Source organism: Anabaena sp. 90 (genome assembly GCF_000312705.1).
In the GTDB taxonomy this organism is placed as follows: Bacteria; Cyanobacteriota; Cyanobacteriia; order Cyanobacteriales; family Nostocaceae; genus Dolichospermum; species Dolichospermum lemmermannii.
Genome location: NC_019429.1, coordinates 1 through 56,037, shown reverse-complemented (window position 1 = coordinate 56,037; position 56,037 = coordinate 1). Strand labels below are relative to the sequence as shown.

Sequence of the window (56,037 nt, the reverse complement as noted above, 5' to 3'; positions counted from 1 at the left end):
CACTTAGAAATTGCAACTAATGATTGCAGAAATTGAAATAAGTTATTAAGGGTATGTCAGAAAATTACAGTATTCATCTCAAACCTGTTTATTCTCAAACCGTCCCCACACCTGATGGGGTTAAATTACCAGATGGTTGGTGTTTATCTTGGCATCAATTAGAAACTTTAAAAGCCTTGCGCGATCCAAATATTGATGTAGTTTTCAACACTGCTATGACGGGAGATGGTAAAAGTTTAGCTGCTTATTTAGAAGTTCTTCAAGGTGAATTTTCCGCGATTGGACTTTACCCAACTAATGAATTAGCACGTGATCAAGAAGCACAAATTAAAGGATATATTGATATATTTAAACCAGGAAATCAACCTCGTGTAGTTAGATTGAATGGGGCTGATTTAGAAATTTATGCGGAAAACGAAGAATTAAAAAAAGGTGCTGCACTTTTAACTCGTGTAGTACAATCTGAAATACTTTTAACCAATCCTGATATTTTCCACTACTTACATCATGGAGCATATCTAAGCCATGATGATAGTCCTGATAAACTTTGGGGGCGAGTTAATAAAAACTTTGATTTATTTATTTTTGATGAATTTCATGTTTTTGCTGCTCCCCAAATTGCCAGCGTAATTAACACCATGCTGTTGATTCATTGTACAAACCGCCGGAAAAAGTTTCTCTTTCTTTCAGCTACACCCGATAGAGATTTAATCAGCAGATTAGAAGTAGCCGGATTTCGTTGTCAAGAAATTAATCCTTTAGAAGAAAATAAATATCAATTTCCTGATGATCCAGAACAAGAAGTGCAACTTAAGTCCAAAGAATGGCGACAGGTAACGCGAGGAATTGCACTCAATTTTATGCCTTTAGAACCGAGTTTTAAAGCTTCTGAAACTTGGCTAAAAGAAAATAGTAATTTAATTATATCTCAATTTCAGCAATACCCAGGTAGTAAAGGTGCGATTATTCTCAATTCAATTGCAGCAGTTAAGCGACTAACTCCGTTTTTTCAGGAACTTTTAAAATCTGATAATTTAATAGTGGGAGAAAATACAGGTTTATCAAGTAAAGGAGAAAAAGAGTTAAGTTTTGTGGCTGATTTGGTTCTGGGTACAAGTACAATAGATGTGGGAGTTGATTTTAAAATTAACTTCCTGATTTTTGAATCATCAGATTCTGGTAACTTTATTCAACGATTGGGAAGATTAGGAAGACATGATGGATATGAGAAAAATGGTCAAGAAATTAAGTTTGATAATTTCATAGCTTATGCTTTAGTTCCTAATTTTTTAGTTGAGCGTTTATTTCAAACAGATTCACCACCATTAGAAACTGATAATATTTATGATCGTCCATTTTTGCAACAAACTATAAAAGAGCAATATCGTAAAATCAATGATTTTCATGGTTATTATCGCCGATGGGGTGCTGTGCAGTCATTTTGGTTATGTTGTAAATTGAGCGATCGCACTATTAAACAACAGTATGCTAAAAGTCGAGAAAAGTTCCAAACAGCCTGTGAACAAGTATTTAATACAAGTTTAAAATCACAAGCTGGACATATTACAGGATGGGCTAAAAACTGGAAAGAAATGTCAGGTAAATCAGGAAATCCCATTGCTGAAGATGCAGCGAGTTTTCGTGGTTCTAGTCCTTTGCAATGTGGTTTATATGATTTGACAGAAATTAACGAAGCAGAAAGATTTAAAACTTATGATTTACCGGGAATTTTAAGCAACTTAGAAATAGAAATGTGGACGGAAGCAGAATTCATACGGACATTAAAAGAAACTGCCCAACAAACCGGACAACCCATAGCTAAAGGTAGATTTGCTCATTGTCTCGCATTTATCAAGTTACGTTCCTACCGTGAGGAACGGTTGAACTGGAAATTTACCTATTTTGGAGACTTGCAACCCATAGCTGACGCTTGGAAAGTACAGGTTTTAACAGGGGTGGGAGTATGGCAACCGGATAATGCTTGGATAGGTCAAATTGATAAAAAGCTGAAAAAAGAGGGGTTAGTTTGTTATGTAATTCGTCGTCCAGTTGCTGAAGTGCGGATGCGGTTAAGGCTACCTATGCACTTTCAACTTTATCCCATCAGTGATCAATACAGTATTCATGAATCAACTCAGCCCTATTCTATAGCTTTTGGTCAATCTGCGCTGCTACTAGATACGCTTGCTTATACTTTCAAAAGCAAAGGAGATGAGATATGGATTGCTTGAGGTTTTCGCTTCTACCGTCAATTTTAGGAAATTTAACAGGGAAACATTCAATAGTAAATACAGTTTCAATCCCTAATAGGGGTTATAGAGTCAAGCAAGCTTTTGTTGATTTATTCTCCAGCTTGCTGATATGGGCAGTAAGGCATAAACGCTTGAGAACAGTAGCGGAAGTTTCAATCCCTAATAGGGGTTACTCATTGCCCATAAAATCTTTCAATTCAGATTGTACATTAATTTCTCAGGGAATAAAATCAGATGCAAGAAATTTAAATGGTCTTCTGATACTGTTCTCCAAAAAACTATGCTATCATCAGCTAGTGTGGCTTCAACGCTTGAGTGCAGGAACGGAGACTGGTTGGACAATATTTTATTCCTCTGACCCGCAGTGTTTTCTTATTTCTAGTCAGAAGCCTCCAAGTAAACAATTTAATTGGAGAGTTATATGGACAACCATCAACAGATGGAACTCTTTGACTTGCAAGCTTATACCTCAGAACAATCTACTGTAACTGAGGATGTACTGGAATTGGTAGAAGAAATTCAACAACCACAACCAAGTCTCTATAAGCAACTTGAACTAAATTTATTTCCGCAGACAATCTACTTGACTCATTTAGAGTTGATGGAATTAGCTGCGTAATGTGTTAAAGAGTTTGGAAATATAAACTTCTTGGTTTACCAAACTCCTTAATTTCAACTAGCTAGTAGGGTGCGTTAGCCATAGCGTAACGCACCAAAATAAATACTAAATAACTAAACCATAAACATTACTAGAAAGAATCACATCGTTGAAATATTTCCATCATGAATAATTCAATTTCTGATAATTACAGACATCTACTTATGGAAGTACAACAACGAATTCGTGCAGCCCAATACGATGCTCTCAAAGCAGTTAATCGAGAAATGATTAACCTTTACTGGGATATTGGCAAGATGATTGTTACCCGACAACAGAATGTTAATTGGGGTAAATCAGTCGTAGAACAGTTAGCAAAAGACTTACAAGCAGAGTTTCCAGGTATTAGTGGTTTTTCTACTCGCAATATTTGGAGAATGCGAGATTTTTACCTAACTTACCACTCTCAGAAAATTCTGCCACCATTGGTGGCAGAAATTGGATGGACTCACAATGTAGTCATTTTAGAAAAATGTAAAGATGATTTAGAACGAGAATTTTATATTAAGATGACTCGTAAATTTGGTTGGACAAAAAATGTTTTAATTCACCAAATTGAAAATCAAACATATCAAAAAACTCTGCTCAATCAAACTAACTTTAATAAAACAGTTCCAACAGAGATACGTAACCAATTAAAACTAGCTGTTAAAGATGAATATACTTTTGATTTTCTGGAATTAGCAGATGAACACAGCGAAAGACAGCTAGAACAAGCAATTTTGACAAGAGTTGAACCATTCTTACAAGAAATGGGTGGTTTATTTGCTTTTATTGGTAGTCAATATCGCTTAGAAGTTGATGATGAAGAATATTTTATAGATATTCTATTATATCATCGCCGTTTAAAGTGTTTGGTGGCAATAGAATTAAAAATTGGTAAATTTTTACCTGAATATGTTGGCAAAATGCAATTTTATCTATCTGTTTTAGATAACACGGTAAAGTTACCAGATGAAAATCCTTCTATTGGCATTATTCTTTGTAAATCTAAACAGAGAACTATTGTGGAATATGCACTCAAAGATTCTAATAAACCCATTGGTGTAGCCACTTATCAGATAGTTTCTCAATTACCTCAAGAACTAAAAAATCAACTTCCTGATCCTGAACAGATTGCTAAATTACTAGAAGGCTTTGAATAAACACTATTTGGGATAAAAACATGAAAATTAATTATCTAATTGTGACTAAAACAAACTTAATCACAAAATATTACAAGACATTAGAAAATTTTCGTTCTCTAAGCCTTGATAATTTTTTAGCTGATTATTCTCAACAACTTCTGGCAGAAAGACTCTTACATTTAATAACTCAAACCGCAATAGATATTAATCACCATATTTTGTCAAGATTAAATCATGGAAATTCTACTACTAATTTTGAATCTTTTATTGAAGTTGCTAAATATCAAGCAATTACACCAGAATTAGCCCAAAATTTAGCATCATCAACAGAATTCATAAAACACCTAATTTATCAATATGATGATATAGATCCAAATCAAGTTTTTAAAGCAATTAATTTTGCTTTAAAGCAATATCCCCTTTACGTCAGACAAATAAACTCCTATTTAATTTCATTGGAAGAACACAATGCCTAAAAAAAGTAAAGATGCAAATGAACATCAACAATTATCACTTTTAGAAACGGAAATCTATTCAAATGATGAAATCTCAGATGATGTTTTCTCATCAAGTGATTTTGGTTTTGATAGTGATAGTGATAGAACTATTGAAACCAAAGGACAATTACTCACACTCAAGTTATTAAAAGAAGCAATACAATCGCAAAATCCTCATGATCAAGTCATGGCAGATTTTAGCGAATATGTATTACCCAATTTGCTAAAAATAGCTATTGGTGTCACTGCTAAAGGTGGTAAATTCTTTGATGAAATAGACGAAAAACGAGAAGCAGAAGGTAAAACAAAAGTTAGACGTGATAATGCTGCTGACCAATCTTTAAATACACACTTACTTAATGGCTTATTTCCAGCAAATTTAATTGAGCAAAGATTAGAACAACTGGATACCACAGTTAAAAGAGTAGTCAAAGATAAAGAACGACGTTTAGTAATTGCTGGCTTTATTTTACATGATTTTGAAAAATTCCCAGATGCACCTGAAGAATGTCGCAAGTTACCTTTAGATGAACATCGCAAAATTATTGATGAAAAAGTCAAACAATTAGGACTTGATAAATTTATCAATCCAGATAATCCCGAACTTTATCAAGAATATATTGATGATTTGTTGTGTATGGCTTATAATGCACAACGACGCTGGGATACTAACTGGAACTTTTCAGAATTTGGGTTAAATCCTGTTCTTAAAGACCGAACTATTCGCAGTTTATGTGATTTAACCTGTTTAGCTGATTCTCTCGCTTCAATTATCAAACATCCCCAAGATGCAGAAAATACGAGACTTAATGAAATTCTCCACAGTCTCAGTGATGGTAAATTGAAATTTACCTATCATCACATTGCCGAAAATAGAGGCGTTTTAACCAACGTTGTTAATAATGCAGTAATTGAAGCTCACACTAACTTAAATACTGCTGAAAATACATATTATCAACCTTTGTTATATCTACCAACAGGGGTAATTTATCTAGCGTTGCGTGATGCTCCTCCTATCTCACTAGAAATATTACCAGATATGGTAGTTAATAAGATTAAATCCCTTTGTTCTGGTCAATTAAAACTCAGACAAACGGGATTTGGTAGAGATGGAAAAGGGATGAAATATGCCGAATATTACAACCTATTTTTTGAATCTCCTGCTTTAATGCAAGTGGCTTTAGATGCGACTTTACGCATTCTCAATACTAATAAACCTTCTATTGCTAAAAGTCGTAGTGAGAATTTAGTGAAGTTCCAAAAACAGAATGTTTTATCTTCTGATTATGATTTTAAGTTTGATGATAGTATCCGTATTGATCAAATTGCCGAATTTGGTGATTTAATTACTCGCAAAATTTGGGATGAAATAGTTAATAAAATTGAAACTGAAAGGAAGAAAGATAAAAAATTACCAGAAGTTCCAAATTTTGATTTAACTCACAAAGTCGCGGAATTTTGGAATTTAACAGAATATTTACCGCAGGTTCGAGAAATTCAACGCATTAATGAAAGTTTGAAAGAACAAAAACTCAAAGGTAATACAGGAGGTGTACCTTATGAATGGTATTATCTAGCGGCTAAATATTTAGAAAAACACCCAGGTATTGAAGATGTCCGCGAAAATTGTCAACAGGTAATTTATTACTTAACAGATTTAATTTCCCCAATTCTGGCACAGTATCAATTACCTGATGGTTGGGATGATTTAAGGTTGTGGGTATCAAGAGTTGTCATGTTACCTCATACCAATAAACTAACATCTGTCACCACGGAAATTGATAATTTTATCAATGAGTTGACTAATTATAATGCTGCGAAAAAATCAGGGAGAGGTAAACAATTAATTTGCTCAATTTCTCATTCTGCATATACTGTCACTGAACAGATGGAGTCAGCAGTTTTATTTACACCTCAAGTTTATACAAATAAACAAATGTTAGGAGGTTCTAACGCTAAACGCAATATTTCTAGTATTGCAGGTGTAGAAATGATGCTGAGACAGATTCTCATGAATCAAACTCAAGCAGTCGGTAAAAGATTTGAAGATGGTAAATATCGCTATCTCTATTTTTATCCAACTTATTACTTTACCCCAGAAACTAATAAGTTTTTACAAAAAGCTTACATGAACATTGCTCAAACTCGTTTTGATACTAGCATCCGTAATCATTTCATTAGTAAAGATTTACAGGTTGATTTAACCAAAGAAAATTATCAATGTGTGGATAGTTTCTTAATTGATGAGAATTTAGATAGTGAAAAAGATCGCACTTTTAAACTTTCTTATCCAGAAGATCAACCTTTAACTTTTTATTTCATGGCTTTACCTCCTGGAAGGGATAGCACTGATACAGAATCTTGGGTAATGCCGAGTTGGTTAGCGTTCGCTTTTCCGATGATTTTAGATGTGAAAACTGTGGTTTCTGAGTCTCCTATTCCCCCATTTAATGATGGTGCAGAATTTGAAGAAACGGTATTTCTGGATAGTGCGCCTCATGCTTTTAGAACTTTGGTAAAAAGAGATAGATTCAGACTTGATTATATTCTTGAAGGTTGGGAAGAGTCCGGTATTGAATATCCTGCACCTTTAAATGTTCTAACTGCTGCTTACGCTATCCATTTAGATGTTAATGCAAAGCAAGGTAAGACTGGCTATGATGCTAATTGGGGTAAATTTACAGAATTATCCAAGGATTTTGAAACCAGTCCTCTTCATGTCTTTTCTTATCTGAATAAATGGGTGCGTAATCAAAAACTTGAGACAGCAAGAATTGAGAAAATCAAACTTTACACCTATCATTTTTACCCTTGTTTTGACCCTTATGCAAAATTTGATTCTACTCAGGAGAAATTAATTGTGGAAGAAAAATCAACTTTGAATCATCCTAAAAATTTAACGGAACTTTATCGCCGTTTTTATCGAGCTAATAAAAGGTTTAATCCTAAAGCTAATGCTGTTTTAAAACCCATTGATATTGCTGCGGATATTATTCTCAAAGCAGATTTATGTATGTTTGGTGGAGAAGTTTTAACTTCAACTGTAGCGGCAGAGGTTTTTAAACTCATGGATCGGGTACATTCTTCTACTGCTGAAGGACGTTGGATTATGAGTAAAAGGGAGGAAGAAAGACAAGCTGTTTTAGAGTTTGCAAGGTATTTTGTAGAGGATGTTTTTGAGGGGTGTTTTAAGAGCGATCGCGCCCGGTTAGCAGGCCGTCAATTGAATCTAATTCGAGATACCTGTGAATTTCTTTACCGTTTAGAAGATGATAAGGAAAACTCTCAAAACTCTGCAAATACTGACAATGAATCGTAGGGGTTTAGCATTGCTAAACCCCTACCCCAACGAACAATTACCAACAATTTTATCAACCCACATTCCGCACTTCATTTTGGAGAAAAACATGGCACTTTTAAAAACCGTTGACGCTAAATTATTTCAATCAGAAATTCCCTATAAACCAATGGGAAAATATGCCCACTTTCTCACCGTTCGCATTACTGAATCTTATCCTTTATTTCAAACAGATAGCGAACTTAATAAAGCACGGGTAAGGGCTGGAGTCAAAGATAAAAATACCATTAGCCGTCTTTCAATGTTCAAACGTAAACAGTCAACACCAGAAAGATTAGTAGGTAGAGAATTACTCCGTAAATATGAATTCATGACAGCAGAAGAATGTGAATATAACGTATCTTTTGCAATGGATAATCCTGATTGTATAATTTACGGTTTTGCTATTGGTGATTCTGGTTCAGAAAAATCAAAAGTAGTGGTAGATACGGCATTTTCAATTACAGCTTTTGATGAATCTCATGAAACCTTTACTCTGAATGCTCCTTTTGAAAATGGTACAATGGCTTCTAAAGGAGAAAGTGGTTCTAAAGCTGGTGAAGTTACTAGCAGAATTAATCAACAAGATCACATTAGACCACAAGTTTTCTTTCCTAGTATTGTAACACTGAAAGACCCCACAGAAGCTAGTTTTCTTTATGTTTTTAATAACATTCTCAGAACTCGTCATTATGGCGCACAAACAACCCGCACAGGTCGCGTTAGGAATGAATTAGTCGGTGTGATTTTTGCTGATGGAGAAATTACCAGTAACCTGCGGTGGACTCAAGCCATATACGATCAAATGAAGGCTAATAATACTCTCAAATCCCCAGATCCTTTAGATGAAGATGATGTAATTACATCGGCTAAAAGTGCAATTGAGAATTTAATGAATGATGAATTTATTGTGCATACAGATTTAATTGGTGATGCTTTTATACCTCTAGTCAATGAAGTTAAAAACCTCACAAATAACGAAGCAGGAATTAAATCACTTTTACAACAAGCTAATGATGAAGCTAAGGCTTATGCTAAAAAGCATATTAAAGGTAAGTCTGAAGAAGCAAAAACCGCAAAACCAAAAGCAGGTAAAAATGCTAAAGCGGAGTAACAAAAATGGTGTTTATCTACCGTTGTCAATTAGAACTACATGACAGCCTCTATTTTGCCACCCGTGAAATCGGCAGACTATACGAAACAGAGGCAATAATTCATAACTACGCCCTCTGTTATGCCCTTGGTTTAGTTGATAGTCAAATCTACTCAACTACCGTTGCTGAAGAAGATTCCTATCGCTATTTCTGCCCCGAACAAGTACCAAAATATGAAGCACATTTAACTCCTTTAAATGAACAAGGAATCTATATAACTCCGGCTCGATCTCTGAGGCATTCATCTATTCTCAATACATGGAAATATGCAAATAATAACTACCATGTAGAAATGGAAAAAACCCAAAAGAATATTCCCAGTTTTGGTAGAGCAAAGGAAATTGCACCAGAAAGTCAATTTGAGTTCTTTCTAATTTCTCAAAAAGAGATCAAATTACCTAAATGGATTCGTTTAGGTAAATGGATGAGTAAAGCAGAAATTACGGTTGAGAAATTACCACAACCAAAAATCAAAACTGATTTATTTACCTGCACTCATCCTTTAAATCCTTTGGATGTCATGTTTACTAATCAAGTTATTAGCTATGATGTGGTAAATATGCCACCAGTAAGTCTGATTCAAAATGTGCAAATACAAGGGGAATATTACTATTTTGATGATATCAAAAAAGTAAAACTTCCCAAGTTAATGCAATACCGTTTTCGGAGTTAATTATTTTCCAAAACCTTTACCGCTCTTCTTTGTTTTAGGAGAGCGTAAAGGCATTAATTCAGTCATCAAACTACCACGATTTTGTAACATTAACTTGCGATTTCGATCACGTTGATAAGTTGCTATTTCTTCAGCATGAGGATGATCTGGATCTATTTTGAGATGGGTAATAGACACTATATATAGTGCTTTATCTTCATCTTCGGGATTATCGTTTTTGCTGACCAATCTGCACATAATCCCGCCTTCATCCCCAGAATAAGCTACCCAATCAACTTCAAATTCTTTCTCTGGATTTATTATGTCTCCTCTTGTCTTCAGCATTTTCAATAATTCTTTTGCCACCTTAACTTTAATTGGTAAACTGGTTTCTAACTTTTTACTAAGTGCTGTTGCTTCAAGATAATTATCAACTGTCATTTGTCTTACTCTTTATTCAATGTTAATTACTTTATACGTTCTATAGTCTGAATCTTTCTTAGTTTTCATTATCTATTTACAAATTGTGCCACACTGCAAAAATTATGCCCCATAGTCTCATCCTTAACATCGTCCCCCAATCTCCAATTTACCCCAATTTTCTCACAGGTAGACATTACCACGCCTTATTTCTTAACCTAGTGAGTTCTGTTGATAGAAAATTAGGAGACTATTTACACGAATCAAACGCCGATAAAGCCTTTACTCTCTCCCCATTGCAGGTAGAAAACAAACATAAAACCCAATCTTATACCTTACAATATGCCTATCAAAACTCTATTCCTGCTGGTACTTCTTGTTGGTGGCGTATTTCTTTATTAAATGACAATTTATTTAGTCAACTCACACCTTTATGGTTAAATATAAACCCCAAACAACCTTGGCACTTAGGTTCAGCCAACTTATATATTACCAGCATTCAAGGTACACCCCAATCTAATCAACCTTGGGCAAATGCTTGTAATTATCATCAACTTTATCAACAAGCAAGTGAGAAAGAACGCAATCTTAATTTCATCTTTTCTACACCTGTAGCTTTTCGTCAAGGTGAATTTGATAATGTTTTACCAACAAGGGAGTCTGTTTTCAATAGTCTACTAAATCGGTGGCATAAATATAGCGGTATTGAATTAACCAATATTTCTTTTGAATCAATTTATGCTAGTGCTTTTAATATCAATACTGAAGTTATTAGCAACTATGACAACAAATTTATTGGTTGTTTAGGTGAAATTAGTTATCGCATTCTTGGCAATGTAGAAACAACGGCAATTAAGCAAATTAACGCCTTAGCTGATTTTGCTTTATATGCTGGTGTTGGTAGAAAAACAACTATGGGAATGGGAATGGTGAGGAGAAGCTGACAGGGAAGAGGTGACAGGGAACAGGTGACAGGTGACAGGGAACAGGTGACAGGTGACAGGGAACAGGTGACAGGGAACAGGTGACAGGTGACAGGGAAGAGGTGACAGGGAACAGGTGACAGGGAACAGGTGACAGGTGACAGGGAACAGGTGACAGGTGACAGGGAACAGGTGACAGGGAAGAGGTGACAGGTGACAGGGAACAGGTGACAGGGAACAGGTGACAGGTGACAGGTGACAGGGAACAGGTGACAGGGAACAGGTGACAGGTGATAGTAATAAGGTGACAGGGAAGAGGAAAGAAGGTAAGAGGGAGAGTTAATAGGTTAGAGGCAAAAGTAAATAAGGGAAGAGGAGTTATTTATGAAGATTGAATCACATCGAGATTTAATTGTGTGGCAAAAATCAATGGATATGGTAGTGAATATCTATCAATTAGCTGCTAGATTTCCAAATACAGAAATTTATCGTCTTACTTCACAAATTACTCGCGCTGCTGCATCTGTTCCAGCTAATATTGCCGAAGGTCATGCACGAGGAACAACTAAAAACGATTTTGCACATTTTTTATCTATAGCTAAGGGTTCATTAATGGAAACAGAAACTTTTTTAATGCTTGCTGTTAGATTAAATTATCTAACTTCAGAACAAGCAAATCCTACATTATCGCTGATTATAGAAATTAGTAAAATGCTCACTTCTCTTCGTTTGAAAATCTTAAATACACCATAAATAACTTTCTTCCCCCTATCAATTTTTACCACTTTTAATTAATTATGTTTCAAAACGAACTAACTAACTCTCTTCCTACTGTCACCTGTCACCTGTCACCTGTCACCTCTGATGATGATTACGTTAGTATCGCTTCTTTAAACCAATATTCCTATTGCCCTCATCGTTGTTGGTTGATTCATTGTGCAGGTGAATTCATTGATAATCAATATACTATTGAGGGTACAAGTTTACATGAACGAGTTCACACAGTTGGAGAACAAAACCGTGAGGAAACTTACCAAATACGGGCGATTTATCTCAAATCAGATCAATATAAACTTATCGGTAAATCTGACTTAATTGAGTTTGAAAATGGCGAATTTTACCCTATTGAATATAAAAGAGGACGTAAAGGAGAATGGGATAATGATGAATTACAAGTTTGCGCTCAAGCTTTGTGTTTGGAGGAAATGACAGGAAAAAATATCAATACTGGCTATATCTATTATGCTCAAACTCATCAACGGAAGTTAGTAGAAATTACCCCAGAATTACGAAGTAGTACGATTGCTACTATTGAAGCTATCCAAACGTTACTGTTTACAGGTGCTATGCCAAAAGCTGTCAAAACAAAACGCTGTGATGGTTGTAGTCTTTATTCTCGATGTTTGCCCCAAGTTGCTGATAAAGTTGGACGTTATCAAGAAGCAAATTGAGAAATTTATACTTGATACAAAAACCTTTCTAAAACTCTTTTTACTGTTACCTGTCACCTGTCTACTGTCACCTATTTTGAGGATTTAATTATGGGTACTCTTTACATCACACAAGATGATGCTTTTATTGGTAAGGTTGATGAACGGATTAATGTGAAATTTGAAAAGAAAATTCTTCAAGATATTCCATTTATTCATCTTGAAGGTGTAGTTGTTTTAGGACGAGCAACTATTTCGCCGGCTGTTGTAGATGAGTTAATGACTCGTCATATTCCTCTATCTTTTATCAATAAAATTGGTCACTATTTAGGACGGTTAGAGCCAGAAATGACTGGTAATATTTTCATTCGCAAGGCACAATGGCAAGCAGCAGGAGAAACCCCCCAATCTATTCATGCTGTTCAAGGCTTTGTTAGAGGAAAATTAAAAAATTACCGTCAAACTTTAATGCGTTATCAGCGTGAATTTAATGATCTTGATCTATCTAAAAGTATTGCTCGCATTGAACAGGTAATTGCTGCAATTAGTTCAACTGAAAATATCAATTCTTTGCGTGGTTTAGAAGGTTCTGGTAGTGCTGCTTATTTTGGTTGTTTTGATAGTCTGATTCGTAATTCTAAATTTTCTTTTACTAAGCGTGTCCGTCGTCCACCTACAGATCCAGTAAATTCATTGTTAAGTTTTGGTTATTCTTTATTGCGTCATGATGTACAAAGTGCTGTGAATATTGTCGGTTTTGATCCATATTTAGGATATCTACATTTTGATCGCTATAATCGCCCTTCTTTAGCTTTAGACTTAATGGAAGAGTTTCGCCCTTTAGTGGTAGATGCGGTAGTTTTATCTATTTTGAATAAGCAATTATTAACCCCAGCAGATTTTGTGACTGAACCATTAAGCGGTGCTGTTTCTCTCATTCCAGAAGGACGCAAAACTTTTTTGACTTTGTACGAAAAGAAAAAACTATCGGAGTTTAAACACCCGGTAATGGGACGTAAATGTACTTATCGAGAAGCTTTTGAATTACAAGCAAGATTACTGTCCAAGTATTTAATGGGAACAACTGATAAATATCCCCCTTTGGTACTGAAATAAAACTTCTCTACATCAACAAGGTATAACTTCGCAGAGAATTTATGAATGTTGTTATTTCTTACGATATTTCTGAGGATAAACGCCGGACTAAAATCCATAGTATTCTCAAATCCTATGGCCAATGGGTACAGTATAGTATTTTTGAATGTGAGTTAACTGATACTCAATATGCTAAGTTAAGATCGCGTCTTAATAAACTCATTAAACCTGAAACCGACAGCATTCGCTTTTACTTCCTTTGTGCTTGCTGTTTTGGTAAAATAGAAAGAATTGGTGGTAAAGAACCCCGTGATCAGACGATTTTCTTCGCTTAATGCGCGGATGGGTGGGTGTAAAAAATTCAATTTCTCAAAAAATGCCTGAAATCATGTCCACACAACGTTTTCATGGAGTTCATGGAGTTCATCCATCCGCGCACCTTGCACAGCAAGGGTTTCAGCTATTTTACTCCTTGACACTTTTTCTGAAATGGATTATTATAAGACTATCCGCGCAACTGAACCTTGAAAACTACATATATATAGGCTTTCAGCCGTCCGCTATTGCAATTTCACTTACTCCCTATTAGGGATTGAAACAATTGCAACCATCGGTCAGAGCCATAATATAAAATTGCAATTTCACTTACTCCCTATTACAGGGGAAACGCATCTAATTTTTTTTGACAAAATGTAACTTCTATGAATAGATAAAAAGGGCAGTATTACCATGTTAATATCAAGCCAATAAATGAGTATGAAGAAAATTTGATGGTAAATTCGTTTCTATAAGAATCAATAAAATGAGTTGAAGTGGTATTCTCAATAAAACTAAAGAGACAAAATTCACAAAATGAAGCTACCACCAAAAATCACAATAGTAGATCACTTTAAAGATTTAGAAGATAAAAGAGTTGAGAGAACAAAAAGGCATAAATTAATAGATATAGTAACCATTGCGATTTGTGCAGTGATCTGTGGAGTAGATAGTTGGGTATTGATGGAGGCTTATGGAAAAAAGAAAGAAAAATGGCTAAAACAATTTTTAGAACTTCCAAACGGGATTCCATCTCATGATACATTCGCAAGAGTATTTGCGAGAATAGATCCGCAACAATTTCAGAATTGTTTTTTGAGTTGGATAAAATCTATCAATAAAATTACAGAAGGAGAAGTCATAGCAATAGATGGGAAAACATTAAGGCATTCATATGATAAAGGAAAGGATAAAGGTGCGATTCAGATGGTAAGTGCATGGGCAACTAGTAATAAATTAGTATTAGGACAATGTAAAGTAGAAGAAAAGTCAAATGAAATAACAGCCATACCGGAATTAATTAAAGTATTAGATATAGCCGGATGTTTAGTAACGATTGATGCGATGGGGTGTCAAAAAGAGATAGTAAAATCAATTGCAGAAAAATCAGGCGAATATATTATCGCACTCAAAAAGAATCAAGGTAATTTATATAAGAATGTAGAAGAAATCTTCAAAGAAGCTATATCTAAAGGGTTTGAGGGATTCAAATATAGTGAATTTCATACAAAAGAAGACAAACATGGAAGAGAAGAGATTCGTCATTATCTCATGTTATCAGACATAGAAGAAAGAATAGATACTGATAAGAAATGGGTAAATCTTCAAAGTGTAGGAATGGTAGAATATATACGAAAAGTTAATGGAAAAACGAAGGTTGAGACAGGCTATTATATAAGTAGTTTGACAAATAATGCGAAATTACTAGGAGAATCAGTCCGCACTCATTGGGGTATAGAGAATTCATTACACTGGGTTTTAGATGTAGCTTTTAGAGAAGATGATTGTCGGATAAGAAAGGATAATGCACCACAAAACTTTGCAGTTATTCGTCATATAGCAGTTAATCTTTTAGGAAAAGAAAAAAGCCAAAAACTAGGAACTAAAAGTAAGCAGTTTTGTGCAGGATGGGATGATGAATATTTAGAGAAGATTTTAGAATGTATCTGATAAAAATCAGAAAATATAGACAAATATAAATATAACCAATTTATTTTTCTGTTGATTCTACAATAGAATCTATATTTTTGATGCCAAAAAATATAGATATTAATATATAGAACTGAACAAAATAAATCCATCATTAAAAATAAATAATTACTCTAAATTTATGAAATTTTTATAATTTTAATAAAGGAATTTATCAGATTTTGAATGAAGTTAGATATTTTCCCATATTGATGCACTAATATAGTATTCTGTCAAGATAATTTAGATGCGTTTCCCCTGCTCCCTATTAGGGATTGAAACACTGGAATTGTCTGGCGGTGATTCGACAATGGAAGCAATTGCAATTTCACTTACTCCCTATTAGGGATTGAAACTCTGATCGTAGACAGCAGTCTCTGATCGTAGAAAATTGCAATTTCACTTACTCCCTATTAGGGATTGAAACATTTTATAAAATTGTGCCATTATCCCAACCTTCATATTGCAATTTCACTTACTCCCTATTAGGGATTGAAACTAAAAAAGTCAAAAACTAATGGTGAAAATTACCTGAATTGCAATTTCACTTACTCCCTATTAGGGATTGAAACCACCAAAAGTGGCATTAATATTAGAAAGGTCAAAATTGCAATTTCACTTCAATACTGTAGCCAAAAAAAGAGGATGAAGAGAGAGGGCTGATGTAGTAGAGTTATAGTCTTCCAAAACAAAAACTCGAAAACCACATACAGCCCATGTTTGATATCCTAACACTCCTGCAATGCCTGCTACCAGAAATAAAAGTGACGACTATGCGGCAATTGAGTCAGATCATCATGGCCATGTTAGCAATGAGCGGACGAGTAACGATGTTGGGAATTTCGCGTTGGACGCTTAGTGGTGGTAGTTATCGGACGGTAATCAGATTCTTTCGGACAGTCATACCGTGGGCAACGGTGTTCTGGGTGTTTTTTCGGCGGCATTTGTTTTGCCCAAATGATGTTTATTTGTTGGCAGGAGATGAAGTAGTAATAAGCAAAGCCGGGAAAAAAACCTATGGATTAGATAGGTTCTTCTCAAGTCTAACAAGCAAACCAATATCGGGGCTATCTTTCTTTACCTTATCATTAGTAAGTGTTCAACAAAGACACTCATTTCCGATTCAGATAGAACAGGTAATCAAGAGCGATGTAGAAAAAAGTATTGTCTCACCAATTCCAGAAGTAAAACCTCAAGAAAAACCTGGACGGGGACGACCAAAAGGGAGTAAGAACAAAAATAAACAGGAGGTGATTTTTACATCTGAACTACTAAGAATTCAGAAAATGATTAATGAGCTATTTAAGTTAATAGCTAACTTTATCCCCCTCACTTACTTGGTTGTAGATGGTCACTTTGGGAACAATAATGCTTTGCAAATGGCTAGACAGGTAAAGTTACACATAATTTCCAAATTACGCCACGATTCGGCGTTATACATACCTTACCAACATCCTGACCCTAATCATCGTTCTCGTCGTAAATACGGAGATAAGCTGGACTGGCGTAATATTGCTGGGGAATATTTACGTCAAAGCAGTATTGACGAAGATATCAAAACTGATATTTATCAAATGACTCTACTGCACAAAGAATTTGCTCAATCCTTGAATGTAGTGATTTTGGTAAAAACAAATATCAAGACGAATGCTGTTAGTCATGTGATTTTATTTTCCAGTGACTTAGATTTGTCTTATGAGAAAATAATCGACTACTATAGACTCCGCTTTCAAATCGAATTTAATTTTCGTGATGCCAAGCAGTTCTGGGGATTGGAAGATTTTATGAATCGGGGTCAAACTGCGGTGACTAATGCGGCCAATCTTTCTTTTTTTATGGTCAACTTATCTCATTATCTTTTAGCTCAATTCCGTCAAGATAATCCTGGTGCTGGAATTATTGATCTTAAGGCTTACTGTCGTGGTTTTCGATATGTTCGTGAAATGTTAAAAATGCTTCCGGAACAACCAGAGCCTATTTTATTAGCCCAGATTTTTGCCAAGCTTACCTCTCTTGGTCGTGTTCACAATGCTCCTACAGCCGTTGAACCCTCGTAATTTGGCTACAGTATTGACTATTACTATTGTTTCTAATATTTCCCCTAAGAATTGAAGCTACATTAGCGCAAACGACCCAACCCCGACAAACCCCGACACAAACCACGACAAAGCCCGTCAATAAAACTCCGACAAGTCCGACACTAAAGCCTGTAACGCCTGTAAATAATAACGTTGAGACTTCGACAGAGGAAACCACAGAAGAATCGGCAGAACCATTAGATCCTGAAGAAGCTGAACAAAAAGCTAATGATTTAGATAATAAAATTTCCCCTAAGAATCAAAACCCTTTCTCAAAACCTGATATTGATAAGCTATTGACTCAGCAATTTAATGATGATATGTGGCGGATCATGCGGGGTGGTTTACCATGCTTGGAAACTACATCAAGCTGTCTAGAACAATTACAGAATAAATCAGTTGCAGATTCACCATTGCTAAAAGAATTGGATACCAGAATCCAAGAAGCAACTAGCAAAATAGATGAGGCTAGGGCTAAAAATGCCAAAACTGTAAAACTCTCTATATTAACTCCAGCTTTACAATATTTACTCGGACCGACTCCCACCGCTGGTAAACCTCAAGAGGGGAACGGATTAATTGATAATTTATTGGGAATATTTAATGGTAAAACTGGACTAATTAACGGATTAATTAATGTTATTGGTGTACCCTTATTTACAGCTTCTCAAGGGACAAATACAGAAGCTAATCGCAATGCGATTCCTACGGAGCGCTTCGCTATCGCTATTTCTGATCTCCAAATTAAAGTAGCCGAATTACAACGCGCCCGCGCTCAATTAGCAGATACTATCAGAGAGAAAGTGGCAGTAGCCTTGGTGAAATTCGATGAGGGGAGAACTGACTTTCAAATTGCCCAAGTTGTGGGAGCAAGGGCTATTGATCAATTTAAAGTATTTGAGCTACGTTACATTAGGGGGAACAACGATACTGAGGGATATTTAGCAAAGCAATCGGAACTTGATAAAGTCAAGGCTAATACTTATGGTTCTTGGGGGAAAATGCGGCGATTCCTACGGAGCGCTTCGCTATCGCTCTTTGAAATAAAATTATTGGTATTAGGTGTAAAAGATGCGGAAATATAGAATGTGGGGGAAATGCGGGGCGATCGCTCTGTGAAATAAAGCTCCGTAGGAATCACCGCAGACATCACCAAAGGATAGTAAAAACTCTCATGTAAATAAGCTTTTAGACACGTACAATACAGATTAAGAAATCTTAATAGTAAAAATAAATTTTCCTGAAATTGGTTTTCTTTGATATAGTATGATTGTAATCAGTAGTCAATTTTTCAATCATGCTTCATAGCTCTTTGAAGAATGATAACCCTTGATTACCAGTATAAATCAAAACTCCCAAACTGTCTTGGCAACAATTTGAGAGCTTAGAAAATCTAAAAATTAGCAAACCCAGTTCTTTACTTAGTCTATGTCCTGAGAAAACTCTTCTAAGTAAAACATCTGGATCAACAAACCAGAAACCATGAGAACTAATTCATGGCAGTCTTATCCTCTGATTATAGACTGCAAAGTACAAAAGTGTAAACATTTTTCTTCTAATTCTTGCCAACCCATTGCAATTAGTGGGGGTGTGGCATGAATAAAATACTAGAAACCTTTGATATTAGGAACTTCCTAGAGAGACTCACTCCCAAAAAAGGCAAAAATAGATATATTTGTCCAGTCTGTGAAGGTTCATTAACAGTAGATATTAAAACTGGTAAGTACCAATGTTGGGGAGAACCTGGCAACAAACAGCATTTAAAAGATATCCGAGAAGCTGTTAATCCCTTAGAAGATGCTTTAAAACAAGCAGGTATTGACAACGGCAGAATCAACTACCAACAGATCACCCCTGCCAAAAAACCAGATCCGTTACCAACACCATTACCAGCACCATTACCCCAAAACATTGAATTAGCCAAATTACCTGCTCCTGGTGTTATTCCGCAAAAGAAACATAACAGTAGAGGATCACAAATCATCTATACATACTCAGATACACAGTATGTAGTTAGATACGAATTTATAGAAGATGGTGAACAGAAAAAACTCACCATTCCTTACCATCTGGATATTCTTGGTAACAGTGTTAAAGGAATTGGTGACAAACCCTGGCCTGTTTACCATCAAGAAGAAATCATCAAACATGGTAAAAACCAATTTGTTTTAGTAGTTGAAGGAGAAAAATGTACTGATGCTGCTAGACAACAAAATTTACTTACCACTACCTTTCAAGGTTCACAGTGGACTGATGCCAAACTAGAACAATATTGCCAATGCTTAAAATCTCATGATATTGCTGGTATTGTATATTATCCCGACAATGACAAAGCAGGTTACAACAAAGCCAACAAACTAAGAATCGCGGCTAACAAAGCACAATTAGCATACATTGAATTAAGTCCCCAGAGATTAAATCCAGACAGTACAGATGGCTATGATATTGCAGATTTAATAGCGGATGGATTATACAGTAGACAACTACTAGAGAATGAAATTCAGACAGCTTATAAAGAACATCTGAATACATACATAGATGCCATATTAGCAGTAGCAAAACAACCTGTTAATCAGGAAATATCTAGGGAAGATTGGGAATGTAAACTATTTATCGAAACCCTGCTCAAGCAAGCATATATCCCACAATCCATACCAGCATCTATCCCACTTAAACAATCATCTAGGAGTAATTTAGATGTTGATATATGGTTTGATTCTGCTAATAGATTAGAAACCTACAATCAAGCTATTCAAAGTGGCAAAAAATATATATTAGATATGTCCAGTACCGGGGCTGGTAAATCCAACTTTGTAGGAGAAATTATACCAGAATGGTTACAAGTCAATAAATTGTGGTACATATCCAATGAACACCGCAATCCCACCACTAAATCAATAGAAGAAAACTACACCGATTTACCAGTTAGAAATAATGGAATGTATGCAGATGAGAACAACTTAACCCCCTTGGGTAATCCCACCATTAACTGGCCTCAAAATCAAGAAGCCAATATTTCCGGGAATTGTCACAAAACACCTTTATTTCATAAATTAGCATCTAAAGGCTATCATCAAGAATCAAATAGTGAATCATCATTAAATCCCATTTGTCATACTTGTAAATTCAAAGCCAATTGTCAAGGTGTAGATTTTGAAGGTAATCTATTAGATAAAATAGCTGGTGCAACTTTCAGGAGAGATCGGCGTGAAGCACTGATGAAAGATAGAATCAGATGCCATATTGATTCATTACCATCAGAAATACCGGAAAAATCCCTAGCTTTTGTAGATGAATCTAGTCGTCAAATTAATCTAGTGGAAACTACAGAATTATCATTAATAGAGTACCAAAAGACTTTAGGAGAAATTGCTAGACATTTACCAGAAGTTTGGAAACAAATCAAAGATTTTATCTCACCATTGGAGAAATATTTATCTTCCAAGCATAAAGAAAATTACTATGGTTATAATCACAATCAAGTAATGGATATATTGGGAGACATTGACCATAACATTATCCCCAATATCATTGAGGCTTTAAAAGTGTTATCACCTGATTTAGAAGGTATTTTTCAAGCTGCTGATAGCGTATCTTTAGATGGAATTGATACAAGTGAAAGAAAGGGAATAAACCCCAAAACCTTAAAATATATTCGTTATACATTCGGTAAAGAAGCAAGTCAAGAATCCCATGAATTATTAGATAATCTAATAGTGAATTGGTTAACACCATTATTAGAAATTATTGCTAATATTAGTCCTGGGGCATTGAGGATTAAACATCACAAGTTAATCATTACCACAAAAAACACCAGACAACTAGAGGTACTAAGTAAATTTCAAAATGTATTTTTACTAGATGCAACTGCTACCCGGAAAACAGTAGCCTTTGAATTAGGAATAGATGCCAGTGAAATCTTAGTCATCTGTGAAAAATTATCTAACTACTCAAATCTAAAAGTGGTACAAATTACTGATTTAGGATTATGTGGTAAAGACAGAAGTAAATCAAAAGTTAAACAATTAGATGCTCTAAGAATAGACTTAGCATCTAATCATCAAAATTTGGGAGTGATTGACCACCTCAAACACAAACAAGATGGTGAAGGTTACTGGTTTAAGGATAATCGCGGTACTAATAAATACATGAATCACGATGCTTTATTTGCTATCGGTTCACCTTATCAGGATATAGGGGCTGTAGCGGCTAAATACGCAACTTTAACAGGGGATTACAATACTAGTAAAGATAATCCCCAATTTCAGGAGTATATAGAGCATTTAGTGAAAGCAGAGATTATTCAGATGGGAGGCAGACTCCGAGCAAACCGCCGCCCTGATGAAGCACTAACAATTTATCTCACCAGTAATGACGATCTTAGTTACCTACTAGATTATTACCCCGGTGCAACCTTAACCAAAACCACTGCTTTTGAGATTACACCAACAGCAGGTGATAGAGAACAGGTAAGCAGATATTATCTATTAGAAGCGTTTAAGCAATGTATAGACACAGGAATTAAATGTACACAAAAAGCTGTTGCTAAAATAAGCAAATTATCACAGCCCTATATTTCTAAAATAGCTAGTAAATTTGGTGGGTTCATTGCCCTCAAAAAAATATTACTAGTCCTAATAAAAGCTCTATATAGGGGTAGTAATAATTTTTCTGGACTTTCAGACGATGAAAAATTCTTAGTCAATGACTATTTACCTCTAATCAAAGATAACCCACCTCCAGAAGTTGTCCAGGAACTGCTAGAAGTGGCTAAAGCTATTGGTTATCAGGCATTTAGCAGGATTACTAGGGAATTAGCGCCGGATATTCTAGGGGCATTCATTGGAGCAATAGTAGAGATAGCTATCGTGAAAGATGGGAGGGATGCCTACGATTAGTTAAATCATCCCAAATAAAGCAAGTTTCCACTCACTGGGGATATTAATTGAATGGAAACTCAGCTAGTTGATCAGCGATTCCTACGGAGCGCTTCGCTATCGCTTGTTGAGTTATGGTCCCTACTCGCTGGGGATATTAATTGAATGGAAACTCAGCTAGTTGATCAGCGATTCCTACGGAGCGCTTCGCTATCGCTTGTTGAGTTATGGTCCCCACTCGCTGGGGATATTAATTGAATGGAAACAAACGTAACGGAATAGTGGTGATGGTATATTAAAAAGATTAAGCCTTGGGTGGGTAAAAATGGTAAATACACAACTACTATTACTATTGTTTCTAACATTTCCCCTACTAAAAATTGAAGCCACATTAGCGCAAAATACCCAACCCCGACAAACACCGACAGTAACCCCGACAAAACCCGTCAATAAAACTCCGACGGTCACTGAGCGAAGTCGAAGTGCAACTCCGATACCAAAATCTGTAACACCTGTAAATAATAACGTTGAGACTTCGACAGAGGAAACCACAGAAGAATCGGCAGAACCATTAGATCCTGAAGAAGCTGAACAAAAAGCTAATGATTTAGATAATAAAATTTCCCCTAAGAATCAAAACCCTTTCTCAAAACCTGATATTGATAAGCTATTGACTCAGCAATTTAATGATGATATGTGGCGGATCATGCGGGGTGGTTTACCATGCTTGGAAACTACATCAAGCTGTCTAGAACAATTACAGAATAAATCAGTTGCAGATTCACCATTGCTAAAAGAATTGGATACCAGAATCCAAGAAGCAACTAGCAAAATAGATGAGGCTAGGGCTAAAAATGCCAAAACTGTAAAACTCTCTATATTAACTCCAGCTTTACAATATTTACTCGGACCGACTCCCACCGCTGGTAAACCTCAAGAGGGGAACGGATTAATTGATAATTTATTGGGAATATTTAATGGTAAAACTGGACTAATTAACGGATTAATTAATGTTATTGGTGTACCCTTATTTACAGCTTCTCAAGGGACAAATACAGAAGCTAATCGCAATGCGATTCCTACGGAGCGCTTCGCTATCGCTATTTCTGATCTCCAAATTAAAGTAGCCGAATTACAACGCGCCCGCGCTCAATTAGCAGATACTATCAGAGAGAAAGTGGCAGTAGCCTTGGTGAAATTCGATGAGGGGAGAACTGACTTTCAAATTGCCCAAGTTGTGGGAGCAAGGGCTATTGATCAATTTAAAGTATTTGAGCTACGTTACATTAGGGGGAACAACGATACTGAGGGATATTTAGCAAAGCAATCGGAACTTGATAAAGTCAAGGCTAATACTTATGGTTCTTGGGGGAAAATGCGGCGATTCCTACGGAGCGCTTCGCTATCGCTCTTTGAAATAAAATTATTGGTATTAGGTGTTAAAAATGCAGAAATTTAAAGAGGGCTAAAATAAGCCCTCGGAAAACTGAAAATTAAGGCCAGGAGGATGGAGTATAAGTTGTTGAAACTCCATCTGCAACTTTGCAAACAGGAGGCTGTCCTGCATTTGGTAAAGAAGCAAGAGTATATGATGTTCCGGCAATAGAAAAAGAAGTTAGTGGTAATGTTTCCGTAGCGGTAATTTTTCCAAATCCGCAGGAATTCACGTTAATATTTTTTGTTACATCACTAGGAAGCGCAATCGTTGCCGCACTTCCAGCAGTTTTACCCACTATTACCACCTGACCGTTTGGAGTTTTAAAATTTGCAGGTCTTGCTTCTGAAAAAGCTCCTGAAATGCAAGTTGGCAAAGTTTGAATCGGCAAAGAAGCAGTATCAATAGAAGTTCCATCTACTTTTAACCCTGCAAAAGATCCACTGGTGGGAACAGCTATTTTGACCTCGCCACATGAACCAACAACTCTAGCAGTAGTTTTTGGTGTTGATCCTAAGTCAACTTCTATTTTACTGTTGGCTGTTCCAGACAAGTAAACAGAACTTATCCCACTTTGAGTAACTTTATAAACGGTTGCTGCTCCAAAGGGAACTGCATTAGCTTTGCTGGTAACTCCTGTCTCTGTGATAACGAAGCTTACGGCAGGTATCGCAGCCAACAAACCTAAACTAAAAATCTTTTTAACTAATTTCATAAAATCCCATAATTGTATTAAACAAATAGTATAGTATTCTATATACTTGAATTTGTAAATGAATTATGACGTTAAGAAAAATCATATCAATTCTGGGATTTTTTGTACTGGGTACAGGCTTTTTTGTACTTGCTAAAAACTATTCTCCAGTTTCCTCTAATGTATCCCTACAAAGCATTTCAGCCATGCCAATATCTGAACAATGGCAAGTATTAAGCATTCATGATGGGGATACTGTCAAAGTTCAAAAAGATGGTGTTGTGGAACGAATTAGATTTTGTGGAATTGATGCACCGGAAATTTCTCAACCATAAGGAAAAGAATCCAGAGATTATTTGCGATCCTTAGTTTCCCCTACTAATAAAGTACAAATATCAATAGTGGGTACAGATAAGTATAGTCGCAAAATTGGCGAAATCTTTGTAATTGCAAATGGTACAGAGAAATTTATTAACGAAGAGATGACTAAATCCGGTATGGCGTACAACTACGATAGGTACAAAAATTGTCCTAATCAGGTGGCAATGGGTAATGGGGAAGCGATCGCGAAGTCTAAAAAGCTTGGTGTGTGGAGTGCGAGTGGGAACTATGAAAAGCCTTGGGATTATAGAAAGTCAAAAAAGAATAAATAACTTAATAAATATGCAAGTATGCGATTATGGGGGTTTTCGACTATACAAATGTTCTAATTAATATCTTTGATATCAAAACACTCCGAAGAAATCATCATGCTTTATCTACTGGAATAAACGTTGGTCTTGAGAGATGAAAAATATGGAAATATGGAAATATGGAAATATGGAAATATGGAAATATGGAAATATGGAGAAAGAGTGATTAAGTAAAGAGTTCTTGGGGATTTTGCATCATCCAGGAAGTTATCGAAAATATGGAAAATATGGAAAATATGGAAAATGGACATATAGCATGGTATCATGTTATAATAGAGTTATAATTATTCAATTGGTTGTTATGTTTATTAGAAAAGGTTTTGTGGATCAAATAAAGATTTGGAATTTTGTTAGAAATTATGAAAGTAGCTTAGTAGGTGAAAAATGGAATAATAAAATAAATAGTAGTGGGAGAAAGTGTTTGTGGTTTGGTGTGGGTGTGGAATTAGGTTTTAAATGTAGTATTTTTGATGGTGAAAAAATTAATAATGGATTAAGAAATAAATGTAATGATTTGTGGGGTGGTGAAGATTGGAATAGTATTTTATTGTATAAGTATGATATTGGGTGTGAGTTAAAAAATCATGTTGATAGGGAAATTTTTGATAATAAAGTAATTGTAATTAATATTAGTGAAAATAATTTGTTAGGTGGAAATATAGAATTTTATTATGGTGGAAATATTGAAATATTAAGTAATGGTGAAATTATAGAATTTAATAATAAAATTTCTCATGGTGTCAAAAAAGTTACTACAGAAAGATGGAGTTTAGTGCGATTCGTTGTTAGTTGAATCACGGTATCCAGCCCGTACATAAGCTAACCAACCCAATCCAATCATGGAAAAAGGTTGAACTCTCGGTCTGATATGGGTGAAAGTCCCATCTACCAGACTCAGGTATGAATCCCTACCTGCCCACGATGACCCGACTCGGTTTCGGGAGGTCGAAGCTCTTAACTGGGCGCAATCAGACATCCGTTGTGGGGTGACACTGGTGCTAACGGGGAGTTCCCATGGTGAAACAGAGCCTAAAAAAAGCAACTTACATCTAAGCAGGACACAACAACAACACCTGACTTCATTGGAGTTAATTCCCGCCGAACGTTTAAGCTAGTATCGGCAAGAGTCTAGGGAATCCAGCAGTTGAATTGGCTACACCTAACGGAACGAACAATCAACCGAGGGAACGAATAAAAACGGGTTGAGGGTCTAAGGGCGGATTCGTTCCCTAAGTAGGCTGGACGAGCAGCGGAACTCCCTCAATTCGGGTAGGACAGACCGTAATTGGTCTGAGGTGTTCAGAATACACAGACTGGAGCAGAGCATGATTAGACACAGAGACAACTCTAGTGAATCTTGGAAGACGTTACCCTGGAAGAAATTCCGCCGTAACTTATTCCGCCTACAAAAGCGCGTGTATAAAGCGGTTCAAGTTGGAGACAAGCGTAAAGCAAAGTCCCTACAAAAGCTGATTCTGAAATCAACCGCAGCGAGATTACTGGCTATCCGTCAAGTAACACAGCTAAATACTGGGAAAAAGACCGCAGGAATAGACGGGAAAACCGCGCTCACATTTGAACAAAGGTTTCAATTGAGTGAAAAGCTCAAAACCGAATGTAACGACTGGAAACACCAGGGATTACGTGAAATACCCATCCCTAAAAAGGACGGCAAAACCCGGATTCTCAAAGTCCCCACTATTGCAGATAGGGCGTATCAATGCCTTGTTAAATACGCATTAGAACCAGCCCACGAGGCAACTTTCCACGCCAGGAGCTACGGTTTTAGGACAGGACGTTCAGCCCATGACGCACAGAAAGTCTTGTTCAATAATCTAAACTCAAAAGCCAACGGAATAGATAAAAGGGTTATAGAACTCGATATCGAAAAATGTTTCGACCGGATAAATCACACCGCCATCATGGATAAACTCATAGCTCCTTATAGCATAAAACAGGGAATATTCCGCTGTCTCAAAGCCGGAGTTAATCCAGAATTTCCCGAACAAGGAACACCTCAAGGGGGTGTGGTAAGTCCACTTTTAGCTAACATCGCTTTGAATGGGATTGAAAGTATTCATAGATATCATGCGATGTCTAACTACAGAATTACAGACAAAACCTCAAAGGAGAGTATTGTTGAACCAACAATCCGTTATGCGGATGACATGGTGATAATACTCAGACCCCAAGACGATGCCACAGAAATACTTGACAAAATCAGTCAGTTCCTAGCAGAACGGGGAATGAAAGTCAGTGAGAAAAAGACAAAGCTAACCGCCGCGACAGATGGGTTCGATTTCCTCGGCTGGCACTTTAAAGTCCAGAAAAACGGAAAGTTCAGATGCGTCCCATCAGTGGACAATTATAAAACTTTTCGCAAGAAAGTAAAATTCATCGTCAACAACTCGAATTATGGTGCTACCACAAAGGCTGAGAAATTAGCCCCTGTAGTTAGAGGCTGGAGGAATTACCACCGCTTCTGCAAGATGGACGGGTCGCGTAACTCGCTATACCACATCGAAACAAGAGCATTCAAGGTATTCAATAAGGAAACCAAGCAAAACCGCTACACTAGCAAGAAATTACTAGATAAGGCGTTTCCATCAGTTCCTTATTCCGAACATAAACACATCAATGTCAAAGGAGAGAAATCACCCTACGACGGAGATTTGAGCTACTGGAGCGAGCGTAACAGCAAGCTCTATAACAATCATACCTCTAAAGCCCTCAAACGGCAAAACCATAAATGTGGTCATTGTGGGTTAAAAATGCTCAGTGACGAGAAGGTACATTTACATCATATAGATGGAAACCACCAAAACTGGAAAACTAAAAACCTTCTAGCTATTCACGAAAGTTGCCACGATTATATTCATAAGAGCAAAAGCGAAAGCTAAGAACATCGGGAGCCGTGTACACGGAAACGGGTACGCACGGATCTAACTGAGAGGGGCGGGAAATAATATTCCCCCTCGACTCAACCAGTATTAGAAAAGTATTGTTGTAATTACTGTGTACAAAATATAAATAAATAAAGAAATAAAGACCAAGCCCACCCACCACCCAAAGGCAATCGAAAGAGCTAGTTTCCCTGAGCCAGCCCTTGCAACCAGACACAGCAAATCAAGAAGAAGCTGGGGCAACCCGGCTACTACTCGTAATGCTGGCCTGGTTACAAGCCTACTAGCCCTTTCGACTGCCTAGAGTTATCCCCCAAAACCTAATCCCCTAATCCCCCAGTCCCTACGAGGAAATAAAAATTGTAATCAAAAACAATACCTTAGTCAAATTACGAGGGTGAGATGATAATGCTTTAACCATGAACTCCCGTTCCTCGCTCTTGCTTGGCAAAAACAATCACCCCTAAAAATTCCTTAAAGGTTTCCGACAAGGATTTTTTAAATGTATTGACGGTAGGATAAGGGTTTTAGATTCTAAACTACCTTTTCATCGAAACGCTTATATATGATTATTTTTGCCGTTTTTGCCAAAAATTATCAAGGCTCTTATTTTGGCAATAGTATTGTTAAATATAAAATATCTATACAGGAAAACTAAGACTCAGTATTTTACTAATAAATATAGTCAATAAATTATTGAATGTGGCACAAAGTAGAATGGTAATACCCTGGTATAGGTAAAAACTATAGGTAAAGACTAAGACTTTTTGATGATATCAGAGATAGCTAAGATAATTTCTGATAACTGTTCTGTAGAAGCAGACTGAATGTTATAGAAATTGGTGGCGTTTACGTGGGATTGTCCAAATGTTACTTGTAATCCACCATCACCTAGCAACCGCTTTACCAAAGTTGCTTTGACCTCTGGACTCACATCAGAAACAAGCTGCTCTAAGAGAGTAGATTTTTCCTGATCTTTTAATTTATGAGTTAAATTTTTAATCACATCGGTAATTATTGCACCGTCAAGTTTATTACATTCATTGAGAATTTGTTTCAAACTATCTTGACTCACCCTACTACTCTCTATTTTTCTTTATTCTTGACTTGTATGAACTTCATAATGTAGGGATATCCTAGCTTTTTCTTGCAAGAATAACCTATCAATATCACTGTTCAGTCAATGTTTACAATCTAAATGTAGCAATAATTGACGGTTTAATACACTACACTCACTAAGAACCTATCATTAAAACTTATAGTATTCATTTATCAAATAGTATATAACCTATTGGTAGCATTTATTCACGCAACTACTCGTTCTTTAACCCGATTTTTGACGTTCAAAGAATGAGCGATCGCTTCCAATACCCTAGCTTTTTCTTCTGGAGGCGAGCTTGCTACAATTGCCGCTAAGTCAAAGCTCACCATTCCTAATTTAGCCATAGTTGCTGCTCGAATGTGTTCAGGCAGTGCATGAACTAGCTTAAAGAAGTCCCCAGACCTTATATCTTCCCTTTCTCTACTTAGCAACCGTGAAATCATACTATTGTTCACACCAGCAGCACGAGAAAGTTTAGCATTTGTCGTTCCTTCACTCATTGCCTGTTCTATAGCTTGAATTAATATTTCTTTAGGTTCTATCATTGTTAATTAGTAGAAGTATAGTGTATATTATTGTTATACAGTAAAAAGTAATTTTTCGACAATGGGGGGAACTTAAATTCACTTGTAAAGAAATACCTTAACCATAAACAGTGGCTAAGGCAAAATTGAAAAAAAATTTAATTCATTAACTTACATTATGACTCATAAACCAGGATTGTGCTACTGTCTCCAGTACGAATTGAGAGATTTTTTATGCTTTTTTAGCAGGTTTTTCCTAACCTCCAATAGTTTACTGCTATTTCCTGCAAGGATTTACAAACAAGTTCCAGACTCTGGTGATAGCTTGCGTGGCGTAGCCATACTCACAAAGATATTTCTAGCACAATTAATTTTCGCGGCTAAGGAGGTGCAGTCATGAAACTCACACCAAAGCCCATTCAGGATTATAAAGACAGCATTATCACCGCAACGGGTAAAACTCATGTACTAACAAACACTGACATCAACGTTTATCAACCTCTTGAGACATTTGACATTAGGAATTTTCTAGACAATCTGACACCAGCTAAGGAAAAAAATAAATACATTTGTCCAGTGTGTGAAGGGCATAACCTCAGCATTGACATTAATACAGGTGAATATCAGTGCTGGAATGGGTGCGAATGCAGAAATATTCGGGAAGCAATCAAACCCTGGTCTGAAGTGTTAGAGGAACGCAAGCACAGTAAATACACTTCACACCCCAAAGTTACCCCTATCCGACGTAAAGCGAAAAACCTACAACCAGCCCCAATCTCCACAGATAACATCAGCATAGGCATTTTGCCTAACCCAGTAACAGCACTGGAAACAATAATGGTGGGGGAAAACCTGATTACTAAATACCCCTATTCTTCTACCCAGTGGGTAAACCGAACTGATAAACCAAATGAGGATAAAATAACCATTCCCTACCACATCAACAATAAAGGTGAGACAGTCAAAGGCAAAGGCAAGAGTAGTGATGACTGGCAACCATACCGATTTGATGAAATATGCCAATACGGTGCAGGTAAATGGGTGTTAGGAGTTGAGGGTGAGAAATGTACCGACATTGCACGGTTCGTTTATCAACTACTAACATTCACTTTTCAAGGTGGTAGTTGGGGTGAAAAGGTTTTATTTCAGTATTTTCAATCTCTCAAGGATGCTGGGGTAGCTGGGATAATTTATTGGCCAGATCATGATGATACCGGATACAGCAAAGCTAAAAAATGCGGTGAAGCTGCTGCTAAAGTCGGATTACCATTTGTAGTAATTGATCCTCTAACCATCTTCCCAGAATGTCCAGAAAAGGGCGATATAGCTGATTTTGCAAATATAGTAGCCATGAATGGAGATGAATTAGCCAGCCTACTACAAAACCAAATCAGGGAAGCAGCACAACAACAAACGGAACAAGCGCAAGAAGAATTTGATGATATTCCCCCTGGTAAAGAAAGAAAAAAATTAGGATTTTCGCAATTGGCATTAGAAGCACTCTACATGGATACCCCTTGGATTTGCGCTGGTGATAAGCTTTATAAATGGGTAGGCAATCATTACCAGCTAGTACCGGAATGTATAGAGAGAAGGCGGATAGCCGATTTTTGCGACAGCTATGTAGTTTGGAAACGTGAGGAAAATAACACACTGGTTGCAACCTATCCTTATGCCAAACCCTCCAGAATTGATGAAGCAATAAAATGGGCAAAATCAAAGCTTTCCGTGAAGTTAGATAGTCTCAACCCATCTGGATTAAACTGTCTCAACGGTATTCTGCAAATTACGTGGGATGGTAATAAACCATCATGGCAGTTAGTCGCCCATCACCCCAGCTACTATTACACATATGCTCCACTGATTGAATATAATCCTAATGCAGATCCCGGAGATTGCGATCGCTTACTTAATGTATTGGATGCACCTCAACGGGAAATTTTCTTAAAAGTCATAGCTGCCAGCTTAGACTTACCCAATGTCAGACGTTTGAAGGGTAGATTAATTCGGGCTTTACTCCTCAAAGGTACAGGTAGCAATGGTAAAGATGCTCTCAGAGAAGCGATCGCCACAATTTATGGTAAACAAGGTATAACATCAGCTACCCTTACTGACTTTGCTCAATATGATGCTGGGCGCAAATTCCCACTGCGTAAATTAATCTATTCGCGGATAAACTGGGCATCGGAAAATACCAATAGCACAAAGCTAGATAAGATCCAGAGCCTCAAAGCATTTGTTACTGGTAATCCACTTGATTCTGAGGGCAAAGGCAAAGATGATGAGGAGTTCACACCCAATGCAATCTGTTTATTCAATATCAACGATGTCCCAAATATACAAGGTAGTCTTGAGGCCATACTATCTCGTAATGCAGTCATAGATTTTAATAAGACATTCAAGATAGGTGCAGATCCAAGCAAGGGGGAATTAGAAGCAGATCCACGTTTTGCTTATGACCCCATGTTTTTACGGCTGATGGTATGCCCTGCTTTGTTGAATCGCCTACTTGATGCCCTTAAAGATTTGATGATTAACGGTATAGATTACAGTTGCACCCAACAAACACTAGAAGATATCCAAGTAGAAAACTCTCACCTATTCCAGTTTATCCAGGATACAGAATTAAATTATGACCCTAATGACTATCTATCAGCCTCAGATATTTGGACCAGGTTAGAGCAGTGGTATTTAGATAACGGAACTCTTACCTATGAAGAAACTAAAAATGGGAAGCAAAAAGCTATTTGGCAAGAGCAGGTAAAAGCATCAGATAAGAATGTGAAGGCTGTAAATCAGGTGATAGCAAGGTTTAAACAACTGTTCCCCAAAGCCAAATTAGTAACTGTACCTCATCCATCTGGTAAACGTAATATGCAAGTGTTACAAGGTGTAAGTTTTGGTTCTATTGTCAATAAGCAAAACTACATAGCAATAAATGAAAATTCCAAACCAGATACACAGCAGTTGCCACACCAAGAAAGCCTTGTAAATCAAGACTTCCACACCAATCACACCAGTTTTAATAATTTTGTGGAAACAGAAAATCAAGAAAATGATTTAACTTTTTCCCAACAATGTGAAACAGAATTTAATGAAGAAAAGAAAAAAGAAGAGAAATTGGTGTGCGATCAACATAAGTCTTGTACAGCAAGTATTTCTGGTGTGCAAAGTGGTGTGATAGGTGATGTGGCAGATGATCTTATTGCTAGGGAAAATTCCTTATTGAGAATAGAAACAGAAAATATAAGCACTGATGATTCTCATACTATTGCTGAAGTTCCGATTCCAAAGCTCCAATCAGAAACCACATCAACAAAAATAATCAGTGCAGACTCACAACTAGAAAGCAGCATCAACAGTGATTCAGGGAGTTACTGACAATGGTTAACACTCAATTAACTACGCCTTGGGATTATTGTCAGTCCTGGGAAGACGGTTCATGCTCTTACGACGGCCACACAATTACTTGGAAACACCAAACCATAATTGTTACTAACTACATTAAGCAAAAGTATCTAAGTCCAGATTGGTATTTTAAAAAACTTACTGAACACTGGGAACTGATAGGGTTTATAGCTTTGTTTTTGAGTGATGGAACAACAGCTTCCACACAAGAACTCAGTCAAGCCCTGAAGCTGAATTTGTCAGTTGTCGATAATGCAGTGGAATTGGGGTTTTCAATTGGGTGGTTTGAAGTCAACGAAAAAGTCAGTTTGATTTTCTTAGAGGAAAAATGCGACAACTCGATTTATGTTCAGGAGTCGGAGCAGGTTTTGGAATTGCCGGACTCCGTGCAGGTTGGGAACTTGTGGGAATCTGCGAGAACGATAACTACTGTACAGACATCCTCAGTAAACGATTCCCCGGTTATCCTGAGCGAGTGGTACGATATCCCGCCGAGTTGGCTAGACCCCTTGGAGTCCCGTCCGGCAACGGCACTATTAGAAAACAAAGATAGACAGCAGGAAATCTTCTTGATCCCAGAGTTGCCGCCATCGGAGTTAACAGAGTTCAATACCTTGCAACTATCGCCGGGGTCAATAACTACTGAGAAATTCTTAGAGAAAAACTTAGATACTGAAATAACCCATGCCTGTGGTTGTTTGTACCAGTATCTTGAAAATAAGAAATTAAAGAATGGTTCAATAGTTAGTTACCCTCGTGTAGAAGGTGAACGCGATAAGCACAATTATCTACATTGGCGTTGGGGATACAATTGGAAGGAGAAAATTGATGGTCAATGGAAAAACCGCTCTTTGGGAGTTGCCACAAAAATAGTTACCGCAGTTGCAAATATGATCCACAACGGTAATAGTGTACAAAATATCAGGGAGTTTATAACACTCAGTAAAAACTCTAAGAAAACTCATAAATAATAAATTTTCTCTAAGAATTTTCTTGGGTAATTCTACAACAAGAACCTAGTAAATTTAGTAACTAAGAGTTCTTAATTTTGTGATGCGTATTAAATAATATAAAATGATTAAAGCAAATAATTTTTAGATGTGGGATTAATTATCCTCAACTAAACTACTGAGAAATTCTTAGAGAAAAACTTAAATACTGAGAAAATCCCTGTCTATTGTTGTTGCCCATAAAAAAAACTTCCAAGCAAATATCTGGAAGTTCTGAATCTTAAACATTTACTGTTTGCTTTACTGGCATCTGTCGTTCTGGCATTGGTTGAAGTGCTGCATTAATAGGTACATACTTACAATAACAAATCACAATCATATCAAATCCCATACCGGAAATATCAGGAGTATAGGTTTCAACACTGGTTACTTCCCAATCACTTAAATGATGATGGGTTTTGGCTTCTGGGTATTCGGCATCAATAAACTGCTCAACTTTAATAAATTCCGGGGGACGATAACCAACTTCGGGTAGTGGTGTATCTGAACAATCATAGTGTTCACCTAGAGTTTTGGTTAAAGAACCCGTGTGAGCATATTTTCTGTCTTGCCAACCTGGTTGACGTTTATCAGCACGAAACACAATCCATCTACGCATCATCACAACATTCCTCATCGGCTGCGGCATGACGTGATTTATTTTGCTCCTGGGGTTTTGGCATATTCTCTTTTATTCAACTTTCTTGTTAGGATTATTTTTGATTGTTTCAGCGATCGCCTCCCATATATCTTTGATTTCATCTTTACTATTGAGATTAAATTGATAGACAGTGTTGGCGTGGACTTGAGAATTTCCCATTGTTACAGAGCAACTATTATCGTCTTTGATAGGAAATAATTTCTTTACTAACTTAGCTTTTTCATCTATCGTCAAATGTTCAGTAGCAATTTCCAAAAATTCTAACTTTTCTTCAGCGCTTAACTTATCGTAATGATCTCTGTCCATTGGGATTCCCTGGTAATAACTGCTATAATTATCCTATATTTTATTTAAAATATCAATAAATTTAAAAGTAGTTATGTAAAGAGTGGATTTAATTGATAGAGATTATTTATGGTCGTGCTACATCATAACAAATAGAGCAAATTTTACAGGAATTAAAGTTTTATAGAGGTTTTGGGATGACTAACTTAATTACTTTACAAACAATATTTATTAAAGATGATGTTTCTATCAGGTTAAATAAGTTAGACAATCACTTAAAACAAATTCAGTGTTTATTACTGGATTCTAATAATAATGATGTTGTCAAAAGTTTAATTAGAGAAACTATGTATTTTATTGAATGGATAGCCCCTGATATAGAATTTAACTATGCTTTTGAGTTAGCTAATTCAGAAGTTTGGAATAACATAGAAGCACGAAATCAAATTATTGATGAACTTGGTACTTGGAATGACCGGGTTTTACAAATGTCACAATTACTTACTCTATAATATTATGAATCAACCACCTTTACCTCAGCCACAATTAGAACCCAGTGGTATTACTTCTGACCAATATGAGGAATTTACCCCAGCAAAACTAGAACTGAGTAATGGATATCTGGGTTACGGTGGACAAGATAATTTAGGGTTTCATTTATCTGTGCTTACGAATATGGGGTTATTAACAGCAGTACGAAATACCAATTTATCACTGTGGATAGAAGCTCTGGACTGTGTGTTTATAGAAAAACTAGCAAAAGTTAATGCTGAACCAGAAGTAGCAGAAGCAATGTTAAATAGATTTAATCAGGCAATGTTAGATTTGGAAGCAGTGATAGATGATTTGGCGGAATAACGTACCTTTGGGATTTTCCTCTAAGAAAATTTTGACAGTAGCATGGAACAAAGGAAATGTAGGGGCAACCTTTCCAACATTCTTAGAGAAACCCAAAAGTAATTTGTAGAGTAAGTATAATCACTGAGAGATTTTCTTAGAGGAAACCGCAAAACTGTAATATTGTGGGAATTAAAACCAAACCAATATAACCTTCTGGGGCAATATTATCATCCTTAAACTTTTCCTCTAAGAATTTATTGGTATTTATGTATGGGTAGCTTGAACTACAAATATAAATTGATGATACGTATAATAACAAGTTTCCTCTAAGAATCGCCGGGGGTACTGAGAAATTCTTAGAGGAAATGCCAAAGTAATTATTGTGTTAGTGTAATTACTGGGAAATCAAGCAAGAAAACCATGATTGACACTCTCAGGGAGCCAAGCCGCTGAGATTCTTAGGAGATTTTCAGTCGTAAAGGCTGTGCCAAACAGCCACTAGACACTCCGCTTAAAGCATTGTGCTTACTTTTTCACAAGAATATTAGCTGCACCATTGCAGTCTGCATTCACCAAAACACCATGCTGAGTACGATACAGACCCCGCTTAATTCGCTTGCCAGAGAACTCGTGCTTATTGGGATTGTCGGCATTAAAAACAGGAATAGTATCATTGTCTAAAAAACTAGCTTTACTAGTATAAGATTCTTCCTGCTCCACGTATTTGATTCCGTATCGCTCACAGAGAGCTTTCAGTTGAAATCTAAAGCTGCTGTGGGGAATCTGCACGAAATTCTGATTATTGCGAGAACCAATATTAATGGATTGCTTCATCTCAATATTGAAGCCAACTAGGCATTGAGTTAGGTCGAGGGGGAGTATTATCTCCCGCCCCTCCCAATTAGAACCGGACATACCCGTTTCCGTGTATCCGGCTCCCGACAGTCTCAGGCTTCCCTTTTGCTGGTGTGGATATATTGGTGACAGGATTGATGTACTGCCATCAAATTGTTGGGTTTCCAGTTATTGTGATTGCCATCAATGTGGTGAAGGTGTATATCTTCGTTATCTATAAACCGCAGACCACAATACCCACATTTATGTTCTTGCTTGGTTAAAGCTTTGGCTGTCATCCCGTCGTAGTATTTGGATTTTCTTTTGCTCCAGTAGACAATATCACCATTAAATGGAGAGGCATCCCCTTTAACCATGATGTGCTTGTGTTCTGAATACGGTACTGCGGGGAATGCTTTATCAATTAAAACATCCGTTTGATAGCGGTTAAGTTTTGGTTCTTTATTAAAGACTTTCCATGTTCTCAAGCGGGTGAACCACAATGAGAATCTTGAACCATCCATCTTACAGTAACGGTGGTAGTTTCTCCATCCTCTAACTATGGATGCAAGTTTTATGGCTTTAACTACAGCACCATAATTTGAGTTATTGACTATGGCTTTAACTTTCTTACGGAATGATTTGTAGTTATCCTCTGAGGGCGTACTTCTAAACTTTCCGTTTTGTTGGACAAAAAATTTCCAACCTAGAAAATTGAATCCAGTAGTCGCGGGAACAAATCGAGTCTTAGCTGTCTTAATATTTAGACCCCTAATACGCAAGAATTCTGTAATTTCATCAAAGACTTTTGCTTGGTCATCGCCTTTCTTAAAAATAAAAACCATGTCATCTGCGTATCTCACAGATTTATGTATGGCTTCTATTCCATGTAGGGCAATGTTGGCAAGTAATGGGCTGCACACGCCACCTTGAGGTGTACCTTGTTCAGGGAATTCAGGGTTGACTCCTGCTTTCAGACATTTCCATACCCCCAATTTTACACTCTGAGGTGCTATTATTTGCGACATGAGGTGGTTATGGCTGATGCGGTCGAAACATTTTTCAATATCCATTTCTAGGATGATTTTGTCCTTACCGTGAGACTGTGACCTCAAATTATCAAATAGATATTTCTGAGCGTCATGAGTCGAGCGACCGGGACGGAAGCCATAGGAACGTTCATGGAAAATTGCTTCATGTGCAGGTTCGATGGTGTATTTGATAATACACTGCCATGCTCTATCCTTAATAGTGGGAACCTTGAGTATTCTTTTAGTTCCGTCCTTTTTGGGAATAGGTATTTCTCTTAACTTACTGTGAGTCCAGGTATTAACCTGTTCCATGAGTAGTTTATCGAGTTCCACCCGTTCCTTGTAGGTTAGAGATGCTTTACCATCTACCCCAGCAGTTTTCTTGCCCAGATTAAGCTGCGTCACTTGACGAATTGCTAGTAATCTTGCGCTTCGGGATTTCAGTATCAGCTTTTGAAGATTGTTGATTCGTTTCCTATCGCCAACTCGAACAGCTTTCCACAAACGACATTGGAGGCGAAAGAGGTTCTTGCGGAATTTCTTCCACGGTAGACTCTTCCAAAGTTCACTATCACTATTACTAGTCATGTGTCCAACCATACTCACCTTTGTAATATGTGTTCTGACTACCTCGAAGCAATTACGCTTCGTCTTACCCGATGGCAGGGGTTCCGCGTCTCGTCTCGCCTACAGGGGTTTCGACCTATCCCCTGACCTAACCATCGTTTTTCTTCGTTCCGACCCGTAGATTGTGATGATGTTTTAGGACAGACCATTTCGCCTATACCCTTCTCGGAGATTGCATCTAGGTCGGCTAACTGATGCGAGAGTTGCGGGTATAAAGTCGGCATATTTTATTCAGGTTGCCGCTTCGTATTAAGACGTTTTTCTAGGTCTAGTTTATCCATGACATCCCCCTATTAGCGCCAGTGTGGCTACCTGCTTTGTTTTTCCTCTGATTGCGCCCTGTTTCCAGCTTCACTCTGTAGGATTCCGAGCCTACTCGGTGTGGACAGGTTAGGAGTCAACTGTCTCTTCAGTGGTGGGGTTTTCACCCACATCTCTGGGTCAGTTATAAACATTTTGGAGGTAAGGGGTCAAGCCGGGATAAGGGTAAAATGGGACACGTTGTAAATAAATGTTGCAGAAACCAATTTAGTGATTTACTAACTTGCCCGAAAATGGTAAAGAAACATTCAACTTTTGCACACTAAAATCAACTTTTTACGCGGTTCAGCTTCTCAAACTTGCTCATAAATAACCCTTTTTTGGGATGTTTTCATTTTGAACAATCAAGTTCAGATGGAAGCTGAAACAACGGTAAATTAAGAGTTTTGAGAATTAAGCACACAAAACTTTACAATGTGTCCCATTTTGCAGATATCCCGTCTGAACCCCAACTATGCAATTAATTTGAGCCAAAAATTGTCTTGTTTGCAAGCCGGAGCGTTTATGTTTGTGAGCCGCAATACGTAGGCATCAATGACGTTTTTCAACTCCTCAAAACTTCAAAAGCGATCGCCATTGCTGCCAGCTTTCTCGTATCAATACCACGAACATTATCTGGGAGTTCGGTTGTTGCTACATTATCACCGTTACGAGTACCTGCATCTAAATCATTGAGCAAATTATCTGTCACCTCTAATAGATCATCATTAACAGCCATAGGACTTCTACGATTTCCCAGACCTTTGCTTTTGGCAATTGTTTGTAATGCTTTCAGGGAAGTTCGCAAAGGTGTTGTACTAGCAATAACAAGTGCTTCGGCGATGCCCAAGGGTTCACCAATGGTAAGTTTAAAGCCATCACGACCAGCTTGAGGAACTACTAATTTCTGTTTTGGCTTGATCAGTGCTGCTGTTTCTGAAGCTGACCAATCATTAGGAAAAATAACCGTCATTTCTCCTTCGGCATCAATCACTAAAATACTCACGTAGACAATAGTATTGTCATTTTAGAAGTCAATACTGTAGCCAAATTACGAGGGTTCAACGGCTGTAGGAGCATTGTGAACACGACCAAGAGAGGTAAGCTTGGCAAAAATCTGGGCTAATAAAATAGGCTCTGGTTGTTCCGGAAGCATTTTTAACATTTCACGAACATATCGAAAACCACGACAGTAAGCCTTAAGATCAATAATTCCAGCACCAGGATTATCTTGACGGAATTGAGCTAAAAGATAATGAGATAAGTTGACCATAAAAAAAGAAAGATTGGCCGCATTAGTCACCGCAGTTTGACCCCGATTCATAAAATCTTCCAATCCCCAGAACTGCTTGGCATCACGAAAATTAAATTCGATTTGAAAGCGGAGTCTATAGTAGTCGATTATTTTCTCATAAGACAAATCTAAGTCACTGGAAAATAAAATCACATGACTAACAGCATTCGTCTTGATATTTGTTTTTACCAAAATCACTACATTCAAGGATTGAGCAAATTCTTTGTGCAGTAGAGTCATTTGATAAATATCAGTTTTGATATCTTCGTCAATACTGCTTTGACGTAAATATTCCCCAGCAATATTACGCCAGTCCAGCTTATCTCCGTATTTACGACGAGAACGATGATTAGGGTCAGGATGTTGGTAAGGTATGTATAACGCCGAATCGTGGCGTAATTTGGAAATTATGTGTAACTTTACCTGTCTAGCCATTTGCAAAGCATTATTGTTCCCAAAGTGACCATCTACAACCAAGTAAGTGAGGGGGATAAAGTTAGCTATTAACTTAAATAGCTCATTAATCATTTTCTGAATTCTTAGTAGTTCAGATGTAAAAATCACCTCCTGTTTATTTTTGTTCTTACTCCCTTTTGGTCGTCCCCGTCCAGGTTTTTCTTGAGGTTTTACTTCTGGAATTGGTGAGACAATACTTTTTTCTACATCGCTCTTGATTACCTGTTCTATCTGAATCGGAAATGAGTGTCTTTGTTGAACACTTACTAATGATAAGGTAAAGAAAGATAGCCCCGATATTGGTTTGCTTGTTAGACTTGAGAAGAACCTATCTAATCCATAGGTTTTTTTCCCGGCTTTGCTTATTACTACTTCATCTCCTGCCAACAAATAAACATCATTTGGGCAAAACAAATGCCGCCGAAAAAACACCCAGAACACCGTTGCCCACGGTATGACTGTCCGAAAGAATCTGATTACCGTCCGATAACTACCACCACTAAGCGTCCAACGCGAAATTCCCAACATCGTTACTCGTCCGCTCATTGCTAACATGGCCATGATGATCTGACTCAATTGCCGCATAGTCGTCACTTTTATTTCTGGTAGCAGGCATTGCAGGAGTGTTAGGATATCAAACATGGGCTGTATGTGGTTTTCGAGTTTTTGTTTTGGAAGACTATAACTCTACTACATCAGCCCTCTCTCTTCATCCTCTTTTTTTGGCTACAGTATTGAAGTGAAATTGCAATTTTGACCTTTCTAATATTAATGCCACTTTTGGTGGTTTCAATCCCTAATAGGGAGTAAGTGAAATTGCAATTCAGGTAATTTTCACCATTAGTTTTTGACTTTTTTAGTTTCAATCCCTAATAGGGAGTAAGTGAAATTGCAATATGAAGGTTGGGATAATGGCACAATTTTATAAAATGTTTCAATCCCTAATAGGGAGTAAGTGAAATTGCAATTTTCTACGATCAGAGACTGCTGTCTACGATCAGAGTTTCAATCCCTAATAGGGAGTAAGTGAAATTGCAATTGCTTCCATTGTCGAATCACCGCCAGACAATTCCAGTGTTTCAATCCCTAATAGGGAGCAGGGGAAACGCATCTAAATTATCTTGACAGAATACTATATTAGTGCATCAATATGGGAAAATATCTAACTTCATTCAAAATCTGATAAATTCCTTTATTAAAATTATAAAAATTTCATAAATTTAGAGTAATTATTTATTTTTAATGATGGATTTATTTTGTTCAGTTCTATATATTAATATCTATATTTTTTGGCATCAAAAATATAGATTCTATTGTAGAATCAACAGAAAAATAAATTGGTTATATTTATATTTGTCTATATTTTCTGATTTTTATCAGATACATTCTAAAATCTTCTCTAAATATTCATCATCCCATCCTGCACAAAACTGCTTACTTTTAGTTCCTAGTTTTTGGCTTTTTTCTTTTCCTAAAAGATTAACTGCTATATGACGAATAACTGCAAAGTTTTGTGGTGCATTATCCTTTCTTATCCGACAATCATCTTCTCTAAAAGCTACATCTAAAACCCAGTGTAATGAATTCTCTATACCCCAATGAGTGCGGACTGATTCTCCTAGTAATTTCGCATTATTTGTCAAACTACTTATATAATAGCCTGTCTCAACCTTCGTTTTTCCATTAACTTTTCGTATATATTCTACCATTCCTACACTTTGAAGATTTACCCATTTCTTATCAGTATCTATTCTTTCTTCTATGTCTGATAACATGAGATAATGACGAATCTCTTCTCTTCCATGTTTGTCTTCTTTTGTATGAAATTCACTATATTTGAATCCCTCAAACCCTTTAGATATAGCTTCTTTGAAGATTTCTTCTACATTCTTATATAAATTACCTTGATTCTTTTTGAGTGCGATAATATATTCGCCTGATTTTTCTGCAATTGATTTTACTATCTCTTTTTGACACCCCATCGCATCAATCGTTACTAAACATCCGGCTATATCTAATACTTTAATTAATTCCGGTATGGCTGTTATTTCATTTGACTTTTCTTCTACTTTACATTGTCCTAATACTAATTTATTACTAGTTGCCCATGCACTTACCATCTGAATCGCACCTTTATCCTTTCCTTTATCATATGAATGCCTTAATGTTTTCCCATCTATTGCTATGACTTCTCCTTCTGTAATTTTATTGATAGATTTTATCCAACTCAAAAAACAATTCTGAAATTGTTGCGGATCTATTCTCGCAAATACTCTTGCGAATGTATCATGAGATGGAATCCCGTTTGGAAGTTCTAAAAATTGTTTTAGCCATTTTTCTTTCTTTTTTCCATAAGCCTCCATCAATACCCAACTATCTACTCCACAGATCACTGCACAAATCGCAATGGTTACTATATCTATTAATTTATGCCTTTTTGTTCTCTCAACTCTTTTATCTTCTAAATCTTTAAAGTGATCTACTATTGTGATTTTTGGTGGTAGCTTCATTTTGTGAATTTTGTCTCTTTAGTTTTATTGAGAATACCACTTCAACTCATTTTATTGATTCTTATAGAAACGAATTTACCATCAAATTTTCTTCATACTCATTTATTGGCTTGATATTAACATGGTAATACTGCCCTTTTTATCTATTCATAGAAGTTACATTTTGTCAAAAAAAATTAGATGCGTTTCCCCTGACATTCTGTCACAGTCCAACCCTTCTTTATGGGTAAATATCAAGTCACCCAAGCACAATGGCGATTTGTTGCTCATTTACCCCAAGTGAACAAAGAACTAAACCCAGACCCATCTAATTTTAAAGGTGATGGTTCGACTTCGCTCACCAACCATCGTCCCGTTGAGCAAGTTTCTTGGGAAAATGCGGTTGAGTTTTGCGATCGCCTTTCAAGGCATACTAAAAGACAATATCGTTTACCCAGTGAAGCTGAATGGGAATATGCCTGTCGAGCGGGGACTACTACACCGTTTCACTTTGGAGAGACGATAACAACGGATTTGGCTAATTATAATGGTAAATCCACGTATGGCGATGGAGTTGAAGAAATTAATAGAGGAGAAACAACAGAAGTAGGCAGCTTTGGAGTAGCCAATAATTTTGGATTATACGATATGCACGGCAATGTATGGGAGTGGTGTCAAGATAGTTGGCATAGTAACTATAAAGGTGCGCCAACAGATGGTAGCGCATGGCTAGATAATGAAGAGAGTAGTAATAGAAAGCTGCTGCGCGGTGGTTCGTGGTACAACTATCCTGGGAATTGCCGTTCTGCTTGTCGCTACGACAGCACTCTCACCACGACTACAACTATATTGGTTTTCGGGTTGTATGTAGTGGTGCGGCGAGGACTTAATAGCACTATGCGCTTTTGCCCTCTTGCTCTTTTCTTGTCTTATCCCTCTCGCGTAGCGAGAATTTTTTTTGAAAAAATGACTAATGGGACATTCAATAAAAAATATCAACAAACTGGTGATAAAAAATGCCAAAAATTATTATTCATGAATATGAAAGAACCGCACAGTATTTTATTGAAGATTTAGGTAATAATGTCACCTTAGACATGGTATCTATCCCAGATGGAACATTCCAGATGGGAACAGATGATAAAGAAATAGAGAGACTTTGTAAAGAATATGATGTTAATTATTTTAGAAGAGAAAGTCCCCGGCATTCTGTCACAGTGCAACCCTTCTTTATGGGTAAATATCTAGTCACTCAAGCACAATGGAAAGCCATAGCAGAACGAACGGATCTTAAAGTTAAAATTGATTTAGAATCTGACCCATCTCATTTTAAAAAAGATCCTGCTTCAGAAAAGGGAGAGAAGGCAGGAAACCGCTGGAATAGACCTGTAGAGTGTGTTTCTTGGAAAGATGCGGTTGAGTTTTGCGATCGCCTTTCAAGGCATACTAAAAGACAATATCGTTTACCCAGTGAAGCAGAATGGGAATATGCCTGTCGAGCGGGGACTACCACACCATTTCACTTTGGAGAGACGATAACAACGAATTTAGCAAATTATCAGGGTACGGATAATGAAGAATATAAATGGTCAGGTTCTTATGGTTCAGGACCTAAAGGAGTTTACAGAGAAGAAACAACAGCAGTAGGGAGTTTTGGAGTAGCTAATAACTTTGGATTATACGATATGCACGGCAACGTCTGGGAATGGTGTCAAGATGATTGGCATAGTGACTATGAAGGTGCGCCTACAGATGGAAGCGCATGGTTAAGCAGCGAAGAGAGTAGTGATAGAAAGCTGCTGCGCGGTGGTTCGTGGTACTACAATCCTGGGGATTGCCGTTCTGCTTTTCGCTACTACGACTCTCTCGGCTACGACCACAGCGATATTGGTTTTCGGGTTGTATGTAGTGGTGCGGCGAGGACTTGATAGCACTATGCGCTTTTGCCCTCTTGCTCTTTTCTTGTCTTATCCCTCTCGCATAGCGAGAAAAATTTTTTTGTCAGAATCAGGATATCCACCGATTAAAGGATGAACAGGATGAAACCAGGGATTTTATATTGTCAGCTTGCGACGTATAACTAACAACCGGAATTTTAGTCGGTTTCAACCGACTTCAGCTATGAGACAGAGAATTTATTCTCTGGCGTTGTTGATACTAACGATACTAACTTCCATTCTCTGGCGTTGTTGATACTAACTTCTTGGTTTATTTTGTCAAAAAATCATCAACTAATATCAGAAAATCGGGATTTCATGGGTAGAAAATAATTTTTTATTTCTATTTTTTATCAGCTATACTATAAACAGTATGACCAAAGAAAATTAATTTACTAAAAAACAATTATTGCTTAGTAAAGGCTTTGCGTATATCAAATAAATTAACTTAATGTTGAACCTTGATAATTTTAAAAAATTAATTAGCAGTTAAATGGAAGAATTACCGATTATCCAAAAAACATACGATTTAATTAAATGGTATGTTCCCATTCTTAACCGTCTTCCCAAAGACCATAAATTTATATTAGGAGACAGAATGATAAAAGAATTATATGAACTACTTGAAGGTTTAATTATTGTTCGTTATGCCAAACAGAAATCAATTCAGTTAGAGTCCCTAAATAGTCAATTAGACATTATTCGCTATCAAACCAGACTATTACTAGATTTTCAGCTAATTCCTATTCATAGATATGAATATGCTGGTAAAGCAATCAACGAGATTGGTATGGAATTGGGTGGTTGGATTAAACAACAAAATAAACGTCCAGTGATTAAAAATTAGTAACTTGTCTGAATCAGGATGTCCAGGATTAAAGGATGAACAGGATGAAGATTTTATCACCAATTACCAATTACCAAAAATCCTATGAAACGCTATGGTAATCTTTATCCTCAAATAGTTGAGTTTGAAAATATATTAGCATCAGCCAAAAAAGCCCAAAGAGGTAAAAGATTTCGATATAATGTTTTAGAGTTTAATTATAACTTAGAAAGTGAATTAAGTAAATTACAACAAGAGCTAATCAATAAAACTTATCAACCAGGTGAATATAGAACATTTTATATTAAAGAACCAAAAACGAGAATGATTTCCGCCGCACCATATCGAGATAGAGTGGTACATCATGCCTTATGTAATATTATTGTTCCCTTAATTGAACCAACATTTATCGGTGATTCCTATGCAAATAGGGTAGGATTTGGAAGTCATCGGGCTTTACGTCGTTTTACTAAATTTGCGCGTTCTAATCGCTATATTCTTCAGTGCGATATCCAAAAGTATTTTCCTAGTATTGACCATGAAATTCTCAAAACTTTGCTACATAATAAATTAAAATGCCCGGATACACTTTGGTTAATAGATAGTTTAATTGATAACAGTAATGAACAGTTTCCAGTAGTTGAATATTTTCCAGGAGACGAATTATTAACGCCACTAGAAAGACAACGGGGTTTACCAATTGGGAATCTTACCAGCCAGTTTTTTGCTAATGTCTATCTCAACTATTTAGATCATTTTATTAAAGACAAACTAAAGGTGCGGAAATATCTGCGTTATGTTGATGATTTCGCCTTATTTTCAAATGATAGAGAATTTTTGACAGATGCTAGATATGCTATAGAAGAATACCTAACAGAATTAAGACTAAAAATCCATCCTATCAAGAGTCAATTGTTTGAAACAAAGTATGGTACTAATTTTTTAGGGTTTCGCATCTTACCAGACTGTATTCGAGTCCGTGCAGAAAACTTGCGTAGGGCAAGACGGAGAATAAAAAATATGCAAAGTAATTATATTCAAGGTAAGATTGAATTAGAGAAAGTATCCCAATCAATTCAAAGTTGGTTCGCTCATTTGGAACATGGTGATACTTGGCAATTACGCCAACAGATATTTACTACTCTTGCCTGGACAAGAGAGTAGAGAAGGGGTGGGCTATCTTAACTGCTGCGCGGTGGTTCGTGGAACAACAATCCTGAAAATTGCCGTTCTGCTTATCGCAACAACAACAATCTCGACAACAACAACAACAATATTGGTTTTCGGGTTGTATGTAGTGGTGCGGCGAGCATTCTTCTGTACCAGAACTGGCGGGTGGGAATTCGTCGGGCGTGTCAAAGAAGAGTCCAGACCTGTTCCTGTGATGTCGGTAACGGCATCCGAAAATCAAACTGGATTGGGTAGCTTGGTAGGTGTCAAAGCCGAAGACTTGCCCAATTCTTATGCACGGGGTTTTTACGGCTATCTCGGTGCAATGCCGTGATAATTCATTTATAATTGACCACTAACAATTGACCGGATTTGTAAACTACCACTGGCGAATTCATCTCCCAAGAATTTCATCACAACTTTTAGTGGTGCAGCTTCCAGTTTAATACTACTAGGTGATGCGTCTATAAACTTAAATTGGTAAGGGTCACGCGGTAAAACTGAGGTATCAAAATCCTCAACCGACAAATCACCACTAATGAATACATTTGTATTAGTGCGGTTGAATTTACCGATCGCCTCCCCAATCACCTGATCTTCCACAAATACCGATTCAATAGTAGTAATAGCAGGTGTAGAAACATCTGCTGTAATTTGTTCAATAACAATCTGACTATCAGGGTCAGTTGCGGCTTTATATAGTTTATTTGTCTTAGGTTCAAGAACTATAAATCCAGTCCCGTTAGGTTGAATAATCTGAAATTGTCCATCAACTTTTGACCGATCGCCCGCCCTGACTCCCTTAATATTAGCAACAATTTTATGAGTGCTTCCCGAACTATTGTACACACCCTGTACCCCTGATGTAGAGGCAATTAGACGATTAAACTGGGTTAAAATTCCCCCCTTACTATTAATGCTAAATGCTGATAGAGCGATCGCAATCAAAATACAAAGTATAAAATATTCAGCATTACTCCCAGTCTTTAACCTTAGATTTCTATTCCCAGGACAAACACACCTAACAGGTGAAGGCCAGAACATTTCTACACCACCGCGAGTAAAGCAATCTGCAAACCAGCCAAAGGTATAACCAATTGTCAGGGCTGATGCTATAGGAATAAATTGGGGAATAAATATTGCTGTTCCATAGGAGGCGATCGCCACAACAGCCGATGCAACGATAGAATGAGTCATACTTCTATGGGGCATTGTTTCTTGGAAATAGCCACTTATCCAAGGGAAAACCTTACCTGCTGGAGAAGTAGAAACATCAACATCAGGAAGTAGACCAGCGATCGCCCCCACAGCAATTAAAACCGGGTCAGCGGTTTGCAGTAATAAACTGGATGCAGTCCCACTAATTAGTAAATGTGAAATTCCCAACATTATCTAATTCTCCTTTCCTCACTTGGTAAACTGTAAAGCAGTCGGGAGAGTCCCAAGAATATAGCCGCAGCGATGCCACCAAATATATAGAGAGCTTGATCATTAGTTCCCAAACCGATGAACCTCATAATTACAAAGATTACCCCCACTACTAAAATTAATGGGGTGATGTCAAAGTACCTTCTGTGATCAGCCCCTTCAATATCTAAACCTAAATATTCCTCCTCGATAGCACGAATAGCTAACATGGGATTTCCCCCGGCGCGTTCCTGAAGTTTAGATAAATCGGCAGACGTTAAGGCGATCGCTCTTTCTTGCGCTGCTGCTTTCATGATTTGTCTGATTGCCTTCTCTGGTAAGGGTTTCAGTTCAATTCTCGGAATATTAATGAAAATATCAGAACGGGGCGGGTCTGTAGCAAGTACCAACATCGGTACACCCTTACGGCGTAACTGTTTCAGCCAGATCCTAAATTTCATGTCGCAACTTTGAGCATCATCGAGGACGATAAATGCTGTGTTTTCCCCTAAGAATTCAGCGATCGCTCTTTTGAGTTTATCCATAGTCAGATTTTTTCCCTCTATATCTTCTGTGGGAAGTTCAAACTGCTGGGTAATCTCTAAAAGCATTTGTTTGGGAGTAGTTGGTTCAACGAAGGCCACCAAAAACCCATCGTCAGTTAATCTTTCAACAACGGCATTACCCAGTACAGACTTACCACTCCCCTCTTCACCGACAATCAAAATTGCCCCATTAGCGAGTAATGACGCTGTAGTGCGGTTTAATTCCGCTTGTCTATAAATTTGAAATTCCTCAACCTCAAAACATTCCTCCCCAACTCCCCCAACTCCCCCAACTCCCTCAACTCCCCCAACTCCCCCAACTCCCCCCACTCCCTCATTAGGGGATGGTTTAGAAAGCTGTGGAAATACAGAAATTACAGCCAAGATAATTGACAGGGGATTGAATGAACTCACGGTCAGCAAAAAGCCACTGACAACTAATTTCAACCAATTAGTTCTAGTCCGTCTTTTCTTTGGGTTTCCTGGATTTTCTGCATTGCTAAATTGATCAGGTTCTGGGGATTGTACGCGGCTTTGTTGGTATTGCTGCGTGATTGCGTAAAATTTCCCCTCGCACCCTCCAATTGCGCTTTTAAATCTGATGGCAGTTGATCTGGATTTTGGTAAAAATGAGTGGCGATTCCTACGGAGCGCTTCGCTATCGCTTCCTGAGCAATTAACGTTCCTGCGGCTTTTTCAGCGCCAGCCCGAACCATACTATTGATATCACTATCAGGGATAAAAGCCGGATTTAATGATGTAGCGTTTAACTCTTGTGCTGCATCGGTAATTTCTGATTCTTGACTCAACACAAGATTGTTTGCATCATCTAAGCCATCAGATTTTGTACTTGGTTCTGTACAAATTTTGGGACTTATTTCTGTACTTTCATTCTCGATGACTACGCCACCTAGGCTATCAGATTGTACGGATTCCAATTTTTTAAGCTTTCTCCATTCCGCAACCAGAGGACTAATATCTGTAAAACTTCCGCCGCCTAATTGCTGTCGTACAATATCTCTGTTTATTTTTTGATTTTTACTATGTAAGTTTTCACAAATTTCAAAGACTTTATCCTTCAAACTTGGCTCTAAAGGTGTACTAGTCATAGTTTTGTAAAGAATAATTTGTACTATTTTACTATACAAGTGTTAATTTGTGTATCAGTGATTGTACAATAAAATTATATAAAAAAAGCGACGCTGTACACGCCGCCATTGATTGTACGGGAAATTTTTATACATCAATTAGAATCAATGAAAATTATAATTAGTGTACTATTTTGGAGGTTGCAAGATTTCCCAAATACTTGGATCGTTTAATAAGTTTTCACTAACTTGAGGTGCTGCCAATACTTTAAAAAGATAATTTAATGCTTCATCAAAATTATAATCAAGCCGATTGCTAATAATCTCTATTGCTTGAGTAACTTGATCTAATAATTTAACTGGGTAAGCATTACCAACTAACGGAGAATTGCAGTTGTCACAATTGCTAGGGCAAAAGTCCTCAAAGTAGTGTTCATGCTGACATTGACTACAAACTTTTAACATCCTATCCATAATATTTCCTTAACTTTTCACTAATTTATTGATTCTCTCACAATAATTACGACAACCCCGACAGCTTGATGATGGCTTCGTCTGCTGTAGTCATCGAATATCGCCAGCTTTTACTTTGCTATTGTCGTGGTTTGTCGGGGTATAACTAACATCATTGATATAGGATCATAATACGTCATCTATATAAGCATCTAAGCAGCTTCTTTTTACCCGCCATGATCTACCAATTTTCTTAGCTGGTAATTGACCATTAGCGATCGCTTCTTTAAGCATTTCCCTGGGGAATCCCGTTAGTTGATGGCACTCATCAACAGTTAGTACCAGTTTGTCGCTGGCCTTTAGTTGTTGGCCAACTAGAAGCAATTCCACCATTGCCGATAGCTTGGAAATATCGCCAACCTCGACAACCCCGACAGGTTCATCATGGTATATTGTCAGCTCATTCTCGTCTAATGTCGCGGTTTGTCGTGGTTCTGGTATTGTTTCATAAGCTGGTGTTACGGACTCCGATTGATATTTAATTTTATCTAGTTCTGATTGCGTAAATACTGCTACAGTGCGGGTTTTACCTTTTTCATAGCTACAAGATATTTTACCGCTTTGTACGTATCTTTCTATGGCTCTTTCGCTACAGCCCAAATATGCTGCGGCTTCTTTTTTGTTCATGATGCCCTGGTCGGATTTAAACCACGACATCTATTATATCATTGTCGCGGTTTAACTGTCGGGGTTTGAGAATCGTTAAATTTTCTTGAGGGAAATTTATGTGAATAAAACCAGTTTTACCAAGTCCACTGGTAGGAACTGGAGTAAGCAATTAGATATCAGTCTTTTGGTTTAATACCTAATTCACAAAGTGTTTTCGCTTCACCAATTGTGTAATTTTGCTCTAGCTGAATCGTTGGTGTTGAGCAAAAACCTTGTCTGAACCATTCATAGGAGCGTTGAGTACCCCAAAAGGTTTTAATATTATCACTTTGTCTTTTATATTGCCCTTGTGTATTGGCAAGACATCCTTTTTCTTGCCATTTTTTACCTTCTAACCATCTTGATTCCTGATCACCAATATCAACTAAGTAACGTCCTTGAGATTCTGATACTCCCGTAATAACCACTTTTGAAGCAGTTAATTTTTTCACACAATCGCCTAAGTTGTTTTTGTTACACTCTCCTAGTGCAGCATCAGGTGACACACCTATTTTAATATATTCTTTAACGCACTCTATCTTAGTTGTTTCTTGAGCTTTGGCTGCTGCATTAGTTAAAAGAACGCCAATCATTGCTATCAAAGATGCTGTCGCGGTATTAGCAATAATTTTTCTATTGAAGATAAACATCGTAACCTCCTAAATACTGGTTTTAATCATTCATATTATCGCTCATAAGTATGATTACTAGCTATTAGGTAGTAAACCGAGATCCTTGTAAAAACCTGCAACATGGTCTGGAAACTATTGCTGTGTCTAGGTTTCAGCCGATTCGTACGATTCTCCCGGTTTGGCAGGGTGGTAACTGAAAACCTTTATTGGTAATACTTTCAGCCTATTTTGCCCCTGGTGACAGCAACGCTAGACTCGGTGGATTTATGGGAAAACCACTACTAAATTTTCTTGAGGGAAAATAATCGGGCTGGGGAAAACCGGAATTGAGAACACCGTGCCAAATTTTCTTAGGGGAAATCTCAAATAAGCGACTTTTCCGTAGCAATGCCTATGGTGTACCCCTCCAGAAAAGCAAGCGCGGGTGTATTAACTTACTAATACACCCTATAAAACTGGACTCTATTTAAGAATGAAAGGGACAACCACCAGCAGTTAACTTTTGCAAAAAGGCATTATTATCAAAATAATGCTCTAAAGATTCAATCTTTAAATCTTCAGTTACACGAGCAATACTCATACCCGTGATTTCTATTATTTCTCCTGTGGGTACATATTCTTTGTAAGTACCCGTAAATGTTCCCCAATGTCGCCATTTGAAGCTAACATTAGGGGGACCAGAAAGCACTTCTGTTAATTCCCATAAAAAACCCTTGGAAAAAGCATTATGAAATAGTTCATAGGAAGATTCAAAAGTTTCTGCGGCTGGACAATAATGCTCATTTTCAACTATAAACAAGTTATAAGTTCCTTGTTTAACAACTTCTTCAGCAGTATATTTTTGTCCTCCATTACTACTCATTCTAAACTTATCAACAACAATAGAAACCCACTGTTGAGGATTTAGTTTATAAGAAGCTTCCATCTCAAATGTCCGCACTAGATTTTGAGCGATCGCTTCTAATGAGCCTTCTGGATGATTGAATTTACTTTCTTTGTGCAGAAATTCATTGGTGTAGGAATAATCTGGCTTATTCCCTTCTCTCCATGCTACCCCTTGATCATGAGTAAGGACTTTTTCTCTATCTTGCACCCAAAGAGGTAATTCCGTAGTCTTATCGTTAGTCATTTTAGGTTACGTGCTTAAAAAAACCTTAACTAGCATAAAGGATTATGTAATCATATCAGTATCAAAATGATAAAAATCTTAGCATTAATCCGAAAGTTACTATCATTGCTTTGCACTGACACAAACACCACACCCTTCAACACCAAATTTTCTTGAGGGAAAACGACTTGATTGGGGAAAACCGGAATTGAGAACACCGTGCAGAATTTTCTTAGGGGAAATTTTTATAGAGGGCGATAGCGAAGCGCTGCTGCAAGCAGATCGCTCTATAGCTCCTGGGAATCGCCGTGCAGTCCTCCACAGAAATCGCCCCATCAACACCAAATAAATTTTCTTAGGGGAAAAGGGTAAACTACAATTATTACTTATCAGAATATAACTAACTAGAACTGATCTTCGGATAAGTAAATGAATGAATCCCCGGAAATTGGTGAAATAGGTGCTGTTAATTCCCTAGCTTTGACTGCACCCACACCCTTAACTCAACACCCCGCTGCTGTCTATCTTTCCAATTTGTCCCTTGGTTCTCGTCCGGCTATGAAACAGGCGCTGGATGCGATCGCTGGCATATTAACCAGTAATCAATGTGATGCTCTTACTCTTGATTGGGCTGAACTGCGTTATAAACATACAGCCTTATTACGGTGTATACTGATGGAAAGATATGCACCAGCCACAGCTAATAAAATGCTGAGTGCATTAAGGAGAGTCTTGAAAGAAGCATTACGACTTGAATTAATGGATGCTAGAGATTTTGCTAGGGCTGTAGACATCGCTAATATTAAGCTGTCTAAGGAACTCAAGGGGCGTTTTTTATCTGAAGCTGAAATTAATGCCCTGATGCAAACTTGTTTTGATGACCCTACTCCCATTGGTTATAGAGATGCGGCGTTGATAGCAATTTTGCGGGGTGCAGGATTGCGCCGGGGGGAATCGGTAAATTTAATGTTGAGTGACTTCCATTCTGGCAGTGTTAAAGTCCGCAGTGGTAAGGGTGGCAAAGATAGAACTGTTTATTTACCAGATGGGGTGTTGCCAATTATCGAAGATTGGTTAGAAATTAGAGGAAGAGAACCAGGGGCTTTAATCTGTCACATTAATAAATCCGGGGCGGTGACTTTACGACAACTGACACCTCAAGCGGTATTATTCATTTTAGAAAAACGGGGTGTAGAAGCTGGGGTAACAAACTTTTCTGCCCATGATTTTCGCAGGACTTTTATTTCTGAGTTGTTAGATTCCACTGATATTGTTACTGTCCAAAAATTAGCCGGTCATGCTTCACCTGAACTCACTTCTAGATATGACCGTCGGGGTGAGGAAGTTCAACAACGGGCTGTACAGGCAATTACTGTTCCCAAACGTCGTTAATTCTACTGTTTGACCGGATCAATACCTTAGTCAAATTACGAGGGTGAGATGATAATGCTTTAACCATGAACTCCCGTTCCTCGCTCTTGCTTGGCAAAAACAATCACCCCTAAAAATTCCTTAAAGGTTTCCGACAAGGATTTTTTAAATGTATTGACGGTAGGATAAGGGTTTTAGATTCTAAACTACCTTTTCATCGAAACGCTTATATATGATTATTTTTGCCGTTTTTGCCAAAAATTATCAAGGCTCTTATTTTGGCAATAGTATTGTTTTACATAAAGTAAAAACCTATTTTTAAATACGGAGAAGTTTTAATTGATTTAGATCCTAAAACGGCAATGTTTACGAAAATTGATTCAGTTACCATTATTAATAATGTTACCTTGTTGGTATTTTACACAGAAGCCCATTGTTGGCAGTTCCGGTTAATTACTGCTGGTGGTGAGGTGTTTGGTGAACGCAAGCTTTACTACACCCCAGAAGCCGCAGAAAAAGCGGGGCGGGAATGGATTGATCTGGATAGTTGATTCTGAAGGGATGGAAGGCGATAGCGAAGCGCTCGCCCTGGAATCGCTTTATTAGTTGAAGGCATCGTCATTTCAAACATTTGAATGGGTGTCCTTGATCATCCGACGAGCTAATTTAACATAGGTTTTCGCTGTGGTCTAAGGTATTTCTAAATTTTGAGCTATTACCTGTAATGATATTAACTGGTGAGTGATGCAGTCAAGTCATAATTTTGACATAGATTGATGAGTTTTCCTTTAATGCGCGATCGCACATCCTCCGGTGAAACTACAATACAATCAGAGGAATACTGCATGATTTCCCGGATAAACCAGAACGTATTAGATATTCCTCTAATCACTCGCTTCACCTTTGATTTTTCTGGTATCCATTCAACTCTTTTATCCTCTGGTTTAGTTTGATAGGCAAAAGCTAAGTTGTTTAGTAGGTGCATTTCTACATCTATTTGATCTAACTGCGACCGCCATTTACCAGCAATTTCCGTAATAGCAGCTTCGTTAATTCTGTCTAAACGAAAGCACCAGTTATGCTGTAGTTCTTCTATGTCATGATTATTTAATGTTTCCTCACACCAGCAATCAAGATAGAGGCGTTTTTCATGGGGGCTAATCTTAGCATAGTGAACCGTATAATTTAATATTCTTTCTGTTGCATCTTGATAAGAAAGTTGAAACGGTTGTTGACGCAAGATATAGTGGTCAATTTGTAACCGCCAAGATGGGAGTGAATTATTTAAAACCCCTTCAATTTCTTTTCGCATTGGTATGGACAATTCACTGCGTTCGAGTAGCAAATTAGCGATAATCTGCGCTTGTTCCACTTGTCCGATGTCTGTTAATGCACCTATGCAACGGTGTAAGGCGCGGATACGTGATTCCTGCCAGTCATGATTTTTGCCAATGATTAACTCATGTTGAGCGATCGCTTTGATAAGTTTGGAGATATTGGGATCTTCTCCCCACATCATCCCGAATTCGAGAGCGATAGCGAAGCGCTCCGTAGGAATCGCTTCTAGTTCGGCTTTGTCACGTTCTGATACCGACAAAGTGATAGACTGACCTTTTCGACTCATTATAAGTGTCCGTGTACTTTATACTTACTTTATCTTGTCAACTTCTATTTTGAGTGTCATTATAGATTTTAACAACGAGTTACGGACAGTTTTTAATTTT

General features: G+C 37.3%; 51 protein-coding genes, 2 pseudogenes and 2 CRISPR repeat arrays. Of the genes and pseudogenes, 32 read left to right on the top strand and 21 right to left on the bottom strand.

The genetic code is table 11. The annotated features are described in order from the left end of the window. Window positions 1-53 precede the first annotated feature (53 nt). From cas3 to cas5d, 7 genes are all read left to right on the top strand, one after another. Entirely contained in the window at window positions 54-2,231 is a 2,178-nt protein-coding gene (gene cas3, locus ANA_RS23275; protein ID WP_015081726.1) for a type I-D CRISPR-associated helicase Cas3', read from the top strand. A 442-nt stretch (window positions 2,232-2,673) separates the two neighbouring features. Beyond that, window positions 2,674-2,871: a hypothetical protein gene (locus tag ANA_RS26330; RefSeq protein WP_041458712.1), complete on the top strand. Its 198-nt coding sequence runs from the start codon at window positions 2,674-2,676 to the stop codon at window positions 2,869-2,871. Between the two features lie 164 nt (window positions 2,872-3,035). Then, window positions 3,036-4,055, top strand: a complete 1,020-nt coding sequence (locus ANA_RS23265; RefSeq protein ID WP_015081724.1) for a PDDEXK nuclease domain-containing protein — start codon at window positions 3,036-3,038, stop codon at window positions 4,053-4,055. 41 nt (window positions 4,056-4,096) lie between these two features. Further along, window positions 4,097-4,513 carry a type VII toxin-antitoxin system HepT family RNase toxin gene (locus tag ANA_RS23260; protein ID WP_235082158.1) on the top strand — a complete coding sequence of 139 codons (417 nt, stop codon included), beginning with the start codon at window positions 4,097-4,099 and terminating at the stop codon, window positions 4,511-4,513. Next, on the top strand, window positions 4,506-7,853 hold the full coding sequence (cas10d, locus tag ANA_RS23255) for a type I-D CRISPR-associated protein Cas10d/Csc3 (protein WP_015081722.1): 3,348 nt from the start codon (window positions 4,506-4,508) through the stop codon (window positions 7,851-7,853). Before ANA_RS23260 ends, cas10d begins: the two co-directional genes overlap by 8 nt. 88 nt (window positions 7,854-7,941) lie before the next feature. After that, window positions 7,942-8,985: a type I-D CRISPR-associated protein Cas7/Csc2 gene (cas7d, locus tag ANA_RS23250; RefSeq protein ID WP_015081721.1), complete on the top strand. Its 1,044-nt coding sequence runs from the start codon at window positions 7,942-7,944 to the stop codon at window positions 8,983-8,985. 5 nt (window positions 8,986-8,990) lie between these two features. After that, the gene (gene cas5d, locus ANA_RS23245) at window positions 8,991-9,698 is read left to right on the top strand and encodes a type I-D CRISPR-associated protein Cas5/Csc1 (protein WP_015081720.1); all 708 of its coding nucleotides are present in this window, start codon (window positions 8,991-8,993) and stop codon (window positions 9,696-9,698) included. On the opposite strand, the gene ANA_RS23240 is transcribed toward cas5d, so the two are convergent. Next, window positions 9,699-10,118 (bottom strand): hypothetical protein, encoded by a 420-nt coding sequence (locus tag ANA_RS23240; RefSeq protein WP_015081719.1) that lies wholly within the window; start codon window positions 10,116-10,118, stop codon window positions 9,699-9,701. A 104-nt stretch (window positions 10,119-10,222) separates the two neighbouring features. Between ANA_RS23240 and cas6 the strand changes: the two genes are divergently transcribed. From cas6 to ANA_RS23185, 10 genes are all read left to right on the top strand, one after another. After that, the gene (cas6, locus tag ANA_RS23235; RefSeq protein WP_015081718.1) at window positions 10,223-11,041 is read left to right on the top strand and encodes a CRISPR-associated endoribonuclease Cas6; all 819 of its coding nucleotides are present in this window, start codon (window positions 10,223-10,225) and stop codon (window positions 11,039-11,041) included. Between the two features lie 363 nt (window positions 11,042-11,404). Then, window positions 11,405-11,773, top strand: a complete 369-nt coding sequence (locus tag ANA_RS23230) for a four helix bundle protein (RefSeq protein ID WP_015081717.1) — start codon at window positions 11,405-11,407, stop codon at window positions 11,771-11,773. A gap of 44 nt (window positions 11,774-11,817) precedes the next feature. Beyond that, window positions 11,818-12,471, top strand: a complete 654-nt coding sequence (gene cas4, locus ANA_RS23225) for a CRISPR-associated protein Cas4 (RefSeq protein ID WP_015081716.1) — start codon at window positions 11,818-11,820, stop codon at window positions 12,469-12,471. A 90-nt stretch (window positions 12,472-12,561) separates the two neighbouring features. After that, window positions 12,562-13,566: a type I-D CRISPR-associated endonuclease Cas1d gene (cas1d, locus tag ANA_RS23220; RefSeq protein WP_015081715.1), complete on the top strand. Its 1,005-nt coding sequence runs from the start codon at window positions 12,562-12,564 to the stop codon at window positions 13,564-13,566. Window positions 13,567-13,607: 41 nt separating this feature from the next. Then, a complete protein-coding gene (gene cas2 / locus ANA_RS23215) occupies window positions 13,608-13,880 on the top strand; it encodes a CRISPR-associated endonuclease Cas2 (protein ID WP_015081714.1) in 273 nt (90 codons plus the stop codon). 517 nt (window positions 13,881-14,397) lie between these two features. After that, on the top strand, window positions 14,398-15,531 hold the full coding sequence (locus ANA_RS23205) for an ISAs1-like element ISAsp2 family transposase (protein ID WP_015078025.1): 1,134 nt from the start codon (window positions 14,398-14,400) through the stop codon (window positions 15,529-15,531). 263 nt (window positions 15,532-15,794) lie between these two features. Beyond that, a CRISPR array of direct repeats spans window positions 15,795-16,192; the repeat unit is 37 nt; unit sequence ATTGCAATTTCACTTACTCCCTATTAGGGATTGAAAC. 73 nt (window positions 16,193-16,265) lie between these two features. Further along, window positions 16,266-17,606 (top strand): IS4-like element ISAsp3 family transposase, encoded by a 1,341-nt coding sequence (locus ANA_RS23200; RefSeq protein WP_015078275.1) that lies wholly within the window; start codon window positions 16,266-16,268, stop codon window positions 17,604-17,606. Window positions 17,607-17,632: 26 nt separating this feature from the next. Further along, the gene (locus ANA_RS23195) at window positions 17,633-18,712 is read left to right on the top strand and encodes a hypothetical protein (RefSeq protein WP_015081713.1); all 1,080 of its coding nucleotides are present in this window, start codon (window positions 17,633-17,635) and stop codon (window positions 18,710-18,712) included. 510 nt (window positions 18,713-19,222) lie between these two features. Next, window positions 19,223-22,525 (top strand): hypothetical protein, encoded by a 3,303-nt coding sequence (locus ANA_RS23850; RefSeq protein ID WP_015081712.1) that lies wholly within the window; start codon window positions 19,223-19,225, stop codon window positions 22,523-22,525. 304 nt (window positions 22,526-22,829) lie between these two features. Continuing rightward, window positions 22,830-23,963 (top strand): hypothetical protein, encoded by a 1,134-nt coding sequence (locus ANA_RS23185; RefSeq protein ID WP_015081711.1) that lies wholly within the window; start codon window positions 22,830-22,832, stop codon window positions 23,961-23,963. A gap of 34 nt (window positions 23,964-23,997) precedes the next feature. Here ANA_RS23185 and ANA_RS23180 read toward each other — a convergent pair whose 3' ends face one another. Further along, the gene (locus ANA_RS23180; RefSeq protein WP_015081710.1) at window positions 23,998-24,654 is read right to left on the bottom strand and encodes a hypothetical protein; all 657 of its coding nucleotides are present in this window, start codon (window positions 24,652-24,654) and stop codon (window positions 23,998-24,000) included. Window positions 24,655-24,839: 185 nt separating this feature from the next. On the opposite strand from ANA_RS23180, the gene ANA_RS28405 reads away from it, so the two are divergent. From ANA_RS28405 to ANA_RS23165, 5 genes and pseudogenes are all read left to right on the top strand, one after another. Beyond that, on the top strand, window positions 24,840-24,968 hold the full coding sequence (locus tag ANA_RS28405; protein WP_256380225.1) for a thermonuclease family protein: 129 nt from the start codon (window positions 24,840-24,842) through the stop codon (window positions 24,966-24,968). Between the two features lie 12 nt (window positions 24,969-24,980). Further along, window positions 24,981-25,286: pseudogene (locus tag ANA_RS28025) on the top strand (thermonuclease family protein); the annotation flags it as partial. Between the two features lie 220 nt (window positions 25,287-25,506). Continuing rightward, entirely contained in the window at window positions 25,507-26,118 is a 612-nt protein-coding gene (locus ANA_RS23170) for a hypothetical protein (RefSeq protein WP_235082156.1), read from the top strand. Between the two features lie 79 nt (window positions 26,119-26,197). Next, on the top strand, window positions 26,198-26,440 hold the full coding sequence (locus ANA_RS26325; protein ID WP_148279086.1) for a hypothetical protein: 243 nt from the start codon (window positions 26,198-26,200) through the stop codon (window positions 26,438-26,440). Between the two features lie 210 nt (window positions 26,441-26,650). Further along, window positions 26,651-28,225, top strand: coding sequence for a group II intron reverse transcriptase/maturase (locus ANA_RS23165; RefSeq protein ID WP_015081708.1), 1,575 nt, complete (start codon window positions 26,651-26,653; stop codon window positions 28,223-28,225). A gap of 760 nt (window positions 28,226-28,985) precedes the next feature. Here ANA_RS23165 and ANA_RS23160 read toward each other — a convergent pair. Continuing rightward, the gene (locus tag ANA_RS23160; RefSeq protein WP_015081707.1) at window positions 28,986-29,303 is read right to left on the bottom strand and encodes a hypothetical protein; all 318 of its coding nucleotides are present in this window, start codon (window positions 29,301-29,303) and stop codon (window positions 28,986-28,988) included. A gap of 230 nt (window positions 29,304-29,533) precedes the next feature. Beyond that, window positions 29,534-29,875 carry a hypothetical protein gene (locus tag ANA_RS23155; protein WP_015081706.1) on the bottom strand — a complete coding sequence of 114 codons (342 nt, stop codon included), beginning with the start codon at window positions 29,873-29,875 and terminating at the stop codon, window positions 29,534-29,536. Window positions 29,876-30,250: 375 nt separating this feature from the next. On the opposite strand from ANA_RS23155, the gene ANA_RS23150 reads away from it, so the two are divergent. Then, window positions 30,251-33,235 carry a DUF5906 domain-containing protein gene (locus tag ANA_RS23150; RefSeq protein WP_015081705.1) on the top strand — a complete coding sequence of 995 codons (2,985 nt, stop codon included), beginning with the start codon at window positions 30,251-30,253 and terminating at the stop codon, window positions 33,233-33,235. Window positions 33,236-33,237: 2 nt separating this feature from the next. Continuing rightward, entirely contained in the window at window positions 33,238-34,233 is a 996-nt protein-coding gene (locus ANA_RS23835; RefSeq protein WP_015081704.1) for a hypothetical protein, read from the top strand. Between the two features lie 259 nt (window positions 34,234-34,492). Here the strand turns inward: ANA_RS23835 and ANA_RS23140 are convergent, their stop codons facing one another. Continuing rightward, a complete protein-coding gene (locus ANA_RS23140) occupies window positions 34,493-34,873 on the bottom strand; it encodes a hypothetical protein (RefSeq protein WP_235082163.1) in 381 nt (126 codons plus the stop codon). 69 nt (window positions 34,874-34,942) lie between these two features. Continuing rightward, window positions 34,943-35,218 (bottom strand): hypothetical protein, encoded by a 276-nt coding sequence (locus ANA_RS23135; protein WP_015081702.1) that lies wholly within the window; start codon window positions 35,216-35,218, stop codon window positions 34,943-34,945. A 176-nt stretch (window positions 35,219-35,394) separates the two neighbouring features. On the opposite strand from ANA_RS23135, the gene ANA_RS23130 reads away from it, so the two are divergent. Beyond that, complete coding sequence (locus ANA_RS23130) at window positions 35,395-35,709, top strand: hypothetical protein (protein ID WP_015081701.1); 315 nt, start codon at window positions 35,395-35,397, stop codon at window positions 35,707-35,709. Window positions 35,710-35,713: 4 nt separating this feature from the next. Then, the gene (locus tag ANA_RS23125; protein WP_015081700.1) at window positions 35,714-36,055 is read left to right on the top strand and encodes a hypothetical protein; all 342 of its coding nucleotides are present in this window, start codon (window positions 35,714-35,716) and stop codon (window positions 36,053-36,055) included. Window positions 36,056-36,495: 440 nt separating this feature from the next. Here the strand turns inward: ANA_RS23125 and ANA_RS23120 are convergent. The 5 genes and pseudogenes from ANA_RS23120 to ANA_RS23100 all read right to left on the bottom strand — a co-directional run. Beyond that, a pseudogene (locus ANA_RS23120) lies at window positions 36,496-36,892 on the bottom strand (IS200/IS605 family accessory protein TnpB-related protein); the annotation flags it as partial. Window positions 36,893-36,984: 92 nt separating this feature from the next. Beyond that, on the bottom strand, window positions 36,985-38,502 hold the full coding sequence (locus tag ANA_RS23115; RefSeq protein ID WP_015081699.1) for a reverse transcriptase domain-containing protein: 1,518 nt from the start codon (window positions 38,500-38,502) through the stop codon (window positions 36,985-36,987). An 892-nt stretch (window positions 38,503-39,394) separates the two neighbouring features. After that, window positions 39,395-39,835 (bottom strand): DUF4384 domain-containing protein, encoded by a 441-nt coding sequence (locus tag ANA_RS23110; RefSeq protein ID WP_041458709.1) that lies wholly within the window; start codon window positions 39,833-39,835, stop codon window positions 39,395-39,397. 45 nt (window positions 39,836-39,880) lie between these two features. Then, window positions 39,881-41,221, bottom strand: a complete 1,341-nt coding sequence (locus ANA_RS23105; RefSeq protein WP_015078275.1) for an IS4-like element ISAsp3 family transposase — start codon at window positions 41,219-41,221, stop codon at window positions 39,881-39,883. A 144-nt stretch (window positions 41,222-41,365) separates the two neighbouring features. Further along, a CRISPR array of direct repeats spans window positions 41,366-41,692; the repeat unit is 37 nt; unit sequence GTTTCAATCCCTAATAGGGAGTAAGTGAAATTGCAAT. Between the two features lie 263 nt (window positions 41,693-41,955). Beyond that, entirely contained in the window at window positions 41,956-43,089 is a 1,134-nt protein-coding gene (locus tag ANA_RS23100; protein ID WP_015078025.1) for an ISAs1-like element ISAsp2 family transposase, read from the bottom strand. A gap of 222 nt (window positions 43,090-43,311) precedes the next feature. On the opposite strand from ANA_RS23100, the gene ANA_RS23095 reads away from it, so the two are divergent. The 4 genes from ANA_RS23095 (at window position 43,312) to ANA_RS23080 (ending at window position 46,995) form a co-directional block, all read left to right on the top strand. Further along, window positions 43,312-44,145, top strand: a complete 834-nt coding sequence (locus tag ANA_RS23095) for a formylglycine-generating enzyme family protein (RefSeq protein WP_051155270.1) — start codon at window positions 43,312-43,314, stop codon at window positions 44,143-44,145. Continuing rightward, window positions 44,085-44,996 carry a formylglycine-generating enzyme family protein gene (locus tag ANA_RS23090; RefSeq protein WP_015081698.1) on the top strand — a complete coding sequence of 304 codons (912 nt, stop codon included), beginning with the start codon at window positions 44,085-44,087 and terminating at the stop codon, window positions 44,994-44,996. The genes ANA_RS23095 and ANA_RS23090 overlap by 61 nt, the downstream gene beginning before the upstream one ends. Before the next feature lie 502 nt (window positions 44,997-45,498). Beyond that, the gene (gene avd / locus ANA_RS23085) at window positions 45,499-45,852 is read left to right on the top strand and encodes a diversity-generating retroelement protein Avd (protein WP_015081697.1); all 354 of its coding nucleotides are present in this window, start codon (window positions 45,499-45,501) and stop codon (window positions 45,850-45,852) included. Window positions 45,853-45,936: 84 nt separating this feature from the next. Then, window positions 45,937-46,995, top strand: a complete 1,059-nt coding sequence (locus ANA_RS23080; protein WP_015081696.1) for an RNA-directed DNA polymerase — start codon at window positions 45,937-45,939, stop codon at window positions 46,993-46,995. Between the two features lie 12 nt (window positions 46,996-47,007). Here ANA_RS23080 and ANA_RS26795 read toward each other — a convergent pair whose 3' ends face one another. From ANA_RS26795 to ANA_RS23040, 9 genes are all read right to left on the bottom strand, one after another. Beyond that, on the bottom strand, window positions 47,008-47,190 hold the full coding sequence (locus tag ANA_RS26795; protein WP_158310567.1) for a hypothetical protein: 183 nt from the start codon (window positions 47,188-47,190) through the stop codon (window positions 47,008-47,010). Window positions 47,191-47,343: 153 nt separating this feature from the next. Continuing rightward, window positions 47,344-48,390 (bottom strand): metal-dependent hydrolase, encoded by a 1,047-nt coding sequence (locus tag ANA_RS23070; protein WP_015081695.1) that lies wholly within the window; start codon window positions 48,388-48,390, stop codon window positions 47,344-47,346. Beyond that, window positions 48,390-49,367 carry an ATP-binding protein gene (locus ANA_RS23065; RefSeq protein WP_235082165.1) on the bottom strand — a complete coding sequence of 326 codons (978 nt, stop codon included), beginning with the start codon at window positions 49,365-49,367 and terminating at the stop codon, window positions 48,390-48,392. Before ANA_RS23065 ends, ANA_RS23070 begins: the two co-directional genes overlap by 1 nt. Window positions 49,368-49,396: 29 nt before the next feature. After that, window positions 49,397-50,062: a DNA-binding protein gene (locus tag ANA_RS23060; protein ID WP_015081693.1), complete on the bottom strand. Its 666-nt coding sequence runs from the start codon at window positions 50,060-50,062 to the stop codon at window positions 49,397-49,399. Window positions 50,063-50,230: 168 nt separating this feature from the next. Further along, window positions 50,231-50,515: a hypothetical protein gene (locus tag ANA_RS23055; RefSeq protein WP_015081692.1), complete on the bottom strand. Its 285-nt coding sequence runs from the start codon at window positions 50,513-50,515 to the stop codon at window positions 50,231-50,233. 165 nt (window positions 50,516-50,680) lie between these two features. Next, window positions 50,681-51,181, bottom strand: coding sequence for a helix-turn-helix domain-containing protein (locus ANA_RS25225; RefSeq protein WP_015081691.1), 501 nt, complete (start codon window positions 51,179-51,181; stop codon window positions 50,681-50,683). Window positions 51,182-51,197: 16 nt separating this feature from the next. Next, window positions 51,198-51,332 (bottom strand): hypothetical protein, encoded by a 135-nt coding sequence (locus ANA_RS28400; RefSeq protein ID WP_256369546.1) that lies wholly within the window; start codon window positions 51,330-51,332, stop codon window positions 51,198-51,200. 7 nt (window positions 51,333-51,339) lie between these two features. Beyond that, entirely contained in the window at window positions 51,340-51,852 is a 513-nt protein-coding gene (locus ANA_RS23045) for a hypothetical protein (protein ID WP_015081690.1), read from the bottom strand. Between the two features lie 448 nt (window positions 51,853-52,300). After that, window positions 52,301-52,963: a pathogenesis-like protein gene (locus ANA_RS23040; protein WP_015081688.1), complete on the bottom strand. Its 663-nt coding sequence runs from the start codon at window positions 52,961-52,963 to the stop codon at window positions 52,301-52,303. Between the two features lie 408 nt (window positions 52,964-53,371). On the opposite strand from ANA_RS23040, the gene ANA_RS23035 reads away from it, so the two are divergent. Next, entirely contained in the window at window positions 53,372-54,334 is a 963-nt protein-coding gene (locus tag ANA_RS23035) for a tyrosine-type recombinase/integrase (protein ID WP_015081686.1), read from the top strand. 341 nt (window positions 54,335-54,675) lie between these two features. Further along, window positions 54,676-54,864: a hypothetical protein gene (locus ANA_RS23030; protein WP_015081685.1), complete on the top strand. Its 189-nt coding sequence runs from the start codon at window positions 54,676-54,678 to the stop codon at window positions 54,862-54,864. 179 nt (window positions 54,865-55,043) lie between these two features. Here the strand turns inward: ANA_RS23030 and ANA_RS23025 are convergent, their stop codons facing one another. Continuing rightward, window positions 55,044-55,937: a helix-turn-helix transcriptional regulator gene (locus ANA_RS23025; RefSeq protein WP_015081684.1), complete on the bottom strand. Its 894-nt coding sequence runs from the start codon at window positions 55,935-55,937 to the stop codon at window positions 55,044-55,046. Window positions 55,938-56,037: the final 100 nt, after the last annotated feature.

Coding starts and splice junctions, on each gene's coding strand:
- ANA_RS26330 (WP_041458712.1), top strand. CDS start 2,674: ATGGACAACCATCAACAGATGGAACTCTTTGACTTGCAAGCTTATACC.
- ANA_RS23115 (WP_015081699.1), bottom strand. CDS start 38,502: ATGGTTGGACACATGACTAGTAATAGTGATAGTGAACTTTGGAAGAGT.
- ANA_RS23850 (WP_015081712.1), top strand. CDS start 19,223: ATGAATAAAATACTAGAAACCTTTGATATTAGGAACTTCCTAGAGAGA.
- ANA_RS23100 (WP_015078025.1), bottom strand. CDS start 43,089: ATGAAGCTACCACCAAAAATCACAATAGTAGATCACTTTAAAGATTTA.
- ANA_RS23070 (WP_015081695.1), bottom strand. CDS start 48,390: ATGTTGGGAATTTCACATTTACTAATTAGTGGGACTGCATCCAGTTTA.
- ANA_RS23230 (WP_015081717.1), top strand. CDS start 11,405: ATGAAGATTGAATCACATCGAGATTTAATTGTGTGGCAAAAATCAATG.
- ANA_RS23055 (WP_015081692.1), bottom strand. CDS start 50,515: ATGGATAGGATGTTAAAAGTTTGTAGTCAATGTCAGCATGAACACTAC.
- ANA_RS23200 (WP_015078275.1), top strand. CDS start 16,266: ATGTTTGATATCCTAACACTCCTGCAATGCCTGCTACCAGAAATAAAA.
- ANA_RS23185 (WP_015081711.1), top strand. CDS start 22,830: ATGGTAAATACACAACTACTATTACTATTGTTTCTAACATTTCCCCTA.
- ANA_RS28405 (WP_256380225.1), top strand. CDS start 24,840: ATGCCAATATCTGAACAATGGCAAGTATTAAGCATTCATGATGGGGAT.
- cas2 (WP_015081714.1), top strand. CDS start 13,608: ATGAATGTTGTTATTTCTTACGATATTTCTGAGGATAAACGCCGGACT.
- avd (WP_015081697.1), top strand. CDS start 45,499: ATGGAAGAATTACCGATTATCCAAAAAACATACGATTTAATTAAATGG.
- ANA_RS23140 (WP_235082163.1), bottom strand. CDS start 34,873: ATGATGCGTAGATGGATTGTGTTTCGTGCTGATAAACGTCAACCAGGT.
- ANA_RS23095 (WP_051155270.1), top strand. CDS start 43,312: ATGGGTAAATATCAAGTCACCCAAGCACAATGGCGATTTGTTGCTCAT.
- ANA_RS23025 (WP_015081684.1), bottom strand. CDS start 55,937: ATGAGTCGAAAAGGTCAGTCTATCACTTTGTCGGTATCAGAACGTGAC.
- ANA_RS23040 (WP_015081688.1), bottom strand. CDS start 52,963: ATGACTAACGATAAGACTACGGAATTACCTCTTTGGGTGCAAGATAGA.
- ANA_RS23205 (WP_015078025.1), top strand. CDS start 14,398: ATGAAGCTACCACCAAAAATCACAATAGTAGATCACTTTAAAGATTTA.
- ANA_RS23035 (WP_015081686.1), top strand. CDS start 53,372: ATGAATGAATCCCCGGAAATTGGTGAAATAGGTGCTGTTAATTCCCTA.
- ANA_RS23150 (WP_015081705.1), top strand. CDS start 30,251: ATGAAACTCACACCAAAGCCCATTCAGGATTATAAAGACAGCATTATC.
- ANA_RS23180 (WP_015081710.1), bottom strand. CDS start 24,654: ATGAAATTAGTTAAAAAGATTTTTAGTTTAGGTTTGTTGGCTGCGATA.
- cas6 (WP_015081718.1), top strand. CDS start 10,223: ATGCCCCATAGTCTCATCCTTAACATCGTCCCCCAATCTCCAATTTAC.
- ANA_RS23080 (WP_015081696.1), top strand. CDS start 45,937: ATGAAACGCTATGGTAATCTTTATCCTCAAATAGTTGAGTTTGAAAAT.
- ANA_RS23240 (WP_015081719.1), bottom strand. CDS start 10,118: ATGACAGTTGATAATTATCTTGAAGCAACAGCACTTAGTAAAAAGTTA.
- cas3 (WP_015081726.1), top strand. CDS start 54: ATGTCAGAAAATTACAGTATTCATCTCAAACCTGTTTATTCTCAAACC.
- ANA_RS23060 (WP_015081693.1), bottom strand. CDS start 50,062: ATGACTAGTACACCTTTAGAGCCAAGTTTGAAGGATAAAGTCTTTGAA.
- ANA_RS23265 (WP_015081724.1), top strand. CDS start 3,036: ATGAATAATTCAATTTCTGATAATTACAGACATCTACTTATGGAAGTA.
- ANA_RS25225 (WP_015081691.1), bottom strand. CDS start 51,181: ATGAACAAAAAAGAAGCCGCAGCATATTTGGGCTGTAGCGAAAGAGCC.
- ANA_RS23030 (WP_015081685.1), top strand. CDS start 54,676: ATGTTTACGAAAATTGATTCAGTTACCATTATTAATAATGTTACCTTG.
- cas1d (WP_015081715.1), top strand. CDS start 12,562: ATGGGTACTCTTTACATCACACAAGATGATGCTTTTATTGGTAAGGTT.
- ANA_RS23155 (WP_015081706.1), bottom strand. CDS start 29,875: ATGATAGAACCTAAAGAAATATTAATTCAAGCTATAGAACAGGCAATG.
- cas7d (WP_015081721.1), top strand. CDS start 7,942: ATGGCACTTTTAAAAACCGTTGACGCTAAATTATTTCAATCAGAAATT.
- ANA_RS23090 (WP_015081698.1), top strand. CDS start 44,085: ATGCCAAAAATTATTATTCATGAATATGAAAGAACCGCACAGTATTTT.
- ANA_RS23105 (WP_015078275.1), bottom strand. CDS start 41,221: ATGTTTGATATCCTAACACTCCTGCAATGCCTGCTACCAGAAATAAAA.
- ANA_RS23130 (WP_015081701.1), top strand. CDS start 35,395: ATGACTAACTTAATTACTTTACAAACAATATTTATTAAAGATGATGTT.
- ANA_RS23045 (WP_015081690.1), bottom strand. CDS start 51,852: ATGTTTATCTTCAATAGAAAAATTATTGCTAATACCGCGACAGCATCT.
- ANA_RS23165 (WP_015081708.1), top strand. CDS start 26,651: ATGATTAGACACAGAGACAACTCTAGTGAATCTTGGAAGACGTTACCC.
- cas10d (WP_015081722.1), top strand. CDS start 4,506: ATGCCTAAAAAAAGTAAAGATGCAAATGAACATCAACAATTATCACTT.
- cas5d (WP_015081720.1), top strand. CDS start 8,991: ATGGTGTTTATCTACCGTTGTCAATTAGAACTACATGACAGCCTCTAT.
- cas4 (WP_015081716.1), top strand. CDS start 11,818: ATGTTTCAAAACGAACTAACTAACTCTCTTCCTACTGTCACCTGTCAC.
- ANA_RS23125 (WP_015081700.1), top strand. CDS start 35,714: ATGAATCAACCACCTTTACCTCAGCCACAATTAGAACCCAGTGGTATT.
- ANA_RS23835 (WP_015081704.1), top strand. CDS start 33,238: ATGGTTAACACTCAATTAACTACGCCTTGGGATTATTGTCAGTCCTGG.
- ANA_RS23135 (WP_015081702.1), bottom strand. CDS start 35,218: ATGGACAGAGATCATTACGATAAGTTAAGCGCTGAAGAAAAGTTAGAA.